This is a genomic window from Bacteroidales bacterium, assembly GCA_035353855.1.
In the GTDB taxonomy this organism is placed as follows: Bacteria; Bacteroidota; Bacteroidia; order Bacteroidales; family CG2-30-32-10; genus DAOQAK01.
This window is the reverse complement of the sequence record DAOQAK010000005.1, coordinates 57,672-111,131: the sequence shown is the minus strand read 5'-3', so window position 1 is coordinate 111,131 and position 53,460 is coordinate 57,672. Positions and strand designations below refer to the sequence as shown.

38 protein-coding genes and 2 tRNA genes (1 of these 40 cut by a window edge) are annotated in these 53,460 nt (G+C 35.4%); 23 read left to right on the top strand and 17 right to left on the bottom strand.

Annotation, left to right across the window (positions count from 1 at the left end):
* Position 1: 1 nt before the first annotated feature.
* The 10 genes from PKK00_02355 to PKK00_02310 all read right to left on the bottom strand — a co-directional run bounded on the left by PKK00_02355 (position 2) and on the right by PKK00_02310 (position 12,877).
* A tRNA-Pro gene (locus tag PKK00_02355) sits at positions 2 to 75 on the bottom strand.
* Between the two features lie 146 nt (positions 76 to 221).
* Positions 222 to 294 (bottom strand) — tRNA-Lys (locus PKK00_02350).
* A gap of 209 nt (positions 295 to 503) precedes the next feature.
* The gene (locus PKK00_02345; protein HNW97236.1) at positions 504 to 2,714 is read right to left on the bottom strand and encodes a peptide-N-glycosidase F-related protein; all 2,211 of its coding nucleotides are present in this window, start codon (positions 2,712 to 2,714) and stop codon (positions 504 to 506) included.
* Between the two features lie 33 nt (positions 2,715 to 2,747).
* Entirely contained in the window at positions 2,748 to 4,256 is a 1,509-nt protein-coding gene (locus tag PKK00_02340) for a T9SS type A sorting domain-containing protein (GenBank protein HNW97235.1), read from the bottom strand.
* A 26-nt stretch (positions 4,257 to 4,282) separates the two neighbouring features.
* Positions 4,283 to 5,788, bottom strand: a complete 1,506-nt coding sequence (locus PKK00_02335; GenBank protein HNW97234.1) for a SusD/RagB family nutrient-binding outer membrane lipoprotein — start codon at positions 5,786 to 5,788, stop codon at positions 4,283 to 4,285.
* A 13-nt stretch (positions 5,789 to 5,801) separates the two neighbouring features.
* A complete protein-coding gene (locus PKK00_02330) occupies positions 5,802 to 9,125 on the bottom strand; it encodes a SusC/RagA family TonB-linked outer membrane protein (protein HNW97233.1) in 3,324 nt (1,107 codons plus the stop codon).
* A gap of 177 nt (positions 9,126 to 9,302) precedes the next feature.
* Positions 9,303 to 10,064 (bottom strand): phosphate ABC transporter ATP-binding protein PstB, encoded by a 762-nt coding sequence (gene pstB, locus PKK00_02325; GenBank protein HNW97232.1) that lies wholly within the window; start codon positions 10,062 to 10,064, stop codon positions 9,303 to 9,305.
* A 2-nt stretch (positions 10,065 to 10,066) separates the two neighbouring features.
* Positions 10,067 to 10,918, bottom strand: a complete 852-nt coding sequence (gene pstA / locus PKK00_02320) for a phosphate ABC transporter permease PstA (GenBank protein HNW97231.1) — start codon at positions 10,916 to 10,918, stop codon at positions 10,067 to 10,069.
* Position 10,919: 1 nt separating this feature from the next.
* A complete protein-coding gene (gene pstC, locus PKK00_02315; protein ID HNW97230.1) occupies positions 10,920 to 11,825 on the bottom strand; it encodes a phosphate ABC transporter permease subunit PstC in 906 nt (301 codons plus the stop codon).
* Between the two features lie 80 nt (positions 11,826 to 11,905).
* Positions 11,906 to 12,877 (bottom strand): extracellular solute-binding protein, encoded by a 972-nt coding sequence (locus PKK00_02310; GenBank protein ID HNW97229.1) that lies wholly within the window; start codon positions 12,875 to 12,877, stop codon positions 11,906 to 11,908.
* Between the two features lie 230 nt (positions 12,878 to 13,107).
* Between PKK00_02310 and PKK00_02305 the strand changes: the two genes are divergently transcribed.
* The 10 genes from PKK00_02305 to PKK00_02260 all read left to right on the top strand — a co-directional run bounded on the left by PKK00_02305 (position 13,108) and on the right by PKK00_02260 (position 27,866).
* A complete protein-coding gene (locus tag PKK00_02305) occupies positions 13,108 to 13,425 on the top strand; it encodes a hypothetical protein (protein ID HNW97228.1) in 318 nt (105 codons plus the stop codon).
* An 84-nt stretch (positions 13,426 to 13,509) separates the two neighbouring features.
* Positions 13,510 to 17,877 (top strand): CusA/CzcA family heavy metal efflux RND transporter, encoded by a 4,368-nt coding sequence (locus PKK00_02300; protein HNW97227.1) that lies wholly within the window; start codon positions 13,510 to 13,512, stop codon positions 17,875 to 17,877.
* A 24-nt stretch (positions 17,878 to 17,901) separates the two neighbouring features.
* On the top strand, positions 17,902 to 19,074 hold the full coding sequence (locus PKK00_02295; GenBank protein ID HNW97226.1) for an efflux RND transporter periplasmic adaptor subunit: 1,173 nt from the start codon (positions 17,902 to 17,904) through the stop codon (positions 19,072 to 19,074).
* Between the two features lie 150 nt (positions 19,075 to 19,224).
* Complete coding sequence (locus tag PKK00_02290; GenBank protein ID HNW97225.1) at positions 19,225 to 20,136, top strand: proline dehydrogenase family protein; 912 nt, start codon at positions 19,225 to 19,227, stop codon at positions 20,134 to 20,136.
* Positions 20,137 to 20,636: 500 nt separating this feature from the next.
* The gene (locus PKK00_02285) at positions 20,637 to 23,867 is read left to right on the top strand and encodes an FAD-dependent oxidoreductase (GenBank protein HNW97224.1); all 3,231 of its coding nucleotides are present in this window, start codon (positions 20,637 to 20,639) and stop codon (positions 23,865 to 23,867) included.
* Between the two features lie 142 nt (positions 23,868 to 24,009).
* On the top strand, positions 24,010 to 24,489 hold the full coding sequence (locus tag PKK00_02280; protein HNW97223.1) for a DUF177 domain-containing protein: 480 nt from the start codon (positions 24,010 to 24,012) through the stop codon (positions 24,487 to 24,489).
* 12 nt (positions 24,490 to 24,501) lie between these two features.
* Entirely contained in the window at positions 24,502 to 24,690 is a 189-nt protein-coding gene (gene rpmF, locus PKK00_02275; GenBank protein ID HNW97222.1) for a 50S ribosomal protein L32, read from the top strand.
* Positions 24,691 to 24,705: 15 nt separating this feature from the next.
* Positions 24,706 to 25,680, top strand: a complete 975-nt coding sequence (gene plsX / locus PKK00_02270; protein HNW97221.1) for a phosphate acyltransferase PlsX — start codon at positions 24,706 to 24,708, stop codon at positions 25,678 to 25,680.
* Between the two features lie 27 nt (positions 25,681 to 25,707).
* On the top strand, positions 25,708 to 26,706 hold the full coding sequence (locus PKK00_02265) for a beta-ketoacyl-ACP synthase III (protein HNW97220.1): 999 nt from the start codon (positions 25,708 to 25,710) through the stop codon (positions 26,704 to 26,706).
* Between the two features lie 275 nt (positions 26,707 to 26,981).
* Positions 26,982 to 27,866, top strand: coding sequence for a pentapeptide repeat-containing protein (locus PKK00_02260; GenBank protein HNW97219.1), 885 nt, complete (start codon positions 26,982 to 26,984; stop codon positions 27,864 to 27,866).
* A gap of 478 nt (positions 27,867 to 28,344) precedes the next feature.
* Here the strand turns inward: PKK00_02260 and glmS are convergent, their stop codons facing one another.
* The 3 genes from glmS to PKK00_02245 are packed head-to-tail and all read right to left on the bottom strand — an operon-like array spanning position 28,345 to position 32,395.
* Positions 28,345 to 30,183, bottom strand: coding sequence for a glutamine--fructose-6-phosphate transaminase (isomerizing) (gene glmS / locus PKK00_02255; GenBank protein ID HNW97218.1), 1,839 nt, complete (start codon positions 30,181 to 30,183; stop codon positions 28,345 to 28,347).
* Between the two features lie 11 nt (positions 30,184 to 30,194).
* Positions 30,195 to 31,526: a DUF4270 domain-containing protein gene (locus tag PKK00_02250; GenBank protein HNW97217.1), complete on the bottom strand. Its 1,332-nt coding sequence runs from the start codon at positions 31,524 to 31,526 to the stop codon at positions 30,195 to 30,197.
* 41 nt (positions 31,527 to 31,567) lie between these two features.
* A complete protein-coding gene (locus PKK00_02245) occupies positions 31,568 to 32,395 on the bottom strand; it encodes a glycogen/starch synthase (protein ID HNW97216.1) in 828 nt (275 codons plus the stop codon).
* A gap of 134 nt (positions 32,396 to 32,529) precedes the next feature.
* On the opposite strand from PKK00_02245, the gene panC reads away from it, so the two are divergent.
* Genes panC through radA form a run of 6 tightly spaced genes read left to right on the top strand, consistent with a single transcriptional unit; the run spans position 32,530 to position 37,085 of the window.
* Positions 32,530 to 33,372 carry a pantoate--beta-alanine ligase gene (panC, locus tag PKK00_02240; GenBank protein HNW97215.1) on the top strand — a complete coding sequence of 281 codons (843 nt, stop codon included), beginning with the start codon at positions 32,530 to 32,532 and terminating at the stop codon, positions 33,370 to 33,372.
* A gap of 12 nt (positions 33,373 to 33,384) precedes the next feature.
* Positions 33,385 to 33,732: an aspartate 1-decarboxylase gene (locus tag PKK00_02235; protein HNW97214.1), complete on the top strand. Its 348-nt coding sequence runs from the start codon at positions 33,385 to 33,387 to the stop codon at positions 33,730 to 33,732.
* Positions 33,733 to 33,736: 4 nt separating this feature from the next.
* Positions 33,737 to 34,756 carry a lysylphosphatidylglycerol synthase transmembrane domain-containing protein gene (locus tag PKK00_02230; protein HNW97213.1) on the top strand — a complete coding sequence of 340 codons (1,020 nt, stop codon included), beginning with the start codon at positions 33,737 to 33,739 and terminating at the stop codon, positions 34,754 to 34,756.
* Positions 34,753 to 35,262 carry a D-glycero-beta-D-manno-heptose 1-phosphate adenylyltransferase gene (gene rfaE2 / locus PKK00_02225; protein ID HNW97212.1) on the top strand — a complete coding sequence of 170 codons (510 nt, stop codon included), beginning with the start codon at positions 34,753 to 34,755 and terminating at the stop codon, positions 35,260 to 35,262. The genes PKK00_02230 and rfaE2 overlap by 4 nt, the downstream gene beginning before the upstream one ends.
* A gap of 59 nt (positions 35,263 to 35,321) precedes the next feature.
* Positions 35,322 to 35,708 (top strand): hypothetical protein, encoded by a 387-nt coding sequence (locus PKK00_02220; GenBank protein HNW97211.1) that lies wholly within the window; start codon positions 35,322 to 35,324, stop codon positions 35,706 to 35,708.
* A 15-nt stretch (positions 35,709 to 35,723) separates the two neighbouring features.
* Positions 35,724 to 37,085 carry a DNA repair protein RadA gene (radA, locus tag PKK00_02215; protein ID HNW97210.1) on the top strand — a complete coding sequence of 454 codons (1,362 nt, stop codon included), beginning with the start codon at positions 35,724 to 35,726 and terminating at the stop codon, positions 37,083 to 37,085.
* A 13-nt stretch (positions 37,086 to 37,098) separates the two neighbouring features.
* On the opposite strand, the gene PKK00_02210 is transcribed toward radA, so the two are convergent.
* The 4 genes from PKK00_02210 to PKK00_02195 form a co-directional block, all read right to left on the bottom strand.
* Positions 37,099 to 37,269 (bottom strand): hypothetical protein, encoded by a 171-nt coding sequence (locus tag PKK00_02210; protein ID HNW97209.1) that lies wholly within the window; start codon positions 37,267 to 37,269, stop codon positions 37,099 to 37,101.
* Positions 37,270 to 37,282: 13 nt separating this feature from the next.
* Positions 37,283 to 38,356, bottom strand: a complete 1,074-nt coding sequence (buk, locus tag PKK00_02205; protein ID HNW97208.1) for a butyrate kinase — start codon at positions 38,354 to 38,356, stop codon at positions 37,283 to 37,285.
* Positions 38,357 to 38,396: 40 nt separating this feature from the next.
* Entirely contained in the window at positions 38,397 to 39,305 is a 909-nt protein-coding gene (locus tag PKK00_02200) for a phosphate acyltransferase (GenBank protein ID HNW97207.1), read from the bottom strand.
* A 351-nt stretch (positions 39,306 to 39,656) separates the two neighbouring features.
* On the bottom strand, positions 39,657 to 40,931 hold the full coding sequence (locus PKK00_02195) for a M64 family metallopeptidase (protein HNW97206.1): 1,275 nt from the start codon (positions 40,929 to 40,931) through the stop codon (positions 39,657 to 39,659).
* 398 nt (positions 40,932 to 41,329) lie between these two features.
* On the opposite strand from PKK00_02195, the gene PKK00_02190 reads away from it, so the two are divergent.
* From PKK00_02190 to PKK00_02160, 7 genes are all read left to right on the top strand, one after another.
* Entirely contained in the window at positions 41,330 to 43,387 is a 2,058-nt protein-coding gene (locus tag PKK00_02190; protein ID HNW97205.1) for an acetate--CoA ligase family protein, read from the top strand.
* A gap of 15 nt (positions 43,388 to 43,402) precedes the next feature.
* Positions 43,403 to 44,407, top strand: coding sequence for a PDDEXK nuclease domain-containing protein (locus PKK00_02185; protein HNW97204.1), 1,005 nt, complete (start codon positions 43,403 to 43,405; stop codon positions 44,405 to 44,407).
* Between the two features lie 40 nt (positions 44,408 to 44,447).
* Entirely contained in the window at positions 44,448 to 46,964 is a 2,517-nt protein-coding gene (locus PKK00_02180; GenBank protein HNW97203.1) for a 2-oxoacid:acceptor oxidoreductase family protein, read from the top strand.
* Positions 46,965 to 47,116: 152 nt separating this feature from the next.
* Positions 47,117 to 48,430 (top strand): pyridoxal phosphate-dependent aminotransferase, encoded by a 1,314-nt coding sequence (locus tag PKK00_02175; protein HNW97202.1) that lies wholly within the window; start codon positions 47,117 to 47,119, stop codon positions 48,428 to 48,430.
* 46 nt (positions 48,431 to 48,476) lie between these two features.
* Positions 48,477 to 50,966 carry a pyruvate formate lyase family protein gene (locus PKK00_02170; GenBank protein ID HNW97201.1) on the top strand — a complete coding sequence of 830 codons (2,490 nt, stop codon included), beginning with the start codon at positions 48,477 to 48,479 and terminating at the stop codon, positions 50,964 to 50,966.
* A 159-nt stretch (positions 50,967 to 51,125) separates the two neighbouring features.
* The gene (locus tag PKK00_02165) at positions 51,126 to 52,031 is read left to right on the top strand and encodes a glycyl-radical enzyme activating protein (protein ID HNW97200.1); all 906 of its coding nucleotides are present in this window, start codon (positions 51,126 to 51,128) and stop codon (positions 52,029 to 52,031) included.
* 22 nt (positions 52,032 to 52,053) lie between these two features.
* On the top strand, positions 52,054 to 53,460 hold the 5' portion of the coding sequence (locus tag PKK00_02160) for an indoleacetate decarboxylase (GenBank protein ID HNW97199.1). It continues 1,215 nt past the right edge of the window; the window shows 1,407 of its 2,622 coding nt (coding positions 1-1,407); it begins with the start codon at positions 52,054 to 52,056; the stop codon falls past the right edge of the window.

Here is a 53,460-nt window from a genome sequence, read left to right as displayed (position 1 = left end):
GTCGGGGTGAGAGGACTCGAACCTCCGACCCCCACGTCCCGAACGTGGTACGCTAGCCAACTGCGCTACACCCCGATTATTGTTTTTAATTTTTTTATTGAAAGAACACTACCCTCTCGATTATAATAAATGTCAAATTGCAGATGTTTCATATAAAATGTAAAAATTTAGTTATTCATTCGACATTTCCAATTTGACATCATCAATTTGACATTTATTTGTCTCCCCGACAGGATTCGAACCTGTGACCCATTGATTAAGAGTCAATTGCTCTACCAGCTGAGCTACGGAGAGGTTTAATATTATTGGTTTGCAAAGTTATTAAAAAATCGGAATTATAAAAAATTTTATAAATACATCTAAAGATTACAATTGCTAATAAAAATATCACTCAATATTTTATATACAATATTCTTTATTTCTAATAACGTGCGAGCCGCTTAAATAAGTGGCTCGCACAAATTAATTTAACAAATTATTCAACGTTTTTTAAAAAACCATTCCTATTGAATAATAACTTTTTTAACAATTACATTTTCTTGTGATGCAATCTTCAGTAAATATATTCCTGCAGGTATCTTATGTACATCCATTTCTGTATGCCATGATTTATCAGCATTATCAAGCTCTTCAGAAATAAAGCATTTCCCGATTACATCATATAAACCAATATTTGTTTTTCCGCTAATCCCTGATTTAACATTAATGAATATGTTATCATTCGCAGGATTTGGATAAACAAGAACATCAGTTTTTTGATTTGAAATTTCAGCATCCGTTATTAAAGGAGTAGCGCTATATGTTATCAAATAACCATGTATTCTTAAAAATGGCTCGGTGTGTGAGCTATTGTCGTATCCGGTATTTAATGAATTTGTATACGATTGCAAAACATAATCAAGACTAATCGGCACTCCGGGAGTAAAATGATTTTGCAAATCAAAAAAATCAGGTTGAACATCCTGTCCCGGACACCAGCCTGCTCTTGCATATTGCCATGTACCGCTTTGATTTGAGCAACTATTACTGGAACAATCCGCTTTCCATAAATTCTGTGAAAAAGTTTCTGTACCATCTACTTTAATTGAATGAGTTGCATTCATAAATTCAGCAGCATTATTTGTATTGCCCTGACCATGTCCGGTAGTGGTCAACCTGATTACAGCTTTCTCCGTATTAGGTTCAATATAAATAGAGGTATCTGTTAAATCATACGATATTGCAGGGTCGCCATAAACCAGATAATCCGTGTTCCAAAGTTTATCAACTTTTACATATTTATAATCCGGTGTTCCCTGAACCAGTTTTAAAGTAATGTCAACAAGCCATCCGGATGCACCCCAAACCTGAACAAAAGACTGCAACTGAATTTTTCCAGAGAGTAACGATTTGAAATCGGTAATATCAAATTCCCAGTTTCCGCAAGCAATTCCGAAAGGAGTAATGTATCTTGCCAATTCCCACTCAGTATTATTTTTCAATAATTTTATCTGTGCTGCCTGATCCCATGGATCGCAACCACCGGTAGGACATCGTAAACTTACCTCCAATAATATTTTACTGTAATTATCAAATGATTCGGGCATGTAAACTGTTTTAATATTTGTTTGTCCTGCCGAACCAAAATTATGTTGAACGCCATTAAATATTATATTTTCCAGTGCCTGAGTAATCGATTGTTGTATTGTATCGTTGGTATGATTATTATCTGATGTTGCCGAAACATAAGCTTTTACAGTACATGCAGATTGTCCGGCAAGATTTGTTGTATTCGTAAACGTATAAATATATGTTCCGAATGCAGGAATAGTGGCATTCACAGTCTCAGTAACCGGCGTATTATTATTTAATTTATATGTTGCCTGAAAAGTGCTTATTGGTGATGTGGAATAATTTTTCACTTCAATTGCAATTTTTTCAGTGCTGGTAAAACCTGTGCCGAATATCGATGGCTTTGCAATACCTATCACACCAACATCGCAGGTTGTAACAACGAACCCGGGAACCCAATCTGTAGCCGGATCCATATTTAATAATGTCCCTTTATTTAAATTCGATGTTGCATCATTAGCTGTTGTTCCGGTACCTTCATTCATTTTCCAGTAACCAACCAAGCCGGATTCTGTTCCTGTTAATTCACTTGCCATCGATGCCTGTATTTGAGCCTGTGATCGTGCAACATTCCATATCCTGATTTCATCGAGTGTGCCATCAAATAAACGACCTGTCCATGTAGGGTTCTCTCCAAAATCTAAAATCTTTCCGGTCGAAGGATTCATTGCACCAGTTACATTCAAGCTTGCCTGTAGTTCTCCATTAATATAAATTTTCATAATTGAACCATCATATACTCCGGCAATATGATACCATGCGTTTAAGCCCATCACAGCCGGCGTTGTAACCTTCTGCCAAACATTTCCTATTGCAATTGTGAATTCGGCTTTGCCTCCTTCTCCAGCTGTTAAGCAATATCCACAGTCGGGGCTTGTTGATTGTTTGCCGATAATTGTTCCTGCCCATACACTGCTTTTCCAGGTATCTGCATTTATCCATACTTCAAGAGTTAATGCGGTTGTTGGATTTAGTGATGTGGCATCGGTAACACCAATTTTATCATTCGTGCCATCAAGGTCAAGCCCGAAATTCTGTGAAAACACGGGTGTTTGAACTATGCCTGCTATAATCGCAATAAGAATAAAAAATATTTTTTTCATGGTTTGAGATTTTGTGTTTTATAATTTTATTTTTTATTGAATGCTGATTTTTCTTTTTTCTATTTGTGATTTATATTGAATTCCCAAAACATAGATTCCTTTTGAAAATTCACTTATATCAATTTTATTAATTCCTTTTTCTTCAAAATAATTTTTTAATAATCTACCCGATAAATCGCTGATACTGATTTCTGCTTTCTCCGGCAATTCCAAAAACAAATTGTTATGAGCCGGATTGGGGAAAATTTTTGCAAAATATTTTATCTCTATATCATCATTAATACCGGTACCAATAAGCTTTTCGCTTGTATAACATAAAGTATAATATTTTTCTTGCAGATTTACATCATTGAACAAAATTGTATTTCCCATAACTTGTGACGCACACATTAAAGGCTGAAAAATTCCTGAAGTATCATCTCTAACAAGTAATGTATATAACGAATCTGCACCACCCGAAGTCAGCATGGTACCACCGGAAGCCGCATCCAGTAAATTAAAAACCACCTGCGAACCAAACTCACCTCCTTTGTTCACATACCAAACCCTTGACAATCGCTTGAAATCAGGCGGTGCATTAACCGGTGCATCCAATGCAGTAACACCAGCCTCGTTATTGTGACCAAACACTACATATTTTGAAAATTCTTTTTCTCCTATCGAAGTAATCAACGATAACCCGTTTTGTGTGACTGCATAAGTATATTGATCGGCATTTTTTCCATACCACGAAGCATTGATATCAAACTGTTCTGCCATTATAGAGTCACCTACCGGGGCATATGAATCAGCCCACGAAAAGCAGGTGCTTGTTGAGTTATGTAAAATTCCATTCAAATGGTTCAACCCATTATCATGAACAATTGAATCCACATCTTCATCAAAATTATAATATGCAATTAATCCTGTTTCATTTCCTTTTAATTGATGAAACATACCATCTTTTATTTCCTGTGCTGTTTTGGCAACATTCCAAACCCTTATTTCATCAAGGTTTCCTGTAAATTCATAAGATAGAATATCCCACGGAGCCAACCCAATTATAAATGGACTGGTATTTGAAACTATTGCAGTTTGAGGGAAAACATCTATTTCGCTAATATTCACCCCGTTGATATAATTGGTCATTTTTCCATTTGCATCATAAGTTGTTGCAATGTGTATCCATGCTGAATCCTGTGGCATTGAGCCCGGGCCGGTACGAGGAATTTCCTGATGATCGGGATTGAAAATTTCGGAATACACATCAAGATTTTCGAAACCTAAAACATAACCATTATTAAATTGGTTATCGAGTTTACCCATAATCTTTCTGTTCTCACCAAAAGTGTATGCCCTTGCCCAAACCTCCATGGTTAGCTGTGTTCCGGGATTGAATGCATTATCATTTCCACAATTGATATAAATTCCGGGATAACCTAAAGTGCACCATTGCGCATAATCTACATAAAAACTTTTTCCGGCAGAAGTTGTTTGCGAAAACCCGCTTTGCCCCGTTATGCTTAGTATTGCTATAAAAATTATTTTATTAACTATTTTCATTTTGATATTATTTTGAATTTTAATTTTTAATACATATCCCACCAGATAGGCGTAAATTCATTGTCTGCACCCTGACTCGAAACTGCTTCCAGGTAATGTTCCCTGTTTAATGTGGATTCCGAATTCGGATAAATCATTCTTTTGGGTAAATCATTCTCGCTAATTTCAGAGCCATCGTATTTTTTTAATTTCGGAAAAGCAGTACGACGATATTCTGCATAAGCTTCATAACCATTCGAGAAAGCAAATGAAATCCATTTCTGATTTATAATCTGCTCCATGCTTACCGGCGCCAATGACTGAATATACGTGTCGATTGTTTGATCGGAAACACTGTATGTTGAATCGCCGTATACTTCATAAAAATGAATATTCGCTCTTACTCCATCTTCAAAAAATTGTTGAGCGCTTCCCTGCAAACTGCCATTCAATGCTGCCTCTGCTTTTAAAAAACAAACTTCAGAATAACTGATAATCACACCGGGTGTTTCATTACGCAGAAACCATTTTCCAACTCTTGATATATCACCCCAGTTTCCATCAAGATTATAATTACTCCATGCTGAATCTGTCGTGAGTAAAAGATTGGGAACTCCTTTGTATGGCGGGATCCAGGGCAATACTGACATGGGAGATTTATCCAAAAGAATTGAAGTTCTCGGATCATTTGTATTCACAAGCATGTCAACCAAAAACTTTGAAGGATTATTTTGAACCACTGCCTGACCTGTAAAACTTGCTTCGTAAACAGGATTCTTTTTTTCTGAGTTAAACGGAAATAATATTGATTCTTCATTTGAAGATATCATGATTTTTGTTGATAAATCTAAAACCACCGAAGCGTAAGTTGAAGGCAGCCTGTCTTTGATGCGTGTTGCAAGCCTTAACCTGAGCGCGTTTGCAAACATTTTCCATCGCGAAATATTTCCTTTGCAAATTAAATCTGCTGAAGCATCAAAAAAAGATTTTGAAGGATCGAGCATCTCTTCATCATTCTTTAATTCATTCAGCATGTTCAGATAAATTAATTCCTGTTTATCATATACTGGAGTGTAATTCAAATTCGATAATCCCTGCAATGCCTCTGAATACGGTATCTCGCCCCACAAATCAGTTAAGCGATGAAAAAGAAAAACCCTCCAGATACTTGCTGCCGCATACTGATTCGCGTATTCTGGTTTTCCGTTTGTCATCAGACACACTTCATTTATATTGCTTAATGCATCGGCGTATTGTTCCTGCCAGAATGCATCTTTTCCTGAAGGTACAACATACTCCTTTCCCTGTTCCACTCCGCCTCTTGAAGCAAAATACATCATCCAGTTCATTAATCCCCACTGTTCAAGATTTACATTTGAGTTGTAACTGCAAATACCTTGTTTTAATGCATAACGAAACAAATATTCAGGACTGGTTGTTATCGGCTCATTCGGGTTAACATTCAAATCTGTCAAATCTTTTTTACAACCCGATACAATGAAAAGCATTATCAATACTAATATTCCGAAACTTTTATTTTTAATTGACTTCATATTTCACTGAATATTAAAAATCAAATTTTAAATTAAAACCAATACTTCTTCTAACAGGATAAGAATATAATTCATATCCCTGTCCGCTGCTGCTGTCATGAAAAGTTTCAGGGTCAACATTCGGAACTTTACTATACATCAGCCATAAGTTTCTTCCATAAACTGAAACATAAAAATTTTTCATTTGTATTTTGTTGAACCATTTATCGGGAAGTTTATAAGTAAATGTTAACTCTCGCAATTTTACATAGCTTGCATCATACACAAAAGGTTCATGAATTTCGTTTGTCCAATCAGAAAACTGACTCCAATATTTTTCGGGGTTAACAAAAGTTTGATTAGAAATTCCTGAAAGGTCAGTCCCTACTACATTATGCGATTGATCGTATACATATCCTCCACTTGTATAATATCCGGGATGTTCAGAAATTGATTCAGGATTATTTTCTCCATTCAACAAAATTGTTCCTGTTTGATAAACACCATCAGCCATATAACCTCCGGTTGCTTTCCAATCATCGACAGAAATTCCTGCTGCTTCACGGGCTTCTTCCGAAGCATACCATGCATCACGACCTTCCAATGTTTCTGAAAAATTTCCGGCATAACCATATCCATACATATCAGTACCGGCAAACATTTCACCGCCTATTCTTGCATCGATTAAAAAAGATAATGTGAAATTTTTCCATGTAAATGAATTGGTCATCGATAATTTAAATTTTGGATTGATATTTCCTAAAACCTGCGTGGTATCTGACCTCAGGTACATTCCATTTTCATTAATTAATTTATTTCCATTCGCATCACGTTTTATTGCATAACCAACGATATCACCGTATGGATGTCCGGGACGCGCTTCAATGCTAAGCCCCCAATGTTCCATCAATTGTAAGTTATCAACGCCTTCTGCAAGCTCAATTACTTCCGATTTATTTTTTGTGTAATTCAAAATAAAGTTCCACGAAAAATTATTTTCATCTACAGGCTTACCGTTAAGTTGCAGCTCTATGCCTTTATTTTCAATATTCCCGGCATTTATCAATGCATAGTTTGAACCCGAAGCAGGAGAAACATCAATCTGAACAATCTGGTTAAACGAATTTGTTTTATAATAACTAAAATCCAAACCAATCCTGTCGAAGAAGAATCGCATGTCTGTTCCAATTTCTTTTGAAACTAATTTTTCAGGTTTCAGATTTTCAGGAGGAATGACGGTTGTAACATTTGCAATTGTTCCGTAGGTATCAGTGCTGTCAACGTAATAAGTTTTATTTAAACGATAGGGGTCGGTATCGTTACCAACCGCTGCCCATGAAGCTCTTATCTTTCCATATGAAAATATTTTCTCTGCTTTCTTAGATAAATTCATCAGATCAGAAAAAACAAAACCCGAACTGAATGAAGGATAGAAATAAGAATTGTTTCCTTTTGGTAATGTCGATGACCAATCATTACGTGCTGTTACATCTAAAAACAAAAAATTATGATATGCTAGCTGACCTGAAAAATATAACGAGTTGATTGCTTTCTCATATAATAACGAACGATACTTTGGAGTATTCAAACTATTTTCAATAGTATAAATATAGGGTTCATTTAAACCACCTTTTGTTTCCGCAGTATTTTGTTTTGATTTGTCATACATCGCGTTTCCACCGGCATTAGCAGTGAATGAAAATATTTCCCATTCTTTTTTATAGCTCAGTAAAAAATCTGTATTGTACTCATCGCACTGAATTTCTTTCTCACTATAGGACCCCAACGAACTTATTAAACCATTATATGCATCACGACTCCAGAATTTCTGTAATGAATGATCGGGTGCAGTTCTTATTATTAATGAAAGGTTAGTATCTAAATCTATCGTTAATGAAGTGTTTCCGAAGAATCTGTTTTTTGTATCATTATTCAATTCATATTCTTCATTCCAAAAAGGGTTTGTCATCCATGCCCAGTTCATATACCATGTCTGCTCTTTTCCATCAGTGTTCATCAAATTATTTTCTAACGATTCATTGCTCACATTACGAGGCATCATAATATAATTCCTGTTCGCATTATTATGTGCATCCGACAATCCAAGACGGTTATCATAAGCCTGGCGAACGTATGAGCCAAAAACATTCAATGTAACTCTTTTGTGAATTTTTGTTCCTGCATTCAAACTTATGTTTGTTCTTTTCACTGATACATTTGGGACAATATCTGTGTTTTTCAAATCAGCAAGCGTTAAACGGCATGTTGAATTTTTCTTTCCTCCACTTAATGAGACAGAGTTATTCAAAGTCATTCCTGTTTGAAAATAATCTTTATAGTTATCAGGTTGTGATGAAAAAGATTTTTGTTTTCCGTCCCAGTCAATGATTTCCTGTCCTTCCATCTTAGGTCCCCAGCTTCCGTAAGACGAAGCATTCGTTGCATCAAAAACAGGAATACCATTACTATTAATTATCCACGGACCTTCAAATTTTCCATTGCGTCCTGCACCATAAGTATTCTGTATATCCCATAATATATAAGGTGTATCAAATGATGTATTGGAATTAAAACTTATCTGAATTTTTTTCGATGCTTTTCCTTTTTTTGTTGTAATTAAAATTACGCCATTTGCAGCACGGGAGCCGTAGAGAGCCGATGCACTTGCACCTTTCAAAACAGATATACTTTCTATATCATCGGGATTGATATCAGAAATTCCGCTGCCATAATCACGTCCGCCCCATTTATCACCTGCATTGCTAACAGTTGAATTATCTATTGGGACACCGTCAACAACAATCAATGCCTGATTATTATTTGTAAAAGATTTATTTCCGCGTAAAACAATTTTACTCGACGATGCCGCTCCTCCATTTGCTGATGCGACATCCAGCCCAGCTACTTTTCCTGAAAGCTGATTGATCATACTTACATCCTTTGCCGTTTGCAGCATATCACCTTTTACTTCGGTAACTGAATACCCAAGTGATTTTTTTTCACGCTCAATTCCTAAAGCCGTAACTACCATGCCCGACAACTGAGTTACTGACGAACTCATAACTGCATTTAACTGGCTTTGCCCATTAACCGGAATAATCAATGTATTGTAACTGATGAATGAGAATACTAATGTATCATTAGGGTTAGAAATTTTTATTGAATATTTTCCATTGGCATCACTAATTGTTCCATTGGTTGTATTATTGATTTTTACAGTAACACCAATCATTGGCGTTCCATCGTTTTTATCAGTAATAATTCCTGAAACAGTTAACTCCTGTGCAAAACTTTGATGAATAAAAAATATATTTATTAATAAGGTGAAGAATAAAAACAATTTTAAATTTTTTCTCATATCTCTTTTCACTTTTACCATTTTTTCAATTTCACTCACTTTTCAATCTCATTCTTCAACTTTATACTATTTTCAGGCTTTGGAACAAAAATCACGGCAAATATAAATAAAATACTAAATCGTTTTAGATAAATTGAAAATTTTTTTTAACAATCTTGATTTTTTTATAAAATCTACTTAGCTGATTACTCCCGAAACGTAATCTTTTGTCTTCTGTTCTTTAGGATTCTCAAGTATTTCATGAGCAGGGCCACATTCAATTACTTCCCCCATATGAATGAAAATAATATAATCGGCTATTCGCTTTGCCTGTCGGAGTATGTGAGTAACAAAAACAATAGTGTACTTATCTTTTAATTCCTGAAATTTTTTTTCAATGTGTTGGCTCGATTGCGGATCAAGTGCTGACGTTGGTTCATCGCCCAGAATAATTTCCGGTTCAACAGCCAAACCTCTCGCCAGACATAATCGCTGTTGCTGACCTATAGATAATCTTGAAGCCGGCATTTTCAAACGGTCTTTTACTTCTTCCCACAAACTTGCTTCCTTTAAATAATGTTCAACTATTAAATTCAATTCTTTTTTATTTTTAATTCCGTGAATGCGCGGGCCATACGCAACATTATCGTAAACCGACATAGGTAAAGGAAATGGACGCTGTGAAAGCAAACCCATTTTTTTTCTTATGCTTGTAATTTCAATATTCGAATCAAAGATATTTTCATTATCAACCAAAACTTTTCCGGAAATTCTTACATCATCAGCATTATCAATTAAACGATTGAAACATCTTAGTAGAGTGGTTTTCCCGCAACCGGAAGGACCTATAATCGCAGTTATTTTTTTTTCAGGAATATCAAGGTTGATATTTTTTAAAACATGATTATTCCCATAATAAACATTAAGGTCTCTGACACTGATATGTGGTATAAAATCCATTTCTAACTGATCCTGTATTTTTTTAATTTGCTTGTAAAAAATCGTGATAATATACTTATAACTAAAATGATAATAACCAGTAACAATGCCGATGCATAAGCTCTTTGCTGAACTTCGGGAAAAGGAGTTCCCAATTGAAAAAATATAGCGAGCGGCAATGTTGCAACTGATTGATATAATGATGTAGGAATATAATCTGTATAACCTGCGGTGAATAATACAGCCGCTGCATCGCCTATTGCACGGCCAAAAGCAATTAATGCCGCTGTTATTATTCCGGGCATTGCCTGTTTTATAATTACGCTTCTTGCAGTCTGAAATTTTGTTGCACCTAATGAATATGATGCTTCAAATAATCCTTCTGAAATCATCTTCATCACTTCATCAACCGAACGAATAACAACCGGAAGAATAACAATAGTTATAATTATTATTGCTGCTAACAATGAAGTTTTCAACCCAAAAAAAATCATGATGATAAATCCGAATGCACCGTAAACAATAGAAGGAATTCCCCACATCACATCAAAACACAACCGTAATGTATTTACGAAATAAGAATTTTTCTTGGAATAAACATTCATATAAATTACAACAGGTAAACTTATCAATAATGCTAAAATGGTTGAACCCGCAGCAAGATATAATGAACCAAGTATTGCATTTAATATCCCTCCTTCTTTTCCAAGGTAATATCCTCCTTTAGGAGTTTTTAAAATCATATCCCATGAAAGGGCCGGTAATCCTTTATATAAAACAGTTATGATTATGAGAAAAAGTCCACCGGCAATGATAAACATTGATGCTTTCATTAACCATACAAAAATTTTCTCTTCTAATAATTTCAATTTCATATCATGCTCCTATTATTCTTTCAACACGCATAATAGCTATGCGCGAAAACACATTGAAAATTATTACTATCACAAGTAGTATCAATGCCGAAAACATTAATGCTGAATCATACATGGGTATCGACATCATTTCACCATAATTATTTGCTATCAATGCAGGCAAAGGATAACCCGCGTCAAATATGGAATGCGGAATTTTTATCACATTTCCAACAACCATTAAAACTGCCATTGTTTCACCAAATGCTCGCGACACACCTAATATTATTGCCGCTATTATTCCGGGTAATGCTTTTTTTACGACAACAAATTTTATGGTTTGCCATTTTGTAGCACCCAGTGATAATGAGGCTTCGCGCAACTCATGCGGCACAGCATTGAACACTTCATTCAACACATGAATGATCACAGGGACTATCATTAACGCAAGAACCAGTCCACCGGTAAACACGGTATATCCTGTTGAGGAAATGCCAAAAATTGGCGCAACATATTCTTTTATTAAAGGAACGATAAAAACAATTCCCCATACACCATACACTACAGAAGGGATTCCTGCCAGAATATCAATTACCGGATTAATTGTATTGCGTAATTTTTTCTTTGCATATTCTGAAAAATAAATTGATGTAAGTATACATGCAGGTACTGCAATTATTACAGAAATCATCGTAACCCAGGCTGTACCTGAGATAAATGGCAGCATTCCGAATTTACCTTTCAACGGTTTCCATTCAGATGAAAAAATCATTTCAAAAAAAGAATGATTTTTTAAAACGGGAAATGATTTTATTGAAAGACCTATGATAATTAAAAATAAAAGTAAAATTAAAGATAACGAAAGCAACAACATTGTTTTTCCTGCAACTGAATCCAGAATCAAATTATATTTTTTTCTGTTTCTCATAAAAAACAATTATGCAAGTGGGATAAAATAATTCGTGAAATAAACTTTCACGAATTAATAAGTAATACTGAATAAATTTATTATTTCAATCTACCAAGTGCTGTATTAATTTTTTCTTCTGATAGATTTATATAGCCGGCATCTGAAACATATTTTTGCCCGTCAGTAAGCACCCATTTCAAAAATTCAACAACAACTTTATCTTTCGGCTGATCTTTACAAACAAAATATAAATCGCGTGCGGGGGGTGACGGGAAACGCCCGTCTTTAATGGCTCTTACAATACTATCTTTATGCTGATAAAAATATTCCTTATCATCAATCATTCCGTTTCCGTTAAAATCAATCGGCAAAATTTTAATACCTGAAACTACATACTTTGAAGTAGCATCGTAAGCATAACCAATATTATTATAGCCTATTCCCAGTTTATCATTCTTTACTGCTTCTGTAATTCCGGGGTCTCCCGAAACTGCAGTACCTATTATATCTTCCTGTTTTTTTCCTAAATATTTTGCCCACACATCAGCGGCACCGCAAGCATCGGAACGAGTGTAAACATTTATCTTTCCTTTAATTTTCCCATTTTTTATAGCAGCGCCCCAATCGGTAACACTACCTGTCAAAAATATTTTTTTTAATGTTTCTTTATCTAATCCTTTGTTCAATAATTGCTGAAGTACAGGATTATTAACGTTGACAATAGGAACAACCGCATCTTTTGTAACGGGAATAAACCATGCTCCTTTATCAATTTCCTCTTTTGATATTTCTCTTGAAACCATGCCAAGGCTTACCAATCCTGACAAAGCATCAGTCATTCCTTTACCTGCACCACCGGCTGAAACATCAATTTTTACATTAGGATTTAATTTGCAAAATTCATCGGCCCATTTTTGTGCAAGCGGGTAAAGTGCAAAAGCACCGGAAATACTTATGTTGCCTTTTAAATCAGAAATGTTTGTTTTATTTTCTTTTTTTTCAGAAGAAGTTCCGCATGAAGATGCAGCAAAAATGATAACAGCAAATAAAATTGTGATTGAATTTTTCATTTTAATGATTTTTTTAGAAGAACAAATATATAAAAAATATTAACTCTACAGACTTAGTAGATAATAATTATACCGACAGAAAAGAGTTTTGCAAAATATTTTTTGTTCTCTGTACGGTATAACTCGTTCTAAACAGTTTTGCAAAGGCAAAACTGTTTAGAACGAGTATAATTTCTTAAATTTTTCTTAATTAATTTCAACCTTTAAAATTATTTTATATTTTTGCTTTGATGAAATGGTTACATCTGATACTTGCTATATATATTTCTTCTCTTTGTTTTTATCCCTGTAAAGACAATGGTGACCATGAAGCATTTTCGGTTCAGAAAATAAAAGATAGTAAATCGTGCAATGAGCATCATGATGAAAATTGCTGTCATCATTGTTCGCCATTCTGTTTTTGTAACTGCTGCCAGGTGAATACTGTTGTTTCACTCTCTTTTGAATTTCATCAAATATCAACATTATCAAAAGAAATTATTACAGAATACGTTGAACACTCAATTCCTGAAATCTATTATCAAATCTGGCAACCGCCTAAAATCTGATTGATTTTTTATTTCATTTTTTTTAAAGCAAAGCTTAAATGCTTTGTCATTCCTGTATTATTTCATTATTAAAATATTAATCAGATGATAGATAAAATCATTAATTTTTCTATCAAGAATAAAATACTTATTGGATTATTTGTTTTTTTCTTGATATTGTGGGGAATATTCTCTTTAAGAGAATTGCCCATTGATGCGGTTCCTGACATTACCAACAACCAGGTTCAGATCATTTCCATTGCTCCTACACTGGCTGCAAATGAAGTAGAACAATTTATTTCGGCACCTGTAGAAGTTTCGGTAGCAAATATTCCCCACGTTATTGAATTGCGTTCAATTTCAAGACTTGGCTTATCGGTTGTAACTGTCGTGTTTAAAGACAATACAGACATTTACTGGGCACGTCAGCAAATTTCAGAACGGCTTAACGAAGCCGAAGAGTTAATTCCGGCAGGACTCACAACCCCGCAAATGGCGCCTATTTCGTCGGGGTTAGGAGAAATTTATCAATATACACTTCATATTAAACCGGGTTATGAGAAAAAGTATGATGCCATGTCATTACGTACTATCCAGGATTGGATTGTTCGCCGCGAATTACTTGGTACACCCGGTGTTGCCGATGTTAACAGCTACGGAGGTTTCCTTCAGCAATATGAAGTTGCCGTGAACCCCGATAAGCTGCGTGCAATGGGTGTTACGCTTGATGAGATCTTTTCTGCCCTTGAATGTAATAATCAAAACACCGGAAGTGCTTACATTGAAAAAAATCCTACAGCATATTTCATTCGCGGAATCGGCTTGGTTAATTCACTTGAAGATGTCGGGAATATAGTTGTAAAAAATAATAATGATGGAATACCTATTTTAATCAGTGATGTTTCAAAAGTCCAGATGGGTCATGCGCCGCGCTATGGTGCTTTTGTAGTTGATACAACAGGAGAAGCCGTTGGCGGAGTAGTAATGATGCTGAAAGGTTCGAACGCTTCAAAAGTTGTTACCGACGTGAAAAAACGAATGGAAACTATCCAGAAATCATTACCAGAAGGTTTGGAAATAGAACCTTACTATGATCGCACAGAGCTTGTCGACCGCGCTGTTGGGACTGTTTCAAAGAATTTAATTGAAGGAGGATTAATTGTAATTTTTGTTTTGGTTTTGTTACTTGGAAATTTACGTGCCGGACTTGTTGTTGCTTCGGTAATTCCGCTTTCCATGTTGTTTGCAATTTCCTTGATGAATTTATTTGGTGTATCGGGAAACCTGATGAGCCTTGGCGCCATTGACTTTGGGCTTATTGTTGATGGTGCCGTCATTATTGTTGAAAGTGTTATTCACCGCATCACACAAAGCAAAACGCATCATGTCGGAATCACAAAATTAACATCCGGGCAAATGGATATTGAAGTTTATGAATCGGCTAAACGCATGATGAATTCAGCAACTTTCGGGCAGATCATAATTCTTATTGTTTATCTTCCTATACTCGCATTGGTAGGAATTGAAGGAAAAATGTTTCGCCCTATGGCACAAACAGTAAGTTTTGCAATACTCGGAGCAATCATACTTTCGCTTACTTATGTTCCCGTTGCTTCATGTCTTTTCCTGAGCAGAAAAACGAAATACAAAAAAAATATTTCTGATAAAATAATGTCGGGATTTTTAAAAATTATTAGTCCGCTTCTTAATTTTTCTCTCAAACACAAAGTATCAGTAGTATTGGCTTCTGTTATGTTATTTGCCGGAAGTATTTTATTATTCAATACACTGGGTGGCGAATTTATTCCGAATCTTGAAGAAGGCGATTTGGCTGCCGGAGTAATCACACTTCAGGGAGGCTCGCTTTCACATACGATCGAAGCAGTTGAAAAAGCTAACAAAATTTTGATGTCGAAATTTCCCGAAGTAAAACATGCGGTATGTAAAATAGGAGCAGGCGAAATTCCAACCGACCCCACACCTATGGAAACCGGTGATTACATTATTGTAATGAAAAATAAAAAAGAATGGACAAGCGCTGAAACCCGCGAAGAAATGATTGAAAAAATGCAAAAGGAATTATCGGTACTTGCCGGAGTAAAGTTCGAATTTCAACAACCGATACAAATGCGTTTCAATGAATTCATGTCAGGTGCAAAACAGGATGTGGCGGTAAAAATATTTGGCGACAACCTTGATGTTCTTGCAGAAAAAGCAGAACAAGTAGAAAAACTAATTACTCCGGTTGAAGGTGTAACCGACATCAGTGTAGAGAAAGTTACCGGTTCCGGACAAGTACAGGTTATTTACAATCGTAAGAAATTAGCTCATTACGGATTGAATATTTCAGATGTGAACAATTTGCTGAAAACCGCATTTGCCGGCAATATTGCAGGTGTTGTTTACGATGAAGAAAAACGTTTCGATTTGGTTGTCAGGTATGACAAAGATTATCGTCAGGATATCGACTTTATAAAAAATATTTACATCCCGCTGAAAAATGGAAATCAGATTACACTCGATCAGGTTGCTGACGTTACCTTAAAAAATGGTACAGCGCAGGTTTCACGCGAAAGCACCAAAAGAAGAATCAATGTTGGTTTCAATGTTCGCGGAAGAGATGTGCAATCTGTAGTTGATGAAGTTCGCAACAAGCTAGATAAAAAAGTAAAACTTCCCGCAGGATATTATTTTGATTATGGCGGTCAATTCGAAAATTTAGTTGAAGCCAAAGAACGCTTGTTTATTGCCGTTCCGGTTGTACTGCTTCTTATTTTTATTTTGCTTTTTTTTACATTCCATTCCTTCAAGCAAACATTACTTATATATACAGCTGTTCCTTTCTCGGCAATCGGCGGGATTGTTGCTTTATATTTACGTGATATGAATTTCAGTATCTCTGCCGGTGTAGGATTCATCGCACTCTTCGGGGTTGCTGTTTTGAACGGAATTGTTCTTGTAGCCGAATTCAACCGACTGGAAAAAGACGAAGGCATTTCTGATATTTATGAACGCGTTCGAAAAGGAATACGTATCCGTTTGCGCCCGGTAATAATGACGGCTATTGTGGCTTCATTTGGGTTTTTGCCTATGGCCCTTTCAAATTCTGCCGGAGCTGAGGTCCAAAAACCACTGGCTTCAGTTGTAATTGGCGGTCTTATTTCATCAACTATTCTTACTCTTATCATCCTTCCCGTACTGTATGTTTTGTTTACGCGAAAAAATAAAAAGAATGCCAAATCAACTATTAACCCTGCATTAGGAGTTATTATTGCTTTGCTTTGTATTGCATTACCTTCAATAACCAATGCACAGAATGTAAATACAGAAACATATACTCTTGAAAAAGCAATTAACAAAGCTCTTGAAAAAAACGGCGAAATCAATGCGGCTGAAATGAATGTGGATATGAATAAAAAATTAAAATCCGCTTCATGGAATATTGACAAAACTTCTGTTGATTATACATACGGACAATCCAATTCTTTCGTAAAAGATAACAACATCAATGTTTCGCAGTCTGTTCAATTTCCAACGGTTTATGTTTATAAAAACAAAATGGCACAAGCAACTGTTAAAAGTTCAGAATACAATTTGCTTCTTTCCAAATCAAAAATTGTTGCCGATGTAAAACGTAATTATTTTGAACTTGCTTTTTGTTATTCAACGCTGAAACTATTGAAATTCCAGGATAGTTTGTACCGCAATTTTCAAAAAGCAGCCGATTTAAAAAATAAAACAGGCGAATCATCACAATTAGAAAAAATAACAGCAGAAACACAATTAATGGAAATCAATACCCATCAAAAAAATATTCTGGCAGATATTGAAATCTATAAGAAAAAACTGGCATCGTTGCTGAATCAAACCACAGCAATAGAAATTTCCGATTCGGAATTGGTAAAGCTTCCATACGTTATTCAATCTGACAGTTCTGTTATTATGGAAAACCCTTCGCTTGGGATTTCGAAACAGCAAATCGATATTTCAACGTATGAAGCTAAAACGGAAGCCTCAGCAATGCTACCCGATTTTACAGTAGGATATTTTAATCAATCTAATAAAGACCTCTCTGAAAACGACCGGTTCACGGGCATTTCAGCAGGTATAACGATTCCCCTGTTTTTTAATTCTGAGAAATCAAAAATTCAGGCAGCTAAAATAAATAAGGAAATTGCAGAGCAGAATTTTGAAAATAATATCAGGATAGCGCAAAACGAGTATGCTTCGTTGTTGCAGGAGTATTCGAAATACAAAACAAATCTCGATTACTACGAAACAAAAGCTTTAGCTCAGTCTGAATTAATTATTTCTTCAGCAAATAAAAGTTATAAAGCCGGGAATATTGATTATGTTGAATATGTTCAAAGCCTTGACAGAGCTATTGAAATCAGAAGCAATTATCTGGAATCGTTGCTTGACTTCAATTTCACAGTTATCGCAATTGATGAATTTATCGGAAAAATCAAATAATAAAAATTTATAAAAATCAATTTTATGAAAAATAATATAATTGCCATTATGCTTTTTGGAATTCTGTTTGCCACTGCATGTGGAAATGGCAGTAAAAAAAGTGAAGAAGAAAGTGAAACACTTCCCGAAAACACTTGTGAAATGAACGAAGAGCAATACAAACTTGCCGGGATAGAACTGGGAAATGTAGAACAAAAAAATATCGGAAGCGTTTTAAAACTCAGCGGAATTATTAATGTTCCGCCACAAAACCTGGTTACAGTTTCAGCACCATTGGGCGGATATATCAAAAGCACCGACCTGTTGCAAGGCAGTCCCGTAAAAAAAGGTCAGGTACTTGCAGTTATTGAAAATCCCGAATTTATTGAACTTCAGCAAAACTACCTTGAAAGTAAAAGCCAGCTCGAATATTCTGAAACCGAATACCAGCGCCAGAAAGAACTTTATGAAGGAAATGTAAATTCAGCTAAAACTTACCAGCAGTCACTTTCAGAATATAAAACATTAAAAGCAAAAGTAAATGCATATGAGCAAAAGCTTGCCCTTATTGGTATTTCAGTTGGTCAACTGAAAGATGACAAAATTACAAGTTCGGTAAATTTAGTTTCCCCTATAAACGGATATATTAAAACCGTAAATGTGAATGTGGGAAAATATGTTGAAGCAACAGATATTGTTTTTGAAATTATCAACAACGATAAGCTTACACTGGAACTGACCATGTTCGAGAAAGATCTGGAAAAAATAAAAGAAGGACAGGATATCGAATTCAAAACCACCAACAATAACGACATTTCTTACAAAGCCACCGTTTACCGCGTAGGTAAAGCAATCAATGATGATAAAACCGTTAAAGTATACGCAACAGTTGATGGCGATGCTAAAGATTTGATTGCCGGAATGTATGTATCGGCACAGGTTGAAACCGGTGAAGAGTTGGTTGATGCGCTTCCTACCGATGCTATTGTTTCGTTTGATGATAAAGATTATATTTTCATTTCAAAAGGAAAAAGAAATGAAGAAGGTAAAACAGTCAATGATTTCCTGATGGTAGAAATCACAAAAGGAACAAGCGCAGGTGGATTTACCCAGGTAACCCTTCCTGAAAAAATTTCTAAAACCGATAAAACCATTGTTATTAAAGGAGCTTATGCATTACTTGCCGCATTAAAAAATGCCGGGGAAATGAGTTGTTAATCCTCTTAATGAATAGCAAATAAAATAATATTTTCTTTTCATTAAAAATATAATCAGCGAATCGAATAATATATAAATTTGCCAAAAATATATTATTCATTTAATATATTAAAAAGAAACCTATTTATTATATCATTAATCTGAAAAACTATGTTCAACAAAATGATTGCAGCAATGCTTCCTTACATGCCCCAGCAGTTTGTATGGGTGTTCTCAAAAAGATATGTAGCAGGGAAAACTCTCAATGAAGCTATCGGCTATTGTAAAGACTTAAACGCACAGGGCATAAAAATAACGATAGATATACTCGGCGAATTTATTAAGAACCTTGATGAAGCTGAACAAAACAAAAATGAATATCTTGAAGTAATAGAAACGATACAGAAGAATAAAATTGATGGGAATTATTCATTAAAACCTACAATGTTCGGACTTTTAATTGATAAAGAAGTTTGTTATAAACATATTCGTGAAGTTGTAAAAAAAGCAGCCGAATATGATAACTTTGTCAGAGTTGATATGGAAGACACACAATGTACCGATATAGAAATTGAATTATTTAGAAAACTGAAAAAGGAATTTCCAAAGAATGTTGGTCTGGTTGTTCAGGCTTATCTGAAAAGAACATTATCAGATGTTACCAATCTTTTAGATGTTAACACTCCCGAAATTCCTTTGAATTTCAGGCTTTGCAAAGGAATTTATAATGAACCAAAAGAATTGGCTTTTAAACATTATGAAGAAATAAACCAGCATTATCTTGAAGATCTTGAGTTTATGTTTAAAAATAAAATCTATGTTGGTATCGCTACCCACGATAAACCTTTAGTTGACGGAGCATATAAGCTAATCGAAAAATATAATGTGCCAAAAAATATGTACGAATTCCAAATGCTTCTTGGCGTTACTCCCGATCTCAGAAAATCCATAACCGACAAGGGTCATACCATGCGCGTTTATGTTCCTTTCGGAATCAAATGGTTTGCATATTGCACCAGGCGACTAAAGGAAAATCCTAAAATGGCTGGATTAATCATTAAAGCGCTTTTTAAAAGAGGTTAATTCTATTTTCAAAAGTAATTGCGTTTTTGAAACAGTTCCGGTAATACGTTCTGAAAAAATTCAAAAACCGATAAAACCATTGTAATTAAAGGGATTTACGCATTACCTGCTGCTTAAATAAATGCCGGCGAAATGAATTGCTGGTAATTCCGATTTATAGCAAAGTAATAATATTTGCATTTCATAAAATAACAGTTCGGTAATTTTTTTATTTAAGGACTAAAGTCCTTGATAATTGTGGGTTTCGTAATAGCCCCGACCTTAAGGTCGGGGCTATTAAAACTCAATAAAATTGGGCTTTAGCCCAAAAAATACTAAAAAATTACCGAACTATTGATAAAAAAATAATCTGTAAAAATCATTCAGCGAATTAAAAAACGTATAATTTTGCAGTTGTTATTTGATAAACAACTCGCGGAATATGCGAAAATAAAGGGTTTATCATATAATTAGATTTATTTACAGAACTATTCCCTTAATAGGAATAAATTTTTATAATCATGCATAAGATAGAAAAACATCCCATTATTTCAATCGAACAACATGAGAAACATGTTTTTCAATATAATGGAAAAGAAATTATTGGAGAAAAAGGATTTACCATTGCAGCTGCTTTACACCAGGCTGGTTTTCCCATTCACTCTCACAGTCTTGCCAACAGGGAAAGAAGTCTTGAATGCGGCATTGGAAAATGCGGCGCCTGCGAAATGCTTGTTGATGGAAAGATTAAAAGGATCTGCATCACAACATGTGATGAAGTAAAAACCGTTGAGGAAATTCCAAATGGCTATGTTCCTAAGCCTACCGACTATTTATCAAAAGATGCATTAAAAGTTTATAAAACCTCTGTTGTAATTATTGGTGCCGGACCAGCAGGTTTAGCTTGTCGTGAAATACTTAATGAATCCAAAGTTTCAAATATTGTTGTCGACAGCAATGCTAAAATTGGCGGACAGTTCAATATGCAAACACATCAATTCTTTTTCTTTGAGAAAGAAAAGAAATATGGTGGTATGAGAGGATTCGAGATCGCAAAAATTCTTGCCGGTGATGACCATACCGGAATATTCCTTGACTGTACGGTTTGGGATATTTTCGAGAATAACCGCATCGCAGTGAAAAATATGAAAACACAGGAAATATTCTATATCGACTGTGAATATTTTGTGGTAGCTGCAGGAGCTGTTCCATTCCTTCCAAGCTTCCACAACGATGATCTACCGGGCGTTTACACCGCTGCCGTTATTCAGAAAATGATGAATACCGAGCTGACCTTACTCGGGAAAAATATTCTTACTGTGGGTGCAGGAAACATTGGTTACCTTACCAGTTACCAGCTAACCCAGGCAGGTGCTAAGGTTAAAGCCATAGTTGAAGCATTACCGCACGAAGGTGGATTCCCTGTACAGGCAAACAGGGTAAGAAGATTAGGCATTCCTGTTATTCTTTCACATTTGATTATTGAAGCTATTCCAAACAAAAATCATGACGGTATTACCGGGGCTGTAATTGTTGAAGCAAAGAATTTCAAACCGGTTCCGGGTACTGAGAAAATAATCGAAGGAATTGATGCTATAAATATTTGTACCGGGTTGATCCCCGACAACGACCTATTGATAAAGGGTCGTGAAATGTTCGGAAGAAAATGCTTCGGCGCAGGTGATGCGATCCGCATTGGCGAAGGCACAAGTGCCGTACTCAGGGGCAAACAGGTTGCCTACGAAATTCTTGATACCATGAGTAAGAATTATAATTATGAAGCATACTTAACCGTTTCAAAAGAATATTTCGATTCGCAACAGCATCCTGAAAAAATAATCGAAGAACCATATATGCCCTCAAAAGAAAGAATGGAAAAACCATTCGTACAAATTGATTGTCTGTATGGCTTTTCATGCAACCCCTGTGCATTCGCCTGTCCACACGGAGCTATTACCAAATCTTCTACAAGCACTGTTCCTCAGATTGACTTTGAAAAATGTATCGGATGTATGGATTGCGTTTATCAATGCCCGGGGTTAGCAATTTTTGGATACAACTTAAACAAAGAAACCCTTTTCCTTCCTGTTGAATTGGATGTTAAAGAAGGTTCTGATGTTTTCCTTGTTGACAATTACGCAAATAAAATAGGTGAAGGAAAAATCGATAAAATTTTAAAGAAGAAAAACCTTACTAACATTGCACGTGTAAAATCACAAGGAATTCCGAAAGAAGAATTGGTTAAGGTTCGCGGATTTGTTGTTAAGGAAAATTATCCTGAAAAACTTAATCTCAAATCGCATAAAGAAAAAACCGATGATGAAATTTACATGTGCCATTGTGATGATGTTACTTTGGCTGATGTGATGAAAGTGATCGGTGACAGAAAATACATTTCCATTGAAGAAATAAAACATACTACTCATTTGGGAATGGGTCCATGCCGCGGGAAAAGATGTCTTCTTCGTTTGCGATTATTATTAAGACCAAAAGGCGTTACTCTTATCGGTCACCCAACTCCACGTGCTCCTTTATCTAATCAGATCACGATTGGAGAACTTTATCCAACCAATAAACATGAAAAGGTAATTACCAATATTCATAATCAGAAACCTAAAGTAGTAGAAGTAAAATCATTTGTTGCAGGTGGAGGTATTGGGGGAAGTTCATTGTTCAGATATCTTGCAGAAGAAGGGAAAGCCCCTGTATTGATTAATTTTGGGTTTGGCTCATCATGGCGTAATATTGCCGGAGGACGCCCACAGTTCAGCCTTCCTGAACTTACAGATATCTCAAGGCATAATTTGGAATTATTTAAAAACCTCAGCAAAAATCACGAAATAGATTTTCGATTAACAAATTATATCACTTTTGCTCATGATGAGGAAATGCTGAAAACACTGGAAGATTCTTTAGCATGGCAGAAAGGAGTTATGCTAAAACCAAATCAGTTCCGTACAGAAATCTCTCCTTATTATAATGCTTCTAACTCAAAATATCTTGCTGCTCTAAAAACCGGCGATTGCTGGCAGGCTACACCGGGTAAGGTAATCGAAGCTTTACGCCAGATTGCGATTAGCAAAGGAGGAACACTCCTTGAAAACTGTGAATTAATTGATGTTGAGAAAAAAGATTCTGTTTATAAAATTATTGTCAAGACCAACGAAAACGAATATATCGAGTATCGCACCGAAATATTCATTAATGCATTGGGAGGAAATGGCGATAAGTTTGCAAAAAAATTAGGTATCGAAACAGGACTTTACCCGGTTAAACACCAGGCATTTATTACAAGAAGGTTGCCTATGCTGGGATTAAACGGAAGTTCTTTGGATATGTTGATCGACAGAAGAAAATACAAGGGATTTATTGCTGTTTACGGTCAGCAGCTTGCTGATACAGGTCAAATCATTGGTTGTGCTTCCCCACAAATTGAACCGGGTGAAACAGGTAAAGATTTAAAATACAATTCCGAAAACTTTATAGAAATTGTGTCCGAAATATTTACCGATTGGATTCCCGAAATTTCAGCTGTCGGATTCCAGGCATTGTGGTCGGGATATTACACCGAACCAAGAATGATCATAGATACCCATCTTGGACTATTCTTAGGGCTTAGAGGTCAGGGATTTATGTTGGGTCAATACCTGGGTAAAATGTATGTTGATAAATTGATGGGACGAGAAACACCAACATATTTTAAAGAATTGGAAATTAATGGAAGTGCGCTTCTTGAAAAAGCTTTTAAATAAGAGAAATCTATTCCTTTGAATAAAGAAAAATACATTTTTTTTATTCAAATAGAAATATTACCTTTGCCGCTCTTATTTAAAAACGTTTGTTTTGAGCTTGTTAAAACAATTTGCAATTCAATTTGCGAGTTTAAAACCAGGAATGTATGATTTTAAATTCGATATTAATGAAAAGTTCTTTGATCATTTTGAAGAATCTGAAGTAAAGCATGGAAAATTAAATGTGCTTGTTGAGTTGAATAAACAGCCTCGTATGTTTATTCTGAATTTTAAAATCACAGGAACGGTAAAACTTATATGCGACAGGTGTTTGGATGATTTCGATTTGGATATCGATACCGAAAACCGGTTGATAGTAAAAATAAGTAATGATACCAAGGAGGAAACAGATGAAATCATTTCGATTTCTGAGTCTGAACATTCAATCAATGCAGCGCAATATATTTACGAATTCATCCACCTGGCTTTACCTTCAAAAAGAACACATCCCGAAAATAAAAAAGGGAAAAGTGGTTGCAATAAAGATGTTTTAAAAAAGCTAGAAGAACATAAGAGTAAAGAGAATATTAAAACAGAAATTGATCCCCGATGGGAATCGTTGAAAAAAATAAAATTTAATTAAATATTACGTGTTATGCCAAATCCGAAACATAAACACTCGAAGACAAGAAGAGACAAAAGAAGAACGCATGATAAAGCAGTTGTTCCTACTACAGTTGTTTGTTCAAACTGTGGCGCAGCTGTTCTGTATCACAGAGTATGCAGCGAATGCGGCTACTATAAAGGCAAACTCGCCATCGAGAAAAAAGAAGCTACTGCATAATTAAATCATTACCGGATGAAAATCGGGATTGATATTATGGGCGGCGATTTCGCCCCTCAGGCAACTATAGACGGCGCTATTTTAGCCCTCAAAGAATTGCCTAAGGATGTACGTATTTGTCTTTTTGGTAATGAAAAAACCATCCTATCAGCGCTTGCTGAAAGAAAAGTCAATGCTGCTGACTTTGATATTTTCCATGCTTCCGATGTAATAGAAATGGGGGAACATCCCACTAAAGCATTTTCACAAAAACCATTATCAAGTATTGCACTTGGGTTTGAAATGCTGAAAAAGCAAAAAATTGATGCTTTTGCGGGAGCCGGGAATTCAGGCGCTATGCTTGTTGGTTCAATATATAGCACGGAACCGATTAAAGGAATTATCCGTCCTTGTATTTCTACCATGATACCTAAAGAAGAAAAAGGTATTGGGATCATGCTTGATTCAGGGGTCAATTCCGATTGCAAACCCGATATGTTATACCAATTCGGAATTTTAGGTTCTCTTTATGCACAATATGTATACAATATTCACAATCCAAAAGTAGGACTTTTAAATATTGGAGAAGAAGCAGAAAAAGGCAACTTACTTGCACAATCTGCTTTTAAACTGATGAAAGATACCAAAGATTTTAATTTTATTGGGAATATAGAAGCACGCGATCTCTTCAAAGATAAAGTGGATGTTATCGTTTGCGATGGGTTTACGGGAAATATTATACTGAAACATACCGAATCGATGTATCGTTTGTTCGTGAAAAAAGGATTTAAAGGTGATTTTATTGATCGGTTCAATTATGAGAATTATGGAGGAACTCCTATTCTTGGAATTAATGGTACCGTTGTGGTTGGTCACGGGATATCCAATGATAAAGCAATTAAAAATATGATCCTTCTTACTAAAGAGGTTCATGAAGCACAATTATATAAAAAAATAAAAACTGCAATTGACAGTTATACCCAGTGCAAGAAAAATGAATGCAATCGCTGATATTATTAATTTTCAAATATTATTTAAATGTCAAAAATCAGGGCAGCAATAACAGGTATTCAAGGAGCATTGCCTGAATATATTCTGACAAATGATGAATTAAGCCAAATGGTTGATACATCTGATGAATGGATAATGACCCGTATAGGTATTAAAGAAAGAAGGATAATAAAGGAAGCAGGGAAAGGAACTTCTGATATTGGCGCCGAAGCTGTAAAAAAACTTTTAGAAAAAACAAATACTAAGCCTGAGGAAATAGATCTTTTAATTTGCGCAACAGTTACACCTGATATGCAATTTCCGGCAACAGCTAATATTATCAGCGATAAAGTCGGAATAAAAAATGCATTCAGCTTCGATTTGAATGCAGGTTGTTCAGGGTTTTTATATGCACTCCATACTGCCTCAAAATTCGTTGAATGTGGTTCAAATAAAAAAGTGGTGGTGGTGGGCGCCGAAAAAATGTCCTCAATAGTTGATTATACCGACAGGGCCACCTGCCCTATTTTTGGTGATGGCGCAGGAGCTGTACTGCTTGAACCTACAATGGAAGATCTTGGTGTAATGGATTCTATGCTTCAGGTTGATGGTATAGGTCGAATTCATTTACATCAAAAAGCCGGAGGTTCGGTAAAACCTGCTTCACACGAAACCATTAATGCCCGCGAACATTTCATTTACCAGGAAGGTCAGCCTGTTTTCAAATGGGCTGTTTCGAAAATGGCGGATGTTTCAGTTGATATAATGAAACGTAATAATCTTACTTCCGATGATATTGCATGGTTAGTACCTCATCAGGCAAATTTGCGTATTATTGAAGCAACCGGTAACCGCATGAAACTTCCGAAAGAAAAAGTAATGATCAATATTGAAAAATTTGGAAACACCACATCTGCAACAATTCCTTTATGTTTGTGGGAATGGGAATCCAAACTAAAAAAAGGCGATAATTTAATATTAGCAGCCTTTGGCGCAGGATTTACCTGGGGTGCAATTTACCTGAAATGGGCTTATGATCCGAAATAAAAAATAAGAGGTACTGTTTTAAAAAGTAAGATAAAAAAAGTTATTTTTATTAACTCAAAAAAAGTACTTCATTAGAACTACTATATAGTGTAGCCTCGTATTCATTCGGGGCTATTTTTTTATATAATCCCTACAAATACCACCCATAGTTGTTAAATAACAACTATAAATAGCGTAATTACAATTAAAAGTTTTTGATTTTTTTTGATTCCGCAAACCAAGCCCAATATCTTTGTAGTGTCAGAAAAAATAATAAAACCGCGGAGGAAATACCTATGTTAAATACAAAGAGCATCGGCAATAAAATTGCAGAAGCACGAAAGAAAATAAATATATCACAGGCACAGCTTGCCGAACGTTTATTCATAAGCGCTCAGGCAGTAGGGAAATGGGAGCGCGGCGAATCGATGCCCGACATCATTACTTTTAACCGCCTTGCCGAAATACTGGGTGTCGACCTGAACTACTTTTCCGAAAGCCTGCAATCGGCAGCCACCGAAACTGCACCGGCTGAGCCTGCGGCTGAAATACACTCAGCAAAGCAGGATAAAAAGCCCGGCTGGGATATGTCGCGCGGGAACTGGACCGATGCCGATTTTTCAGGTTTAAAGAACCTGCACGATAAATTCAGTTCGTCCAACATGTTGCGCTGCCTGTTCATTGGTTCGGATCTGTCGGGGCTACTGTTAAAAAGCAATAATGTTGAAGGCTGCGATTTCTCAGGCTCCAACCTTAGCAGGAGCCATATCAGGAAATCAAACTTGGGCAACAACCTGTTCAGGGACTGTAAACTGCAAGAGACCGAATTTTCGGATAGCAACATTGGCGGCTGCGATTTCTCAGGCGCCGATTTTACAGGGGCAATGTTCAAATCGGGCAACTTACAGAAAAATACCATTGAAAACGTAATATGGAACCGCAGCTCATTTATTGGAATGGCGATTGACGATACGGTTTTCGAAGGTACTATAGAGGATTGTTGTTTTGAGAACTGCGCCTTTTACAGGGTAACATTTCGTGATGCAATGCTTATTAACACATTCTTTAAGAACAAAAGTCTGAAACACTTAAAGTTTGTCGACTGTAAGTCCGACCGTATCACCTACGCATTCCTGAAGAACGGAAGAGCCGATTTAACCGGTATTACATTAGTAACATAATAAAGAAAGGTGGCAAAAAGCCCATGAGCAACTCCCGGGGTCGTATGTATACCCCCGAGACTCATTTGAACGCTCCTATACCTTTATACCTTATACCTCCATGAGTCTGTTCTATAAACTGTGTCAAGAACTTAATAACCTATACCTTTATACCTCTATACCCCACAAACCCTCCCGAGCATCCAGTCATATTGAGTTTATCGAAATATGGCGCGAAGGAAAAATTTTGTTTAACGGTTAAAGGTGGAGCAACTGGTTTAGTTTACAGTTGAAGGTGGAAAGAAAAATGTTTATTTCATATCATCATCAGGCTTCGATGAACTCAGCCTGATCGAGCATCCGGTCATATTGAGCTTGTCGAAATATGGTGCGAAGCAATTAGGTTTGTTACTTTTTCAGAGCATTGCATAAGAAAGTAACAAAAAACAAAAGGCGTCGAACACATCAACGCCTTTCTTATTTCATTCAAATAAATATTTTACTCTACAGTTACCGATTTAGCAAGGTTTCGGGGCTGGTCAACATTACAACCGCGTAAAACAGCAATATGATAAGCCAACAACTGTAATGGAATAGTGGCAACCAACGGAACAAACATTTCTTCTGTTTCCGGAATTTCAATAATATAATCAGCAAGGTCTTTAACTGTAGTATCGCCTTCGGTAACTATTGCTATTATTACACCTTTACGAGCTTTGACTTCCTGTATGTTACTAATTACTTTTTCGTAGGTCCCCTTTTTTGTAGCAATAACAACCACAGGCATTTTTTCGTCAATCAATGCAATAGGACCATGTTTCATTTCTGCTGCCGGATAACCTTCGGCATGTATATACGAAATTTCTTTCAGCTTTAATGCTCCTTCCAACGCTACAGGGAAGTTGTAACCCCTGCCAAGATATAAGAAATTACGGGCATTATGGAATATTTCAGCAATAGCTTTTATGCTATCGTTTGATTTTAAAGTTTTCTCAACTTTTTCTGGAATACTTTCAAGTTCGGTAATAATTTCATGTAATCGGGAACGTGAAACCGTTCCTTTTTTTTGTGCTATAGTAAGCGCCATCAGTGCAAGTACAGTAACCTGTGCTGTAAAAGCTTTTGTTGAAGCAACACCAATTTCAGGTCCGGCATGAGTGTATGAACCGGCATGAGTAGCACGGGGAATAGATGATCCAACAACATTACATATTCCAATTATTGTTGCTCCTTTGCTTTTTGCGAGTTCTATAGCTGCAAGCGTATCGGCTGTTTCACCACTTTGCGAAATGGCAATAACAATATCATTTTCATTTATAATTGGATTCCTGTACCGGAATTCCGAAGCGTATTCAACTTCAACAGGTATTCGGGCAAAATCTTCAAACAGGTATTCACCAACAAGTCCGGCATGCCAGGATGTTCCGCAGGCAATAATAATGATACGTTTTGCATTCAGAAATTTTTCTTCATAATCAATAATACCACCTAAGGCTACAATTTCTTTTGCGATATTTAAACGTCCGCGCATACTGTCTTTTATCGAACGGGGTTGTTCGTAAATTTCCTTCAACATGAAATGAGGAAAACCACCTTTTTCAATGGATTCAAGTTGAAGTTCCAGCTTTTGTATATAAGGGGTTTTCTCTTTATTACCTATAGTAAGTATTTTCAGGTCTCCATTACGCTTTATTATTGTGATTTCTTCATCGTTGAGATAAACAACTTTTTTTGTGTATTCAATAATAGGAGTGGGATCAGATGCTATGAACATTTCATCTTTTCCTACGCCCACAACCATAGGGCTTCCCTTGCGTGCGCCAACAAGTGTATCGGGATCGTCTTTTGAAATAATTACAATAGCATAGGTTCCAATTACTTCATTTAATGCTATTCGTAATGCTTCTACCAAATCAACTTCTTCGTGTTTACGGATATCTTCAATAAGATAAACCAGGACTTCAGTATCAGTATCGCTTGTAAATTTATATCCCCTGTTTATAAGTTCCTGTTTCAGGTATGCGTAATTTTCAATAATACCATTATGTATTAAAGCGATTTCTTTATTCTGTGAATAATGAGGATGTGCATTAACATCACTGGGTTCGCCATGTGTAGCCCAACGGGTGTGAGCAATTCCTATTGTACCTTTAGTGTTCAGGTCTTTTACATGTTTTTCCAGATCGGCAACTTTTCCATGGCACTTATAAAGATTAAGTTCTTTATCAATAAGGGCAATACCGGCACTGTCGTATCCTCTGTATTCCAGACGGTACAAGCCTTTCATTAAAATAGGATACGCTTGACGCGGTCCTATATATGCTACTATTCCACACATAAATTATTTATTTAATAAAGTTTGGTATACGTTATTATAAGACGTATTTTTTCTGATTGACGTCTGCAGCCTTTTATAACTACCCTGTTTGGATAATTAGGTCTATAAGTAGGATAAACCATTAAACTTAAACCAAGGTTTTCTTTAACTCCATCAATAACCTGTTGAATATGTTGAGAAATATTAAATTTATATTGCAAATTGGTTGTGTCGTAAGTTCCTCCAAAATATGAATTCGACTGATCCAACAGATAACGGATACTTCCATCTTTCTCTTCCAGTAATATCAATTTACTTGGAGGATTATATTTATCCGTATTTAAACCATTTTCTTCTACAGGAATAATCATTTCCGCATTATTTATAGCAATTTTTCCTGCATTAGTCAGGTTATTTAAATATGGATATTTTATCTTGACTTTTAAACCGGCTGTCCCCTGAAGATAAAGCAGGCTATCGCCTTTAGTAGTATCGCCATAAATTTCACTTCTAAGATACGGATCAGCATATAAATAATTTGAATGATTATAATGATTAAAACGGGCAGAATATTCATTAAATACAAAATAAAATTTCATCGAGGTGGTGTCATTATCATCATTTTTATAATATAATGCCACGTTCGATAATGAGCTAAGTAAGTTAAAGGCCATGATACATCCTTCACCATTTCCGTTCACAGGTGTTGTGGTTACATATAACCCTTTGAAATAATCAAGAAAATTGGTGTTGTCAGATAATACACTACTGCCTGCTAATCCTAAAAATATATTGCCTAATGATTTATCCAAAGGAATCCTTAAATGTGCAGGATACTTTTCGCTATCTACTACAATACTATCTATAGGATGAGGATAAAATGTTTTTGAACCTAATAATTCGCCAGTAATTTGAAGTTCTTTATTTGAATAGTAAGAGCTGTCTTTATAAAAATCTTCAGCAACCCTGTAAACTCTAACAGTTTGTGGTGTCAAAGTATCTCCATAATAATTTGCATAACGAAGCGACAGGACAAGTGAATCGCAAACCGGATTAGAACCAAACGTAGGAGCATTTGAAGATATTCTCATTTGAGAATAAAAACTTGCCGAATTTTTTCCGAATATAGGATCATAATAACTCCCTAAAAGATTATATGCAGTTGAATTGGTAAGAATGGGATCTTCAAGTACCGAGTAGGTATTAAGTGTTATGGTATCGCAATAAACAACGTTTAGTTTATCTCCCGGAGGTTGAATCTCGAGTCCTATTTCCGATGGTTTCTCACAAGCGAACCAGAATATTGATACTACAAAAAATAATGTAATGTAGAATGAAGTAGAGTTTAATGAAATTCGTTTCAAAGCAATTAATATTAAATTTGAGTGCAAATGTAACGAAGAATTTAATTGCTTAGTATATGCTCATTAACTAATATTTCATCATAAAATTCATTATAGGCATCAACATATGTATCCATCGACTGGAAGTTGAGTACAGGCTTATCAATCTGGTTAAGGTATTTAACGATATCCTGATTTACATCAGGACTACCAATAATAACACCATCAGAAAAATCAATAGCAGCTTTGGTAATATTGTTAAAAGTAGGTTTTTTATAATGTGTAATATCATTTTGAGATATTCCCGGTAACATTATTTTTTCTGAAAAATCTTTACTAAACGGAGTATCAAAATCATCATTGTATACTGAATAAATAACTTTAGTATCCGTGAATAAAGGATTATCAACAAATGCTTTCTTAAGATAAATAGGCATCATGCTGGTCATCCATCCGTGGCAATGAACAATATCAGGAGCCCAGCCTAATTTTTTTACTGTTTCCAAAACACCCCTGGCAAAGAAAATTGCTCTTTCATCATTATCTTTGAAAAATTTATTTGATGAGTCACAGAATACTTGTTTCCTTTGAAAATAATCTTCATTATCGATAAAATATATTTGCATTCTGGCCGACTGGATAGAAGCTACTTTAATGATCAGTGGATGGTCAGTATCATTAATAATTAAATTCATTCCTGAAAGGCGAATCACTTCATGAAGTTGATTCCTTCTTTCATTAATGCAACCATAACGAGGCATAAATGTCCTTATTTCTCTGCCTTTTTCCTGTATTCCCTGAGGAAGGTACCTGCCAATAATACCCATATGGCTATCTTTCAGGTAGGGAATAATTTCTTGCTGTACAAAAAGAACTTTAGTTTTTTCCATGTGTATGTTTGTGTTTTGGTCTTTCAAACGGAATTGCAAAATTAATAAAATTTTAGCAATAATTCAAGTAATTCGTAATAGATTTGCACTTTATTTTATCGTTTTAACTAATATTAAAGTTTAAATTACTACGTATGAGACTCATATATAATAAATTTGAATTAGAACAAATCATTTCCAGGATAAAGGAGGAAAATAAAAGTATTGGATTTGTTCCCACAATGGGAGCAATTCACAAAGGGCATCTGGCTTTGGCATCAAGAGCTAAGACAGAAAATGACGTATGTATTTGCAGTATTTTTGTTAACCCTACTCAATTTAATAATTCTGAAGATTTAAAAAAATATCCAAGAACATTAAAGTCTGACATTGAACTTTTTACACAGATAGGAGTAGATTTTATTTTTGTACCTTCCGAAAGCGAAATGTATCCTGAATCAAAAATTGAACAGATTAATTTAGATGGACTTGATAAAGTCATGGAAGGAAAATTCAGACCGGGGCATTTTAATGGTGTTTCGGTAATTGTAAAGAAATTTTTTTTATTAATAAAACCCGACAAAGCATATTTTGGTGAAAAAGATTTTCAGCAATTGACTATAATAAAATATCTTGTGAAAAAATTAAATATACCTGTTGAAATAATTCCCTGTGCAACAATCAGGGAAGCCGACGGACTTGCAATGAGTTCAAGAAATCAAAGGTTGAATGCAGAAGAAAGAATTCAGGCTCCTATAATATATAAAACATTAAAAGAAGCAAAAGAACTTACAAAGAATGAAAGTATTGATAATATTAAAAATATAGTTAAAGAAAAAATAAACAGCCATTCATTATTAAAACTGGAATATTTTGAAATAGTAGAAAGCGATACTCTTGTTCCTGCATTAAAAATAAACGAAGAAAAACATTACACTGCATGCATTGCTGTTTTTGCCGGAAAAATTCGTTTGATAGATAATATAAAAATTTTGTAATTTTGCGCCGCTATGCAAATTCAAGTATTAAAATCAAAAATCCACAGAGCAGTTGTAACTGATGCTAATATTAATTATGTGGGCAGTATTACTATTGATGAAGATCTATTGAATGCGGCCAATATGATTGAGTATGAAAAAGTACAGGTTGTTAATATTAACAATGGCGAAAGGCTTGAAACGTATATTATAAAAGGCGAAAAAGGATCGGGAACCATTTGTCTTAATGGTGCTGCAGCACGTAAAGCCGCTCCCGGTGATGTGGTAATTGTAATTTCATTTGCTTCTATGGATTTTGAAGAAGCGAAAAACTTTAAGCCTACCATTGTTTTCCCCGGTCATAATAATCGGTTAAAATAATTTTGTGAAAAAGAAAATCCTTTCTGTTTTAAAGTACCTGTTTTTTCTTGCAATAGGTGGTGTCTTATTTTGGCTTGCCATTCGCGGCGAAAATATCGACAGTATTCTTATTGAAATTAAAAAAGCTGATTATCGATGGATTGCACTGGCAATTATTACAATGTTGGTTAGCCATATCATCAGGGCATTAAGATGGAATCAACTTCTGGAACCTTTAAATATCAAAGTAAAAACACACACCACATTTTATGCTGTAATGATAGGCTATTTCGTAAATATAGCTGTTCCGCGTTTAGGCGAAATCACACGTTGCGGTGTGCTTGCACGCCATCATAAGGTTCCGGTAAATTCGGTAATCGGAACAGTAATTGCCGAAAGAGCATTTGATGTTATAACTATGTTGGTTATTCTTATTATTACCATTTTATCGCAATTATCATTTCTTGAAAAATTTATTTATAAAAATATTTTTGAACCTTTGTCTTCAAAATTTCCAAATAGTTCTGCTGCATTATTAATAATCACAGGAAGTTTTATAGGAATTTGTTTACTGATAATTATCGTGTACCGTTTATGCCTGCCTATGTTGCGTAAACTGAAATTGTTTCATAAAATAATTGATTTAATTAAAGGTTTCTGGGAAGGAGTAAAGACAATAAAAAATGTAAAAAATAAAAAGCTTTTTATTTTTTATTCTATCCTGCTATGGGGATTTTATACTCTGACAATCTATATCAGTTTTTTTGCTGTAAGTGCTACAAGTGAGCGTAATTTTATTGATGCATTAACCGTTATGGCGCTTGGAAGTATTGGCACTTTGGCTCCTACACCCGGTGGTATTGGTGCTTATCAATATTTTGTCAAAATTACATTATCAGGATTGTATAAAATTTCAGAAATTCCTGCATTTTCATTCGCGAATATCGTGTATTTCACACAATGGTTCATGATAATAATTGTTGGAAGTATCTCATGGCTTATTTTATTTTTATCCGATAAAAAGAAAAAAGAAATTATAACATGAATACAAACGAATTTGCACAATCAAAAATCTTTCATTTCAGTAAAGAAGAAGATTTAATTAAACTTAAACGTCATTTGGCTTTCTGGAAGTTTAAAAACCAATCCATTGTTTTTACTAACGGATGCTTTGATATCATTCATTTAGGACATATCGATTACCTATCCAAAGCTGCTGATAATGGAAATATTTTAATTATCGGGTTGAATACAGATAAATCCGTAAAAAATATAAAAGGAGAGAAAAGACCTATAAACAATGAGGAAACAAGAGCATTGTTTTTAGCATCTTTATTCTTTGTTGATGCTGTTGTGCTTTTTGATGAAGACACTCCATACGAATTGATAAAAACTATAACACCTGATATTCTTATTAAAGGAAGTGATTATAAAGCCGAAGAAATTGTGGGAAATGATATTGTAAAATCAAAAGGTGGGAAAATAATTACTATTGATTTTCTTGAAGGATATTCTACAACTTCTATTATTGAAAAAATAAAATTAATTTAAGTATTTTTTCTTGAAATCATTTAAGTTATTACTTATTTTAGCCATAAATTTAATAATGAATGAAGAGATCTTATAAATATCTTTTTTTTATCATAGCTTTTTTTTCAATAATTTTTTTTTCATGCAAACAAAAAATTGAAAATAAAATTGATGGAGATTGGAGAATGGTTGATGTCAACAGTATGAGTACTAATACACAGGAATGGACATTGATGGATGGATATATTTACATGAAAAAAAATACAGCTAATTCAACCTTTGATACTTTATCTTACGGTACATATATCATTAAAATAAAAAGATTAACCCGATACTTAAAAATTACGGAATGTAATAATAAATACATGGTTGGTGAATATAAAATTATGAAACTCACAAATAAGCACCTGGAATTGTACCGTGATGAAAATGCAAATTATCAGTATTATGAATTTATAAAAAAATAATTTCTTTTCTTCCTGATGTCAAAAATCAAAACTACTTTTTTTTGCCAGAACTGCGGAGCACAATCGCCTAAATGGATGGGACGTTGCCCTTCATGTAATGAATGGAATACATTTGTTGAAGAAGTTATTCAGAAGTCCTCGAAAGAAGTATCAATAAAAAATTCATTAAAATCGAATATCCCACAAAAAATAAATGAAATTTCAACTTCATCGGAACAACGCATGAATACTAATAGTCAGGAATTGAATCGTGTTCTTGGCGGCGGATTGGTCCCCGGTTCGGTAGTTTTAATTGGTGGTGAACCCGGAATTGGAAAATCTACATTGCTTTTGCAAATTGCATTGAATATTAAAAATGCAAAAGTACTTTATATCACCGGTGAAGAAAGCGACCAACAGTTGCGAATGCGTGCAGAACGCATAGGCATAAAAAATGAAGACTGTTTTATTCTTACGGAAACATCAACTCAAAATATTTTTAATCACCTCCAGGAAACACAACCGGATATGGTGGTTATTGATTCCATACAAACCTTATCCACAGCCATAATTGAATCATCAGCCGGAAGCATATCGCAGATACGTGAGTGCGCAGCTGAAATGAATCGTTATGCCAAAGAAACAGCCACACCTGTTTTTCTAATAGGACATATTACAAAAGACGGAACTATTGCAGGTCCAAAAGTATTGGAACATATGGTCGATACGGTTTTACAATTTGAAGGCGACAGGAATCATGGGTACCGCATATTAAGAGCAACAAAAAATCGTTTTGGTTCAACTTCCGAATTAGGAATTTTTGAAATGCAAAATTCAGGATTACGCGAAGTAACCAATCCATCCGAAATATTATTATCACAACGTGATGAACAGTTGAGCGGTGTTGCTATTGCTGCAATGGTTGAAGGAATGCGACCCATGTTGATTGAAACACAAGCTTTGGTAAGCAGCGCTGCTTATGGTACTCCGCAACGTTCGGCTACAGGCTTCGATATTCGCAGGTTAAACATGTTACTCGCAGTTCTTGAAAAACGTTGTGGTTTCAGGTTGGGAATAAAAGATGTATTTCTCAACATTGCCGGGGGTATTCGTGTTGACGACCCTGCTATTGACCTTGCTGTTGTTAGTGCAGTACTTTCATCGAATGAAGATATTCCGGTAAGTCCAAAAATTTGCTTAGCAGCAGAAGTGGGATTATCGGGCGAAATACGTCCTGTGAACCGCATAGAACAAAGAGTTTCAGAAGCTGAAAAATTAGGCTTTGAACAAATCATCATTTCTTCCTATAATCAAAAAGGTATTGATTATAAAAGTAAAGGAATTAAAATTATTCCCGTAAGAAAGATTGAAGAAGTGTTCAGTAATTTATTCGGATAAAAAATATTTTACATTAATTAATAAAAAACTTCCACGAGCAATACCATTCTTCGGGATGTTTTTCGGAAGGACATGCAATGCATCCAGTTCCGGGGTTTTTAGAAAGATTTAGAAAACGTTTTATCGACCATGAACTCTTGTGATAAAAATAAAAAAACCGGAATAATATATTCCGGTTAAACATTCATAAAAACATTTTAAACATATTCTTTTACTTCCACTTCGCCCGATAAAACAAGGTATCCATTCAATGCCAGTGCTTCCATTTCTCCCTCGCCGGGATAAACTTTTACAGGACCTAAATGTTTTACCATTTCAGTAATGAAGCTTGTAACCATTTCACCATAGGCAATTCCACCTGTCAGTAATATTCCGTCAACCTCTCCATGAAGAACAGCGCTTAATGCGCCTATCTCTTTAGCTACCTGGTATGACATGGCATTATAAATCAATTTAGCGTATTCATCACCCTGTTCTATTCGTTTTTCTATTTCCAGAGCATCGGAAGTTCCAAGATAAGCTGTTAATCCTCCTTTGCCTTTTATCTTACGAAGTATTTCCGCTTTGGAAAATTTATTTGAAAAACATAATTCCACAAGTTGACCTACAGGTAAACCTCCGCTGCGTTCAGGCGACATAGGACCTTCGCCATTAAGACCATTATTCACATCAATGATTCTTCCTTTACGATGTGCACCAACAGAAAGTCCTCCACCCATATGTGCAACAATCACATTTATCTCTTCATATTTTTTCCCAATATCGCGTGCATACATTCGGGCAACAGCTCGCTGGTTCAATGCATGAAGAAAACTTTTACGCGGCAATTCCGGCATTCCCGAAATACGAGCAATATCTTCCATCTCGTCAACACACGTAGGGTCGACAATTATTGCCATTACTTTTCTATTTATCTCCTTTGCCAATTCATAAGCAATAAGCCCTCCCAGGTTCGATTCGTGTTCCCCCATGGGGTGGTATATATCATGAATCATGGCATCATTTACCTTGTAAACACCGCCGGCAATAGGTTTAAGTAATCCTCCCCTGCCAACAACAATTGAAATATTTTTGATATTTATTCCTGCTTTGCTTAGTTCATCGTCTATGGTATTCTTACGGAATTCAAACTGGTCGGCAATCATGTCGAACTGCTGCAAAATTTCCTGAAGATGTCTGATTTTCTTCAGAAAAATCTGTTTACGACCTTCGTAAACAGCAATCTTTGTAGAAGTAGAACCGGGATTCACCACTAGGATCAAATGCTCCATAAGAATTGAATTTTAATATAAGCGGGTTTAGAAATTAAATTTATTTTGCAAGCATCGCGCTTAATGCAATACTGTAAAGTTTTGTCATTTCGCTATCGCCCCTGGATGTAAGAACACAGGGTACCTTTGCTCCAAAAACAACAGCTCCTAATTCACCTTTACAAAGTTTGTTGTTCATTTTAAAGAACACATTTCCTGATTCAATATTTGGGAACAGTATACAATCTGCATCACCCTGGATAGGACTTTTCAGTTTCTTTATTTCACAGCTTTCCCTGTCGATACATCCGTCAAATGCAAGAGGTCCGTCAACTATAGCTCCTTTTATTTGTCCGCGATCGGCCATTTTAGCAATAATTGCTGCTTCAATACACGCAGGCATACCTAATGACATTTGTTCTGTGGCTGCAAGAAGAGCAACTTTAGGATTATCAATACCCAATGCATGAGCAGTATCGATAAGGTAATTTGTCATCACTATTTTTTGTTTCAGGTCGGGAAGAGGAATAATAGCAACGTCAGCAACAATAAGAAGTTTTGGATAATTCGGATTTTCAACAACGGATACATGACTTAAAACAGCATTGGGATTTGGCATCAGTCCTTTTTCCTTATTCAGGATTGCTCTCATATATTTGTCGCTCGTAACAAGACCTTTCATCAAAATTTCACCTTCTCCGGCATTAATCAATTCAACAGCTTTCTGTGTTGCTTTCCATTCATCCGTTTCATGTACGATCTTGAATTTTTTTACATCAAATTTATGCTCGGTACAAACTTTTTTTATTGTAGCTTCATCACCTACAAGTGTAGCTTCAACAATACCTTTATCAATAGCCCCGCTAATTGCGCCAATAGTGTGTGAATCGTTTGCGTAAGCAGCTACCAGTCTTTTTTTTGTTTTGCTTTGCAGCACATCGAACATTTGTGCTAATTTGGTAATTGACATTTTAATTCCTCCTGATATAATTTATATTTTTAAAATAGGTTTTCTTTACCTTGCTAATATAAGGAAATTTTCCTTACTACAAAATAATTTAAAAAATAAAAATATGGATTGGTAAAATTAGGATAACCCTTTATTAACGGGCTTAAAAAGAGTTATATACTTATTTCTATTGTAAAAAGAAATCTCAAATTACAAGCATCAAGACTAAAGCTCCAAATACCAAATACAATATTTTAAGCCTCAGACTAAACAAAAATAGAAGCAAGTAATAACACTCGCAAAGTTTTTTGTTTCCGGAATTTTTTCCTTTGAATTTGGAATTTGAACCTTGATAATTTGAAGAACACCTTTTTATTTCGTATAAAAATCAATCATATTCTGTATTGCTTTTCTACAAACAGGGCAGAAATTATCATACGAAATTGATTTCATTGAACAATCGAACATTGGGCGGTACACACCTTTTGATTCATAACCACCGCCTTCAAAAACACCTACAACATCTTTATATTTTTCATTATTTGGTGTAGGAACAGGTGTTTCTTTTGAAACCATGTTCTTCCATTTTTTATCAAAACTTATCAATGTAGTTAAATTAGGCTCCCATGGTTCAACATCTAAAGGATACAGTCCCTGCGTTGCTACTTCGGATGTATAATATTCATCACCAAGCCCGGCGAATTCATGACCGAATTCATGAATGCATACATAATTTGAAGCTAAATTATCAGAAGAACAAGTGGAGTAAAAGTTATAAATACCGCCACCTCCATATTTATTGGTATTAACAAGAATGAAAATCTGGTCGTATGGCGTATTTGCAGCAATATCATGGAGTGTTTTATTCTCGTAGGTCATAAGATAGCGTTCCGAATCGAAAGTATAAAAGCTGGTACTTACAGCCGTATTCTTCCAGATATTTTCGCCGGGAATATCAGGTCCCGAATCGAACGACCACGCTTCAACACCCCAAAAATTAAATTTTTCCTTATTTTCTTTATACGGCGATGCATTCAAAATAAATTCCGAAAATCGTTCGCAATCTTTTTTGAATTTATCCATTTCTTCGCGGGTATATCCATCTGGTATAATAACAATATCAATCTTTTTGGACGATTCTCCATTATAAACTATTTTAAAACTGCTGCTTCTGTTTTTCTTTTCATGTGAAATAAAATAATTAGAAGGATCGATGGTATATTCGAATTTTTTTACCCATATATTCTTTTTATTCCGACTATAAAATTCTGTTTTAATTGTTGCCTTAGGATAAGGCATAGTAACGGTTTCCGAAAAAGCTTTAGAAGTAATCTTTGCTTCATAAGTGGTAGACCACTCGGCAAATAATGATGAGAAATGTTTCGTGAAAATTATTTTATCTGAAGCTTTATCATATGCTACAAATTTATAATTGCCATAATTAAAAGTATCAATAAGGTTTGTTTTGGAACCGCCCCATAAGGATTCTTCACGCAACTCGTCCATGGCATAGTATTCTGTAGAGTCGTTGCCTGAATGGAAATAATCAATACGCAACGTTTTATTTTCAAAATAATTATCGAATTGCGCAAACGATCTGAAAGAAAAAAATAAAAGTATAACAAATAGGGTAAGCCTTGTTTTCATTTGTATAAAATTATAATGTATCTAATATCTAAATCTATATTTTACCAGGAATAATATTTTTATATTCCGAATTTTGAAGTGAAAATAAATATAATTTCAATATTATTAATAACACGAATTCGTTTTTATAATAAAAAATTTCTCAAATCGTATATCGAATTAAAATTTTATCTATATTTGAATAGTTGTTTACCATGAAAATGATACTCTATTTTTTAATACCATACGTAAATAAAATTTTTCCAAATATCAAGGAAAGAGACCGCTTTTCATTCTAATAAAATCATCCTGTTTTTTTTTATTTTTCTTATATAAACCCTTTAGTATTAAAGGAAGTATAAGCATATACAGGCTAAAATAATTTTCATATAAATAATCTAACATTAAAATTTTAAATTATGATTACTGAGCAATTAATTAATCCTAAAAACATAGTGGTAGTAGGTGGCTCAAATACTATAAGCAAACCGGGTGGTAAAGTTTTATTCAATTTAAAAGACGGACATTTTAAAGGTGAAATACTTGTTGTTAACCCAAAAGAACCGGAAGTGCAGGGTTTGAAAGCTTTTGCCGATGTAAAAGATTTACCCAAGGTTGATCTTGCCATAATCGCTATTGCCGCAAAATATTGTGTTGAGACTGTTGAAATACTTGCAAAACAAAAAAACACAAAAGCATTTATCATTTTATCAGCAGGCTTCAGCGAAGAAAATGAAGAAGGCGCTAAGATCGAGAAAAAAATAGTTGAGATTATCAATTCTGTTAATGGTTCTTTGATTGGCCCTAACTGTATAGGTTTCCTGAACTCTAATTACAGCGGTGTATTTACATTACCCATTCCCCGGCTTGATCCGCTGGGTTGTGATTTCATTTCAGGTTCTGGTGCGACTGCCGTATTCATTATGGAATCGGGCATGCCAAAAGGATTAACATTTTCAAGTGTTTATTCTGTTGGGAACTCGGCTCAAATGGGAGTTGAAGAAGTATTGAAATATATGGACGAAAGCTTCGACCCGGGTAAAAGTTCGAAAGTAAAAATTCTTTATGTAGAAAATATCAAGAAACCGGATATGTTGCTGAAACATGCGTCGTCATTGATTCGCAAAGGTTGCCGTATTGCTGCTATCAAATCGGGTTCTTCCGATGCAGGCAGTCGTGCTGCTTCTTCACACACCGGTGCACTTGCTTCGCCCGATGTGGCTGTTGATGCATTGTTCCGCAAAGCAGGAATTGTAAGGTGCTACAGTCGGGATGAACTCACTACGGTTGCATCTATTTTCATGCACAAAGAATTAAAAGGAAAAAATATTGCAATTGTAACTCATGCCGGTGGTCCGGCCGTAATGCTTACAGATGCCTTGTCAAATGGCGGACTTGATGTTCCTCATATTGACGGGCCAAAAGCAAAAGAATTATTGGAAAATCTTTTTCCCGGTTCATCCGTTGCTAATCCTATTGATTTTCTTGCAACAGGCACAGCCGAGCAATTAGGAAAAATTATTGATGCATGTGAAAATGATTTTGAAAACATCGATGCAATGGTTGTTATTTTCGGAAGCCCTGGTTTATTTGATGTTTACGACGTTTACCGCTTACTCGATGAAAAAATGAAAACTTGCAAAAAGCCTATCTTCCCTGTTCTTCCTTCAATTATCAATGCAGAAAAAGAAATAGAAGATTTCCTTTCAAGAGGAAGAATCAACTTCCCTGAAGAAGGTGCACTCGGAAATGCATTATCAAGAATATTTCATACGCCAAAACCTGCTCCTGAAAAAATTGAATTACCTGAAATTGATAAAGAAAAAATCCGCAAGATCATTGATGGCGCTGCAAACGGCTACCTGTCACCCGATGGAGTTCAGTCGTTACTTGATGCGGCAGGAATTCCAAGAGCCGGTGAAGCTGTTGTAAAAACAAAAGAAGATGCTGTAAAATCAGCCGAAAAATTAGGTTACCCAGTTGTAATGAAAGTGGTAGGACCGGTTCATAAATCGGATGTTGGCGGTGTTGTTCTAAATGTAAAAGATGCAATCACAGTTGGAAAAGAATTTGAAAGAATGATAAAAATAAAAGATACGACTGCTATTCTTATCCAGCCAATGCTTTCGGGAATTGAATTATTTGCCGGAGCAAAGAAAGAAGAAAAATTCGGACACATGGTGCTTTGCGGACTTGGCGGAATATTCATAGAAGTCTTGAAAGACGTGAATTCCGGGCTTGCTCCATTGACAAATGATGAAGCAACAAAAATGATTCGCTCATTGAAAAGCTACGGTATTATTAAAGGTGCAAGAGGTCAGGAAGGCGTGAATGAAGAAATTTTTGCCGACATCGTTGTAAGATTAGCAGCCCTTGTAACTGTTGCTCCCGAAATTTTTGAAATGGATTTGAATCCGCTGTTAGGCAAGAAAGATAAGGTAGTTGCAGTGGACGCAAGAATAAGAATTGAAAAATAATTCGAACTTATTTTTATGAAGCCTACCAAAAATAAATATAACGAACTTCTGGATAGCATTGGTCTTACTATTGAACTAGCAAGAGAAAATGCAATTAAAGCAGTTAATGTTGAATTGGTTAAAGCAAATTGGGAAATTGGCAGACACATAGTAGAATTTGAGCAACACGGTCATGAACGTGCTGAGTACGGAAGCGACTTGTTAGCAAGGCTTTCAAAAGATTTACGTTTTCGTTATGGTAAAGGATTTGGCAGACGGAACGTATTAGATATGCGAAGATTTTATTTGGCTTACCCAAAATGGCAAACAGTGTCTGCCAAATTAAGCTGGAGCCATTATATTGAATTGATTGGAATTTCGGATGAATTAGCAAGAAAATTTTATGAGAAACAATGTATTCTTGAAAATTGGTCGAAAAGAGAATTAGAAAGGCAAATAGATTCATCATTATTTGAACGATTGGTATTAAGCAAAGACAAAAAAGGCGTTTTAAAATTATCAGAAACCAAATCCATTTCTAAAGCCTCAATCAATATAATAAAAGACCCTTATGTTCTTGATTTTCTAAAAATACCACAGAGCATTACTGTTACTGAAAAACAATTAGAGCAGAAAATTATCGACAATCTTGAATTGTTTTTACTTGAACTCGGTAAAGGTTTTGCTTTTGTTGGAAGGCAATATAAAATTTCATTACGCAATAAACATTTTTATATTGACCTTGTATTTTATCACAGAATACTAAAATGTTTTGTGTTGATTGACCTTAAAACACGACCGGTCAAACACAATGATATTGGACAAATGAACTTATATCTGAATTATTTTAAAGTAGAAGAAAACATAGAAGGAGATAACGAACCCATTGGAATTATCTTATCGGCAGACAAAGACGATGTTTTAGTTGAGTATGCAATGGGTAGTATTTCCAATAAAATATTTGTTTCAAAATATCAATTGTATTTACCTGATAAAAAAATTCTTCAAATGAAAATGAAAGAATTATTAGCGAATAATTAACGACAAATAATAAAAAAAATTTTAACTATAATATAAACACATGTCAAGATTTAACGAAATAGTAGAATCAAAAGCCGGAAGTAAATTTATTTTACAAGGCAATGAAGCTTTTGCACTGGGTGTGGTTCATGCAGGTTATCATGCCGCTGATGGTTATCCCGGAACTCCAAGTACGGAAGTAATTGATAAATCATTAAAATATGTACAAGATAAAATAACTGTTGGCTGGTCGGTTAGCGAAGCTGTTGCAATGGGCGTTGGAGTAGGTCATTCCATGGCAGGCTCTGATGTAGTTGTTACCATGAAGATACCCGGAGTATTCCAGGCAGGCGATGTAATAAGCACTGCTGCTTTTTATACTGCCGAAATTGGTGCGCTGGTAATTTATGCCGCTACCGATTATGTTCCTTCCAGTACGCAACATGTGATAGATGCAAGATATTTTTTCAGCTCATCGCATATTCCAATAATTGAACCCCGCAATCACCAGGATTTATATGAAGCAGCATTTGTAGCTGCCGATATGAGCAGGAAGTTTCGAACACCTGTTGTTATTCTTGCATCAGGAATACTGGCACATTCAGAAGGATTAGTAATTACTAGAGAAGCAAGAAAAATTGCTCAGCGTGAATTACCCGAGAATCTCCATGATTGGATGACGCTTCCGGTTATTGTTCGCCAGAATTATAACAAAGTTGTACAAGTACGTATTCCCCAGCTCACAGAATGGGTTGAAAAATCAGACTTAATCAATGAAGAAAACGGCAGCGAAGATTGGGGAATTATCCTGAGCGGCGAAAGCGATATCATTGTACGAGAAGCATTAAATAATATTCATAAAAAACCATCCATTCTTTCACTAGGAATGACTTATCCTTTTCCAAAAGAAAGAGTAAAAAAATTCGCTGACAAGATCAAAGGAAAAATATTTGTCTTTGAAGATGGCGACAGATACCTTGAAACACAATTAAAAATATTATCTATTCCTATTGTTAGTAAAGAAGACAACAGCATTATCACCGACTGGACACCTCAATTAGTGATAGAACATTTATCCAAACATATCAAAGTAGATTTTAAAATTCAAAGTAAAACTGTTGATATAAAACCATTGATGCGGCCTCCATCAATCTGCCCGGGATGCCCATACAAAGCATTTGCATTAAGTGTTGACAAATTAAAAAAGAAGAAAAAGATTTTTACTGCATTTGGAGATATAGGTTGTTCCACTCTATTATATTTCCTTAATGCTCTTGATACTGTTTGCTGCATGGGTGCTTCTGATTCTACACGCCAGGGATTTGTTTTATCACGTCCTGAATATGCGGCTAAAACCATAAGTATAGTTGGTGATTCCTGCGAATGCCATAGCGGACTTGATGCCACACGAAATGCTATTTTCAGGAATACCGCCGGAGTAAAAGTAATTCTTGATAACACCGTAACAGCCATGACTGGCGGGCAATATGCACCTACCAGTAAAACAAATATTGCAGGTGTAAAAAATATTTTTAACCTGAAACGTGCTGTTGAAGCGGAAGGAGGAAGAATAGCAGTTGTGAATTCATATAACCTTGAAGAAGTTGAAAAAGCTTTAACCGAAGCTTTGGCTGAAGCAGAAAAAGGAACATTCACAACGCTAATCCTTGAAGGAGTTTGCATCCAGGAAATTGAAAGTAAAAATAAAATACGTAAAATAAGCAGGGATTACGACAAGTGTAAAAAATGTTTCCGTTGTAATATTTGTCCGGGTGTTGAATTTGATGACGACAAAACACCGCATTTCACAAACCTTTGCACTTTCTGCGGAGGCAGCACTCCTATATGTATGCAGCGCTGTCCGTTTGGCGCAATCATTTATGATGATAACGCTACGGGAAAAGCTACTCAGCCTAAATTTGATAAAGTAAGCGAAATAAAAATCCCGGAAAACATAAACTACGATTTACCCGAATCGCTGCGCCTTGCTATTCGCGGGATTGGCGGACAGGGAAATTTATTTTTTGGAAAAGTATTATCGGAAGTTATCTTAAGAACACCTTATTCCAAATCGAATATTGTAAAAGGCGATACTCATGGAATGGCACAATTAGGCGGACCGGTTATTTCAACATTTAGTTGCGGGAAAGTGTATTCTCCAATACTGGCGATGGCTTCAGTGGATGTTCTAATCGTTATGGAAATCAGCGAAGTGTTGCGGCCTGAATTCCTCGACCTTCTGAAGCCTAATGGTACCATAGTTTTCAATAATTTTCGTGCACTTCCTGTTAATACTAAAAAAGAAGATTATCCTGATGTAAATAAAATTTATGATGCACTGAAAGAATATAAAATCATAAAAATCGATGCAAACAAAATAGCTTACGAACTTGGCGACACTGCCGGAAAAACAGCAAATGTCGTGGTTCTTGGCTTATTGTCAACCATTGAACCTTTCAATAAAATCCCTGTTGAAATATGGTTAAATGCATTGATGTCGATTTCGCCAAATGATTTTATAAAAGCTGCAAATAAATTATCGTTCGAAGCTGGAAGAAAAGTTGGCAGTAAGCAATAAACTTTTTATTTACGAATAAGAATCTATAACGTAACAAAGAAGCAAGTAATAATAAATGACTCCGCTGCAGGCGGACAATAACGTCCGCGCAGCGGAAAAATAACTATTAATAACGCGAAGCTATTTACAGAGAATGATTAAAAATGATTAAAATGAAAAATACCCCTATACCAAAAGAAATTGTAGATAATATCTTAAAAGAAAACCGAGTTGAAAATATAGGTACTGCATCCATAAGGGAAATAAAAAAATTAATAAACCAGGTTGAAGAAAAAAGCGGTCAAAAATTTATTCGCATGGAAATGGGAATTCCCGGATTGCCTGCACCTAAAATTGCAATAGAAGCCGAAAAAGCAGCACTAGATGCAGGTATTGCATCTTTATATCCCGACCTTGACGGAATACCCGAACTAAAAATTGAAATATCTAAATTTATAAAGAACTTTCTTGATGTTAATGTAAATCCTGTTGCCTGTATTCCAACCGTTGGTTCTATTAATGGTGCTTTTGCAACATTCATGGTTGCAGGAAGAATGAATGCACAAAGAGATACTATTCTTTTTATTGACCCGGGGTTTCCGGTTCATAAACAATTGGTAAAAATGATTGGATTAAAGCAGGAACATTTTGATGTGTACGATTTCAGAGGCGATAAGCTAAAAGCTAAACTCGAATCAATACTCGCTAAAGGAAATATTTCAACTATTCTTTATTCTAATCCTAACAATCCTTCATGGATCTGCTTTAACGAAGAAGAACTTAAAATTATCGGAGAACTTGCTACAAAATATGATGTTGTTGTTGCTGAAGACCTGGCATACTTTGCAATGGATTTTCGTAAAGATATTTCAAAGCCCGGTATTCCTCCGTTTCAGCTTACTGTTGCAAAATATACGGATAATTATGTATTGCTGATGTCAACATCAAAATCATTCAGCTATGCAGGACAACGTGTAGCAATGTGCGCTATTTCCGATAAACTTTTCAATTCAAACCATAACGATCTATTAAAATATTATTCTTCTCCAAACTTTGGTCATGCACTGGTACATGGAACAGTATATGCAACAACTGCCGGAACATCTCATTCTGCGCAGTACGCTGTACTGGCTCTTTTAAAAGCAGTCAATAATGGTACTTTTGATTTTGTAAAAGAAATTCGTGAATATGGCGAAAGAGCAAGGATTTTAAAAAAGATGTTCACTGACAATGGGTTTAAAATTGTATACGATATGGATATTGATAAACCTATAGCCGACGGATTTTATTTTACAATTTCTTACCCGGGTTTGGCAGGAGAAGACTTATTAAAAGAATTATTGTATTATGGTATAAGCGCTATTTCACTTGTAATCACGGGCAGTGAAAAAATAGAAGGTTTGCGCGCATGCGTATCACTAATTCAACGTTCACAGTTTGAAACATTAGAAAACCGATTAAAAACTTTTAAAGAAAATCATTCATAAAAATAATTATCTAATTTTTTTCAAAACATTTTTAAAGAAAATAATAATGGAAAACACAATCATGGAAATTGTTCCAAGAGAGATAAAAAGCGCTGCATCCGGCGAAAGGTCATCATATTTCAAACAACGTTATCTTGATTCTCCGCTCATGGTTGATATTGAATACATCAAATACCTGACCGATTCAAATAAAAAAACCGATGGAATGGAAATTCTGGAAAGACGCGCTACTGACCATGCTTACGCACTTTCACATATGACCCCGGTTATTCATAAAAACGATTTGATTGTTGGAAATAAAACCCGTTTCATTCGCGGAGCAATACCTTATGCAAATTATGCAGCAGGTCCTTTCCTTAAAGAAATGCGTAAAGAAGAACAGGATGCACAATCGAAACATGCGGAACAAGGCCATGGCGGCGGCATTGCAAATGCCATGAAAGAAGCGGAAGAAAAAGGACTTCGATTGATTTCCGGAAAATTTTTAATTTCCACAAATGAATATGAGGAATTCAAAAACATTTGTGAATACTGGGAAAACAAATGTTTCATGGAGCAAGGCGATCGTATTTGGAAATCACATTTCGATCAAGCTGAGTTTATAGAAAACGGCTGGAAAATCGGATTATACACGGCTCCACATGAACCATGCCCAGAAGGAAGATTAATCCTTGATTATGAAATGGCTTTGGGAAAAGGCTATAACGCTATCATTCGCGAGATTGAAGAAAAAATAAAATCTTTCCAGGCTGAAAATATTAAAGATTCCACAAAACTGAATTTCTGGAGAGCTGCTATCTCCGCACTCAAAGGAGCAATCCAGTTTGCATTAAATTATGCTGCTGAAGCCGAAAAACAAATGTCGCATGAAACCGATGCACAACGAAAAAATGAATTGAAAGAAATCGCTGAAGTTTGTAGACGAGTTCCGATGGAAACGCCCAGAAATTTCCGTGAAGCAGTTCAGGCTTTCTGGTTTACTTATCTGCTCGGACATATAGAAGGTTCGCATCTTGGATATTCTCCCGGAAGATTGGATGCTGTTTTAATCCCTTATTATAAAAATGATCCGGATTGTACTTTTGAAAATGCCGTTTCTCTTTTTGAAGAGATGTTTGTTAAAATGACCCAAATCGAATATATTGCAAGCCTTAGCTGGCAAGGACTTGGTCATGGTAACCTTTATCAGAATTTAATTCTTGGTGGGGTTGATGAACGCAATGAAAAATCGAACAATGAAATTTCACTTGCAATTTTACAAGCGCAAATCAATATGCAAATGACCCAACCCACGCTATCTGTTTGGTGGGACGATAAACTGGATGATGAATTCTTATTGAAAGCTGCTGAATGTGTTAAGACGGGTGTTGGCTATCCGGCATTCTTTAATCAGAAAACGTATATTCAGCATGAATGGAAAACCAGCAAATTGCCTTTGGAAATAATCCGGAAGAAAAGCGCTATTGGCGGTTGCACCGAACCTACATTACAGGGAATGGCTTACGGAATTGTACAGGCAGGTTTTGTAAATCATGGGAAAATCATCGACATCATGATGAATAAAGGTGTTGACCCGGTTACAGGAATTAGAATGTTTGAAGAAAGAGAATTGAATTCTTTCGAAGAAATAAGAAAATATTATATCGACATCATGCATGTTGCTATCCGAAACTGGCAGCAATACTGGAATTACGTGATGCTCGCACACCGTAATACGGTTCCGTTAATTTTCTGTTCGGTGTTTGTAAACGATTGTATTGAGAGAGGAAAATGCATGGACGATGGCGGCGCTATATTGAATCACTCAATAACTACGCTGTCTTCAGGGCTTGTAAATGTTGCCAATTCATTTGCAGCAATTAAAAAACTATGCTTCGAAGAAAAAGTATGTTCGTTTGAAGATATGGTGAATGCTGTAAAAAATAACTGGCAGGGTTATGAAGCTTTACGGAAAAAAGTTTTGGCTGTTCCGCATTGGGGAAATGATGAAGAATATGTTGACAATATCTTCCTTGAATTATTTGAAGAATATTGTGAATGGGTAAGAGCACAAAAAAATTATCTAGGTGAACCTTACGACCCGTCCATGCTTGCAATATCAACACCTGTTCCTTTTGGAAAAGTTTGCGAAGCATTTCCCGATGGCCGATTCAAAGGTGAACCATTGGCTGATGGCGTTACTTCACCGTTTCCGGGAACCGATACTTGCGGGCCAACAGCTGTTATCCGTTCTTCATCAAAAGTTGACCATACTGAAATTCGAGGTGGTTTATTAAATCTCAAATTTCATCCTTCTGCATTAAAAGGCGAAAGTGGCTCAAAAAATTTACTGGCATTGATTAAAACATATTTCCAGAAACCCGGTTTCCATGTGCAGTTCAATGTTGTTGATTCCAAGATGCTGAAAGATGCACAACTCCATCCTGAAAATTACAGGGACCTGGTTGTTCGCGTTGCCGGTTTCTCAGCTTATTGGGTTGAAATGAGCAAAGCATTACAGGACCAGGTGATTTGGAGAACGGAACATAATTTATAATGCATTTTATTTTTTTGTCAAGAGATTACTAGTATGAAGTAACCTTTTGTTTTCTTTGTGTAAAATCTTTGTGCTCTTTGTGGTTAATCACATGTGAGTTTATTTTACCACAGAGAACACAAAGAAATTCCACAGAGTTACACAGAGAAATATTTTATAATGAAAGAAGGAATAATTTTCGACATACAACATTATGCGGTTCACGATGGCCCGGGAATTAGAACTATCGTGTTTTTCAAAGGATGCCCGCTTAAATGCGATTGGTGCTGCAATCCTGAATCACAAAGTTTTTTCCCTCAACTTCGTCATATCGATTTTAAATGCAAAAGTTGTCTTACTTGTCTTGAAAGCTGCAAGCTAAACGCAGTTTCTTTTCACGAAAATACTTTAAAACGAAATTTTGATTTTTGTGAAGAATGCAGGGACAAACAATGTTTTGAGAACTGTAATTACGAAGCACTGAAAATATCAGGAACAAAATACTCAGTAGAAAAGGTTATTGATATTGTTTCGAAAGATATTCCTTTTTACAATAATTCCGGCGGTGGTGTTACGTTTTCAGGTGGCGAACCTTTCAGTCAACCTGAATTTCTTTTTCAATTGCTGAAAGAATGTAAAACAAAAAATATTCACACTGCGGTTGAAACCTGCGGCTGGTGCAATACAGAAGATATTAAGAAAAGTATAAGCTATATCGACCTCTTTCTGTTCGACCTGAAACTGATAAACGACGAGCAACATATTAAGTTTACCGGAAAATCGAATAAAATAATTTTAGAAAACTTAAAATATATTTCTGCTTCGGAAAAACAAATAATCATTCGCTTTCCTTTAATACCAAGTATTACAGACACTTCACAAAATATTTATGATATAATAAATTTGATGAAGAATTATAATCTCAAAGAAATTTGTCTTGAGCCTTACCACACTTTAGGAATTGAAAAATATAAAGAACACGGAATAACGTACACTTTGCCGGAATTAGAAAATTACAGAGTTGAAGAAATTGAATCGGTAAGAAAAATATTTTTAGAAAATAATTTGAATTGTCAAATTGCCTGATTATTTATTAAAACAATCACACATGAAAATTAGCAATAATGTAAACCAGATGATACGGGAGCAGCAAACACCCACGTGGCCTCCTATTCAAAAAAATAATACAGAATTTGAAAATATTGAAATTAAAAAAGAGCCAACGACTTCAAGAACAAAAGCATTAAAAAAAATGTTCCTGAATGCACAGGTACTTATCGATCCGGAATCAACATTGTTATATACCGAAGGATGGAAGAATGCCGATGGGCAACCGTTTCTCATTCGTCGTGCATTGGCTTTAAAACATTTGCTCGAAAATATAACACCTGTCATCAACAACCATGAGCTGCTGGTGATGCAAAAAACGAAATACCTGAGAGGTGCAATTCCATATACAAATTACAGTCAGAAATTTTTTAAACATTTATTTGAAGGTTCTGATGTTGAAAAAGGCGATGGCTCAACTATAGCTCAGGGCGGCGGTTTTGCTTCGAAAGGCGTTAAAAATATAAAACAATTTGGCATCTTCGGGATTTATGATGATGACATAAAAAAGCTTTTAAACGATTGTGAATACTGGGATAATAAGTGTATTGAAGATGTTTCCGATTCTTTCATGAAAGATAATTATCCCGATTATGATTTTTTGCAGAATTGTTTTCAATCATTTATTTTTCCTCCGTCTGTAGTGTCAATCATGGAAGGCCGGTGGATTCCTTCTTATGATATGGTTATTGAAAGAGGGCTTGATGATATAATAAGAGAATGCAAGGAAAATATTGCAAATACAAAATTACAAGGATGGGAACCTTCAGAAAAAGTTATCTTCTGGCGTTCAGTAATCATCGCGTGCGAAGGTGCACTCGCGTGGGTAAATAATTATAAAAAACTTGCACTCGAACTTTCATTAACACATCCTGATAAAAACAGGCGAAAAGAATTAAAAGAAATTGCAGACATACTAGAAAATGTTCCTGCGAAACCTGCACGTAATTTTAAAGAGGCATTGCAAGCTGCATGGATAACGCATTTGCTTATACAAATGGAATGCCCCGTAGTTGGGCTTTCGCCGGGCAGATGGGGACAAATACTATATCCGTATTATTTAAAAGATATGGAATCCGGCGCACTTAATAAATCACAAGTTCATGAACTCTTGGAAATAATGCGATTCAAATTTGAATGCATTGAATTTGTTTCTCCACGAAGTTGGGCGGCTCTTGCATCAATGAATTTATTCCAACATCTTGTAGTTGGTGGATTAACTCCTGATGGTAAATCCGCAACAAATGAATTAGAAATGCTATTTCTTGATGCCGGCATTACATTTACTACTTGTCAACCTACGATGGGAATAATGCTTGATCCTAAAACTCCCGAAGATATTTTGCTAAAAGCTGCGGAATGTACTAAAACCGGAACCGGTTATCCTGCATGGTTTAATAACCAAATA

Bases quoted from the DNA above. Each gene is read 5' to 3' on its own strand.
- PKK00_02280 (HNW97223.1), top strand. From the start codon at position 24,010: ATGTATGATTTTAAATTCGATATTAATGAAAAGTTCTTTGATCATTTT.
- PKK00_02200 (HNW97207.1), bottom strand. From the start codon at position 39,305: ATGTCAATTACCAAATTAGCACAAATGTTCGATGTGCTGCAAAGCAAA.
- PKK00_02190 (HNW97205.1), top strand. From the start codon at position 41,330: ATGATTACTGAGCAATTAATTAATCCTAAAAACATAGTGGTAGTAGGT.
- PKK00_02185 (HNW97204.1), top strand. From the start codon at position 43,403: ATGAAGCCTACCAAAAATAAATATAACGAACTTCTGGATAGCATTGGT.
- PKK00_02265 (HNW97220.1), top strand. From the start codon at position 25,708: ATGTCAAAAATCAGGGCAGCAATAACAGGTATTCAAGGAGCATTGCCT.
- rfaE2 (HNW97212.1), top strand. From the start codon at position 34,753: ATGAATACAAACGAATTTGCACAATCAAAAATCTTTCATTTCAGTAAA.
- PKK00_02345 (HNW97236.1), bottom strand. From the start codon at position 2,714: ATGAAAAAAATATTTTTTATTCTTATTGCGATTATAGCAGGCATAGTT.
- PKK00_02310 (HNW97229.1), bottom strand. From the start codon at position 12,877: ATGAAAAATTCAATCACAATTTTATTTGCTGTTATCATTTTTGCTGCA.
- panC (HNW97215.1), top strand. From the start codon at position 32,530: ATGAGACTCATATATAATAAATTTGAATTAGAACAAATCATTTCCAGG.
- PKK00_02300 (HNW97227.1), top strand. From the start codon at position 13,510: ATGATAGATAAAATCATTAATTTTTCTATCAAGAATAAAATACTTATT.
- pstA (HNW97231.1), bottom strand. From the start codon at position 10,918: ATGAAATTGAAATTATTAGAAGAGAAAATTTTTGTATGGTTAATGAAA.
- pstB (HNW97232.1), bottom strand. From the start codon at position 10,064: ATGGATTTTATACCACATATCAGTGTCAGAGACCTTAATGTTTATTAT.
- PKK00_02170 (HNW97201.1), top strand. From the start codon at position 48,477: ATGGAAAACACAATCATGGAAATTGTTCCAAGAGAGATAAAAAGCGCT.
- PKK00_02295 (HNW97226.1), top strand. From the start codon at position 17,902: ATGAAAAATAATATAATTGCCATTATGCTTTTTGGAATTCTGTTTGCC.
- PKK00_02165 (HNW97200.1), top strand. From the start codon at position 51,126: ATGAAAGAAGGAATAATTTTCGACATACAACATTATGCGGTTCACGAT.
- PKK00_02260 (HNW97219.1), top strand. From the start codon at position 26,982: ATGTTAAATACAAAGAGCATCGGCAATAAAATTGCAGAAGCACGAAAG.
- PKK00_02290 (HNW97225.1), top strand. From the start codon at position 19,225: ATGTTCAACAAAATGATTGCAGCAATGCTTCCTTACATGCCCCAGCAG.
- buk (HNW97208.1), bottom strand. From the start codon at position 38,356: ATGGAGCATTTGATCCTAGTGGTGAATCCCGGTTCTACTTCTACAAAG.
- PKK00_02220 (HNW97211.1), top strand. From the start codon at position 35,322: ATGAAGAGATCTTATAAATATCTTTTTTTTATCATAGCTTTTTTTTCA.
- radA (HNW97210.1), top strand. From the start codon at position 35,724: ATGTCAAAAATCAAAACTACTTTTTTTTGCCAGAACTGCGGAGCACAA.
- glmS (HNW97218.1), bottom strand. From the start codon at position 30,183: ATGTGTGGAATAGTAGCATATATAGGACCGCGTCAAGCGTATCCTATT.
- PKK00_02245 (HNW97216.1), bottom strand. From the start codon at position 32,395: ATGGAAAAAACTAAAGTTCTTTTTGTACAGCAAGAAATTATTCCCTAC.
- PKK00_02235 (HNW97214.1), top strand. From the start codon at position 33,385: ATGCAAATTCAAGTATTAAAATCAAAAATCCACAGAGCAGTTGTAACT.
- PKK00_02210 (HNW97209.1), bottom strand. From the start codon at position 37,269: ATGTTTAACCGGAATATATTATTCCGGTTTTTTTATTTTTATCACAAG.
- PKK00_02340 (HNW97235.1), bottom strand. From the start codon at position 4,256: ATGAAAATAGTTAATAAAATAATTTTTATAGCAATACTAAGCATAACG.
- plsX (HNW97221.1), top strand. From the start codon at position 24,706: ATGAAAATCGGGATTGATATTATGGGCGGCGATTTCGCCCCTCAGGCA.
- PKK00_02335 (HNW97234.1), bottom strand. From the start codon at position 5,788: ATGAAGTCAATTAAAAATAAAAGTTTCGGAATATTAGTATTGATAATG.
- PKK00_02175 (HNW97202.1), top strand. From the start codon at position 47,117: ATGAAAAATACCCCTATACCAAAAGAAATTGTAGATAATATCTTAAAA.
- PKK00_02285 (HNW97224.1), top strand. From the start codon at position 20,637: ATGCATAAGATAGAAAAACATCCCATTATTTCAATCGAACAACATGAG.
- pstC (HNW97230.1), bottom strand. From the start codon at position 11,825: ATGAGAAACAGAAAAAAATATAATTTGATTCTGGATTCAGTTGCAGGA.
- PKK00_02305 (HNW97228.1), top strand. From the start codon at position 13,108: ATGAAATGGTTACATCTGATACTTGCTATATATATTTCTTCTCTTTGT.
- PKK00_02330 (HNW97233.1), bottom strand. From the start codon at position 9,125: ATGAGAAAAAATTTAAAATTGTTTTTATTCTTCACCTTATTAATAAAT.
- rpmF (HNW97222.1), top strand. From the start codon at position 24,502: ATGCCAAATCCGAAACATAAACACTCGAAGACAAGAAGAGACAAAAGA.
- PKK00_02180 (HNW97203.1), top strand. From the start codon at position 44,448: ATGTCAAGATTTAACGAAATAGTAGAATCAAAAGCCGGAAGTAAATTT.
- PKK00_02195 (HNW97206.1), bottom strand. From the start codon at position 40,931: ATGAAAACAAGGCTTACCCTATTTGTTATACTTTTATTTTTTTCTTTC.